Genomic DNA, 55,284 nt, shown 5'->3' on the forward strand with positions numbered 1-55,284 from the left:
TTCTAGAGTTTCGGCGGCCATAGCGCGAGGGAAACGCCCGGACACATTCCGAACCCGGAAGCTAAGACTCGCAGCGCCGATGGTACTGCAGGGGGGACCCTGTGGGAGAGTAGGACACCGCCGGACATAAATTCGAAGAGAGCCGCCCAGAAATGGGCGGCTCTCTTTGGTTTAACACCCGCCACAACGCGGCACAACCCACCAACAGCACAAGGCCGCCCCAACCGGGCGGCCTTTCCACGTTTACGAGACCGGCTCCGCGCGTCGCCGCGCCGGGGGTCAGAGCACGACGCGCGTCAGCTTGAACACGGGGATCAGGCGCTCGGTCTTCACCTGGTAGTCAGCGTAGGGCGGGTAGGCCTCGACGGCGCGCGCCCACCAGGTCTCGCGCTCATCGCCCTCGAGCTCGCGGGCTTCGTAGTCGTGCTTCTCGCCGCCGTCCTGCAGTTCGACGTGCGGGTGCTTCTTCACGTTCCAGTACCAGACCGGATGCTTCGGCGCGCCGCCGAGGGAGGCGACGATCGCGTACTCGCCGTCGTGCTCGACGCGCATGAGGGCCGTCTTGCGGAGCTTGCCCGACTTCGCCCCGACCGTGGTGAGCACGATGATCGGCATGCCTCGCAGGGTGTTCGACGTCTCGCCGTTCGACGCCTCGAACGCCTCGGCCTGCTTGCGCGCCCACGCGGACGTGCTCGGCTCGTACTCGCCTTCCAATGGCATGGATCCTCCTCGGTGGTCTCTCGACGATAACCCCGAGCCGGGCTGGAGCATTCCGGCGGACGGGCCGGCGTGCCTCCGCGCTCCCTCGGAGGGCTCAGCGGTCGAGCGCTCGGATCGCGAGCCACGCCGCCGTGCGATCGTCGGGGTTGCCCATCGAGAGTCCGGTGAGCTCCTCGACGCGATGGATGCGATTCGTGAGCGTCTGCCGGTGCACGCCGAGCTGCTCTGCGGCCACGCCCCACGAGCCGTGCTCGGCGAGGTAGACGCGCAGGGTGCGAGTGAGCTCGCCGTGCAGGCCGTCGTCGCCGCGCAAGGGGTCGAGCACCTCGGTGAGACGCGCGTTGTCGCCGGCGTCGAGCCGATCGAGCACGAGGGCCACCGTGGGCAGCGCCCGATAGCGCGACACGGTACGGCCGTCGGTGACCGCGACGTCGAGCGCCTGCCTGGCCTCGGCGGCGGTGCGGGCGAGGGCATCGGATGCCGCGGGGGAGCCGAGCCCGAGGCGGAGCGGCGTGCGGGCATCGGCGGTGACGCCTTCGACTCTGCGCACGAGGTCGTCGACGCGATCGTCACGGAGGAAGCCGAGCAGATGGCCCGGCTCCTCGGTGATGAGGTGCACGCTGCCGAGCTCGTCGAGCCATCGGGTGACGAGGCGTTCGAGATCGACCGACTTCGATCGGGCGGTGAGCGCGAATGCGGTGAGCGAACTCTCGTGCACGCCCCAGCGGCGCAGCAGCGCGGCTGCGGCGGAACCGCCCTCGAGCAGGGTGCCGATCATCACCTCGCGCCCGAGGCGCTCCGTCGTCGTGCGGTCGTGCGTACGGAGGATGAGGTCGAGCAGCGCCGCGGCCTGCGAGGCCAGGTCTCGGCCACGACTCATCGACGCCTCGCGCGAGGAGATGACGAGGTAGGCGCTCAGATCCTCGCCCGTGCCGACGGGATGCACCTGCAGGCCCGGGTGCCGCACGCGCACCGGCCGACTGAACGCGACGGCGACCGCGTCCTGCACGTGGAGCCCGCCCGCGCCCGCGGTCGAGATCACCTGTCCGTGCGGGTCGAGCAGCACTGCCCACCCGTCGATGCGGCGGGCGAGCTCGGCCACAACCGCGGCGACGCCGCCGCGACGCGCGACCTGGGTGAGCACCTTCGTGCCGGTGGTGACGAGCCGGTCCTCAGCGGCCTGGTCGGTCGCGAGCAGGGCGACGAGCAGCGGATGCAGCACGGCGTCGGATGCCTCGGCGCCGATGATGGCCGTGGCGCCCGCGGAGTCGACGGCACGCCGAAGCGCCCGGGTCGCCCCGTGGCTGACGAGCACGGCGCCGGCCAAGGCGTCGACGCGCGGTCCCCCTGTGGTGAGCGCCGAGGCGAGCGGCTCGGCACCCGCCACGACGAGGGTCGCGAAGCCGGGGTGCCCGACGACGCTGAAGTCCTCGAGGCGAAGTGCGGCGTCGACCGGCGTCGCGGGCGGGGTGCCGTCGCCGACGAGCTCGCCGCCGAGCACGCGGGCTATTGAGAGCACGTCACGGGCCATGCCTTCGAGTGTACGAAATGCCGCGACATCCGCTGGCCTTTCGACATTCTTCGCAGTGACTCGGGACCTCGAGCCTGCCTACCATCGGGCGTACCCCAGCACTGATCCAAGGGAGCATCATGAAAGCCATCGTCTTCCGCGCACCGGAGACGCCGATCGAGGTCGCCGATGTCGATCTCGCCGCCCCCAAGGCCGGCGAGGTCCGCGTCAAGATCGCGGCGGCGGGCGTCTGCCACTCCGACCTGCACGTGAAGCGCGGGGAATGGGACGCCCCGGCACCGCTCGTCATGGGTCATGAGGGGTCGGGCGTGGTCGTCGAACTCGGCGACGGCGTCACATCGCTCGCCGTCGGCGACCACGTGGTGCTCTCGTGGGTGCCGCCGTGCGGCGAGTGCCGCTATTGCCGGTCGGGCCATGAGGCGCGCTGCCAGAAGGTCGCCACGGTCGTCGCGCCGAAGGGCGTGCTCTTCGACGGCACCTCGCGCCTCTCGCAGGGCGAGGAGTCGCTCCACCACTACCTCGGCGTCTCGTCGTTCGCCGAGGAGGTCGTCGTGCCGGCATCCGGTGCCGTGAAGGTGCGCGACGACGCGCCGCTCGACGTCGTCGCCGTCGTCGGCTGCGCCGTCGCGACCGGCGTGGGCGCCGTGCTCAACACCGCCGCCGTCGAGCCCGGCTCGACGGTCGTCGTCATCGGATGCGGCGGGGTCGGCCTGAACGTCGTGCAGGGCGCCCGCCTCGCAGGCGCCGAGCGGATCGTGGCCATCGACGTGCGCGCCGACAAGACCGCGCTCGCCGTGCAGTTCGGCGCCACCGACCAGATCGACGCCTCGCAGGTCGACGCGGTCGAGGCGCTCTTCGCGCTCATCCCGGACGGCGTCGACTACGCGTTCGACGCGATCGGGCGCACCTCGACCACCGAGCAAGCGATCCGGATGCTCGGCCTCGGCGGCGCTGCCGTCATCGTGGGCCTGCCGCCGACCGGTGCCAAGGCCTCGTTCGAACCCCTCGTGCTCGCCGAAGCAGACCAGCGCATCCTCGGCTCGAACTACGGCTCGGTGCGCCCCTCCATCGACATCCCCGCGCTCGTCGACCGCTACATGGACGGCCAGCTGAAGCTCGACCCGCTGATCTCGGCGCGCCGCCCGCTGGCCGAGGCCGCCGAGGCGTTCGACGATCTCGAATCCGGCGAAGCGCTCCGCACGCTCCTCATCCCCTGACCGCTGCAGCACCCGACTCACTGGAGAGTTCCCCATGACCACCACCACCCAAGCGCCGGCCGCCCGAGCCGACGCCCCCAAGGACGCCGGGCTCCGCCGCGGCGTCATGAGCGGACCCGAGCTCGCGGCCCAGGCGATCGCCAACATCGCCCCGAGCGCGGTCATCGCGTTCACCGCGGCCGGTATCTTCATCGGCGCCGGCAACGGCACGATGCTCTCGTTCGTGCTCGCCACGATCGTGATCCTCGCCGTCGGCTACTGCGTCGCGGTGTTCGCCAAGAAGCACGCATCGGCGGGCTCGCTCTACACGTACGTCGCCAAGGGCCTCGGCCCGTTCGGCGCCTACCTCGCGGGTGTCGCCCTGCTCATCGGCTGCTGGGGCATCGCCGCCGGTTCGCTCGGCGGCTCGGTCTCGTACTTCAACCAGTTCCTGCTGCTCATCGGCGTGCCGTTCGAGGGCGTATTCGCCCAGATCACGCTCGCGATCGTGCTCGGTGGGCTCGCGACGCTCTTCACGATCCGCGGCATCCGCCTCTCGGCGCGCGTCTCGCTCGTGCTCGAGCTCGTCTCGGTCGCGATCATCCTCGTGCTGCTCGTGCTCGCCCTCGTGTGGGCCGGCCCGAACGCATGGGACCCGGCGCAGTTCTCGCTCGAGGGCGTGCCGTTCCAGGGTGTCGCCGCGGGCATGGTGCTCGGCATCCTGGGCTTCGTCGGCTTCTCGTCGGCCGATGCCCTCGGCCGTGAGGCGAAGAACCCGTACAAGGCGATCCCGCGGGCGATCATGTGGAGCGCCCTCGGCGTCGGCGTGCTCTACGTCTTCTCGGCGTACACGCAGATCGCGATCCTCGGCGACGACCTCGCCACGGTCGCGAGCCCGCTCGAGGCGATCTCGGCGCAGATCGGCATGCCCGCCTGGTTCGGCCCGGTGCTCACCTTCGGCGTCGGCGCCTCGTTCTTCGCCGTCGTCGTGGCCCCGCTCAACGTCGTCGGCCGCATCATCTACGTGATGGGCAAGGAGGGCGTCGTCGCCGAGCGCTTCGGCCGCACCCACGAGCGCCACCTCACGCCGCACCGCGTGCTGCTCGTCGCCGGCCCCGCCGCGATCGTGCTCGACGTCGTGCTCCTCGCGATCGGCGTGCACCCGATGGACATCGTCGTGTGGGTCGACACGTATGGCACCTACGGCTACATGGTCGCCTATGCGCTCGTCGCGATCGCGTGCGTCGTCTACACGCGCCGCGAGAAGATGCGCAACGGTCTCGTGTGGGTGTGCGCCACGGTCGCCGTCGTCGCCATGGTCTACGTGTTCTTCGCGAACGTGTGGCCGGTGCCTGCGTGGCCGCTGAACGTCATCCCGTACCTGTTCCTCATCACCATGATCGCCGCGCTCGCCTGGTACCTGCACCTCGCGAAGCGTCGCCCCGAGGTCATCGCGAACATCGGCAACACCGAGACCGACGCGCTCGAGGGCGTCGGCTAGGGCGCCGCAGAGACCCGCGTTCCGTCGTCGTTCGATCGGCGGCGGGGCGCGGCCCCGACCCCGCGCCTCCCTGCGCTCCCCAATCGGCCAGGGAGGCGCGGTCGTGTTCAGGGACTGCGCTGCTCTGCGGTGTTCGGGCGCGGCTTCCGAACACTGGCTAGAGTCTGCGCATGGCGATCTTCAAGCGAACCCCGGCGGTGCCGACCGTGCCGACCGTCTATCAGGGGCTCGCAGGACTCGAGTCGGCCGTCCCGGCCGAGCTCGCCGCGCGGGTCTTCCTCGGCGCGTTCGCGGGCGCCGAGTCGCGACACGTACGGCCGGAGACCGTGCTCGGCATCCTGCAGCGACTCTCCGGCGTCGACGAGGTGCCCGGCATGACCGTGCGCGGCACGCTCACCACCCCGCGGGCACGCTACGCGCTCGACCCGGTCTTCGTGCAGTGCGTGCTGCTCTGGGAGCGCGCACTCATCGCCGGGCGCCTCTCCCGCGGCTCCGAGGCGTACCACCACCTCGTGCTGCTTCCGATCGGGGCCCGAGCGTTAGCCGAGGCCGACCCCGAGGCAGCAGTGCGGAGTCTCCTCGACGCGTCGGCCGCCTGAGGTCGGAGCCGCTTCAGAGGCTCGCCGGGCGCCGTCGCCTAGGCTTCGGACATGTCGCTCGACGCATCCGTACGTCCCGAGTCCGCCATCATCGCTGCCGTGTCGCGGCTTCACGATCTCGGTTTCCAGGGGGTGCGGGTGGAGGCGAACCACTACGCCACCGGGCACTGGCGGTGTCGCGTCCTGGTGCCGGAGCCGGGCGACATGATCGGTTCGGCCGACGAGCGGAACATCCTCCTGTCGTACACGAACGGCTCGGGTCGGGATGTCTTCGGGGACGGCCGCACCGACTGGGATGTCGTCGCTCTCGCCGACCGGCTCGCCCGAGCGGCTCAGGAGCTCCCATCGGCCACACGGCCGGACCCGCAGTACGCCGCCTGGCTCGCCGAGTTGCGGCGCCGTACGGCGGGCGGGTGGTTCGTGATGTGGGAAGACGCCTACTCGCCGGAGCAGATGTGGCAGACCCGAGGACTGGTGCGCCTGGTCTATGCGGATCGCGCCGCCGCAGAGTCGGACGCTGCCGATCCGGCGCATGGCGGCGTCGACGAGAACGGCTGGTCGCTCTCCGGCACGATGCCGGCACCGCCCTCGGCGTGACGGGTCCGCGTCGGAGTGCCCGCCGATCGATATCGAGGCGATCGCGAACAACGGCAACACCGAGACCGACGCGCTCGCCCGGCTCCCGGCTGCATCAGAGCTGTCGCCGCAGCACGTCGTAGGCCCATGAGGCCAGCGTCGTCGGCGTTGTGCCCAGCACGGTTCGCGGCTGCTCGGCGACGAAGCCGTCGCGGAGCCCGGTGGACATGCCCATGAGCGCGTCGACGAGGGTGTCGGGCATCCCGGCGCCGAGCATCCCGTCGCGCATCGCGTCATCCGGGATCCGTTCGACGCGGAGTGGTCGGCCGGTCGCCTCGGACACGACCTCGGCGACCCGCCGCCAGGTGAGATCCTCCGGTCCGTGCACGGCCTGGACATGCCGGCCGCTCCACTTCGTCGAGAGCAGTCGGGTGACCGCGACCTCGGCGATGTCTCGCGGAGCGACCCAGGCCATCGGCTGATCAACGGGAAGGATGACCTGCAGGCTGCCGGATCGCACCTGATCGAGCTGGAGTTCGAGGTTGCTGAAGAAGTACCCGCAGCGCAGATGGGTGACGTCGGCTCCGGTGGCATCCAGCGCGACCTCGGTGCCTGCGAGTCCGTCGATCTCGCCGGCACCGTGGCGCTTCTCGGCACCGACGCTGCTCTGGAAGACCACCCGCGCGATGCCGTTGTCCTCGACCGCGCGCACCGCGCTCGCCGTGGCGCTTCGGTAGTCGTCGAGCGGATCAGCGCTCGCCGCAGGCGGGTCGACCCAATAGAGCGCGTCGACACCGGATGTCGCTGCGCTCACGGCCTCGACGTCGAGCTGGTCGACCTCGATCGCGTCCACCACCGGCCGGATCTCGGGGTCGAGCCGCTCGAGATCGCGCGCCAGCACGAGGGGGCGCACGCCCGCCCGCACGAGCATGGCGACGACGTGCCGACCGACATTGCCGGTCGGGGTGGTGACGGCGATTCGCATGATTCGGGTCCTTTCGTCGAGACGATCGACCCAAGGTAGCGACAGTGGCGGACGGATCATGGCCGCCATTGCCCGCACAATGGAGGAATGGAGAGCGATCCGACCGCGCGCGCCCTGACCCTGCTGTCGGTGCTCCAGACAGGCGCCGACTGGAGTGCGGCCACGCTCGCCGAGCGACTCGGGATCAGCGCGCGAACCGTGCGGCGAGACGTCGATCGGCTCCGCGGGCTGGGCTACGCGATCACGGCCAAGCCCGGGCCCGGGAGCGTGTACCGGCTCGGCGCGGGTGCGACGATTCCACCGCTGCTCTTCACCGCCGACGAGATCGCGGCGATCGTCGCGGGCCTGCGTCTGATCGCGCCGCGACTGCAGGGGGATGAGAGCGCCCAGGTCGCCCTCGCGAAGCTCGAGCAGGTGCTGCCGCCCGGGCTCCGCCGTCGCGCCGACGCGATCGACCTCGCCACCGAGGTGCTCGAAGAGGAGCACGCCGTCGCGGCGCAGGACGTCGGCATCGTCGCCGACGCCGTGGCGGAGGTCGGACGCATCCGGTTCGCCTACCTCGACGGGAACGCGGTCTCGTCTGCACGACTCGTCGACCCGTATCGGCACGTGCTCAGAGCGGGACGCTGGTATCTCGTCGGCTTCGATCTCGACCGCGACGAGTGGCGCACATTCCGCTTCGACCGCATATCCGGCGTCGAGCGCGTGCCGGGCACGTATCGGAGGCGGGAGTTCCCGGATGCCTCGATCGGCCGCTGGTTCGCCACGGACTTCGGCAGGCTCGGCTGAGCGCCGCCGTCACAGGGCGTTCAGCGGTTCGCGGGCTCCCAGCCGAGGCTCGGCGCGACGTGCTCGGCGAAGGCCGTGATGAGCCGCAGGTTGAACTCGACCCCGAGCTGGCTCGGAATGGTGAGCATGAGCGTGTCTGCCTCGCGGATCGCGGCATCGCGCAGCAGCTGCTCGACCAGCTTGTCGGGGGTGCCGGCGTAGGTCTTGCCGAACGTCGAGCGCATGCCGTCGATGTAACCGACGCCGTCTCCGTCTTGACGGCCGCCGAAGTAGAGCTCATCTTCGGCCGTCGTGATCGGGAAGATCGAACGGCTCACCGAGGTGCGCGGCTCGCCGGGGTGGCCGGCCTCGCGCCACGCCGTGCGGAAGGTCTGGATCTGCTGCGCCTGCAGCTCGTCGAAGGGCATGCCGCGGTCTTCGGTGAGGAGGGTCGACGACATGAGGTTCACGCCGCGGCGCCCGGCCCACTCGGCCGAGTCGCTGTTGCCGGCGCCCCACCAGATGCGCGAGCGCAGGCCGGGGGAGTACGGCTCGATCCGCTGCAGGCCGCTCGCGCCGCCGCCGAACGGCGACGAGGCATCCGCTTCGGCGATGCCCTTCCCCTCGACCGCCTCGAGGAACCGGTCGAAGTGCGCGCGTGCGATGTCGGCGCCGCGAGGGTCCTCGGAGCCGGTGTACCCGAACGCCTCGTAACCGCGCACGACGGTCTCGGGTGATCCCCGGCTGACGCCGAGTGCGAGCCGGCCGCCCGAGATGAGGTCGACGGCTGCCGCCTCCTCGGCGAGGTGGAGCGGGTTCTCGTACCGCATGTCGACGACGCCGGTGCCGACCTCGATGTGCCGGGTGCGCGCCGCGATCGCCGCGAGGAGCGGCATCGGCGACGCCTGCTGGCGGGCGAAGTGGTGCACGCGGAAGTACGCGCCGTTCACGCCGAGCTCATCCATGCCCTGGGCGAGGTCGATCGCCTGCAGCATGGAATCCGCGGCAGAGAGCTCGCGGCCGCCGCCGAGCGGGCCGTAGTGTCCGAATGAGAGCGTTCCGAAGCGTTGCACGACAGGTGGAACGACCGCGCGTCAGTGTCTATTCCGGTGCATGGATGTCGCGGCTGCCGCGCCCGGCGAGATCAGCGGCGACGCCGGAGCACCAGGAGGCTGCCGCCGGTCAGGGCGGTCATCCCGGCCACGAGCATCGGGAGCGCCGATGGGCCCGTCGGCGGCAATGCCGGAGGCACCGCGGCGCCCGCACCGACGACGATCGTCGCGGAGACCGGTGCCGAGGTCACGGGGGCCGTGCCCGCGAGCCCGCCGGCGGTGGCGACGTTCGTGACCGACCCGGCGGCGGCGTCAGCATCGGTCACGGTGTACGTGCCGTGACAGACGGTCGAGTCGCCCGCCTGGCCCGCCGGGGCCAGCTCCGACGCTTCGCAGGTCACGCCGGCGATGCGGTCGTCGACGACGGCGACGTCGGTGATCGCGACCGCCGAGGTGTTCAGCACCTCGTAGGTGTAGTCGACGACGTCGCCGGACGCGTAGGTCTTCGAGTCGTCGACGAGCTTGGTGAGCCCGAGCTGGGCCAGCGGGTCGATCGCCTGCACCACGACGTTCCTGATGAGGTGCACATCGGTGAACAGGCCCGTCGAGGCGCTGAACCCGAACTTGTAGGTCGGGGGCGTCGGCTGCGGTGCCGCGAAGTCGAGCACCTGCTGCATGCCCGCGCCGTCATTGAAGTCGATGGAGACGGTGACCTGGGGGTCGGGCGCCGGGGAGATCTGCACCGTGACCGTACGGCGCGTCGGCTCGAGCAGGGCCGCGGCCTGGGCAGGGTCGGCTCCGGTGAGGTCGGGGGCGGGGCCGTGCAGGTCCCCTGGGAGCGTCGACGTCCAGGGGCCTGTGGTCGACAACTGGTCGGCGGTCGCCGTGAGGAAGCAGTACCCCTCGGTGCCGTTGCCCGGCCCGCGCACCGTCACCATGTTCTCGCCGGGGGCCGGGGCATAGAAGGCCTCACCCGACGGGGAGCGGACCTCGCAGCTGTCGCCACGCCGCTCCCAGTCGCCGAAGTAGTTGCCGAGCACATCGAGGCCGATGCCGAGGTATCCGCCCTCGACGCCGGGGAGGAACGGTGGATCGACTTCGAATCCCGGCTCTTTCTGCGCGTACCCGAGACTGCCTCCGAACGCGCCCGGCGCATCGAGGCTGGTCGCGCCGTCGACGAGGAAGAAGGCGATGCCGTCGGCGGGCACGAGGGAGTCAGAGCCGTACTGCCATTGCTCGAACGTGATCTCCACACCCTGCGTCGCCGGGATCGGCACGTCGTAGAGTGCGGCGCCGGCCTGGTCGGTGAGCCGATCGGTCAGCCGGAGGAACCCGTCGGGGTCGGCTCCGTTGGGCGGGGCGGCCGGGCTCGGAGCGGGACACCCCAGCACCGGATGCGAACCGATCGGCGTCGCGAGCACCGTGGGTGCGCCGGTGATGCACGCTGAGCCGTAAGCCTGGAACCCGTCGATCACCGTGGCGCCGCGGAAGTCCTCGTCGACGAGCACAGGTCCCGCAGCGGCGGCGAACGCCGGCTGCAGTGTCGACGAACTCACCCCAACCCCGATTCCGATGGCTCCTATCGTCACGGCGACCGCGATGAATACAGCCCGCTTCCGAAGCTCCCCCATGGGCACATGCTAGGGACGGAGGGCCCGAACCTCCAGCATGAGGTTCGGATCACCGCGAACGCATGCGCCGCAACCCTCGCGGCAACGCCTCGCCTCAGCCGCGCGTGAGCACGAGCGAGAACTCGACGAACCCGTCGGGCTCGACCGAGACGAACCCGAGGTTCGGCGCCTCGACGCCGAAGTCGGCGAAGGTGATCGGGACGCTGCCGGCCACCTGGCCGTCGCCGCCGTTCCAGACCGCGTCGAGGTCGACGGTCACCGGGCGGGTGACGCCGGCGATGGTGAGTTCGCCCGCTGCCTGCACGGTCTGCACGTCGCCGACGACGGGCGCCGCGTCGATCGTGATGGGCTCGGTGAGCACGAAGGTCGCCGTCGGGAACTCGTCCGTGCGCAGGGCACTCGAGCGGAAGTACTCGTCGCGGTTGCCCGAGTCCGTCGCGATCGATGCGACGTCGACCTCGATCGATGCGGCGGTCAGGCTCAGCCCGTCGACCGTGAAGCCGCCGGTCACGTCGGAGGTGCGACCGGTGACGGTGACGTCGGTGCCGTTCAGCACCTCGTCGACGCGATAGCCGGCGAACGAGCCGTCGGCCACGGCCCACTGGCCGGTGAGGTCGGATGCCTCGGTGCCGGCGTCGACCGTCGCCGAGGGTGGCGTGGTCACCGACGGCGCCGCTTCGGCCTCGCCGACGATGAGGTCGCGGTAGACGATCGGGGCCGCGATGGCGGCGGTCGCACCGAGCACGAGCGCTCCGGCGACGATCGAGGCGGTGATGATCTTGGTGCGCTTCTGCATGCGGCCTCCACAGGGTCGGACTTCGAGCATGCCGGATCAACGTATGAGAATGCATTGAATTCGCCGCGATCCGGTCGAGATGACGACGGATGACGCAGACTGTCGTGCATGAGCCACTCCCAGGACTCCGGCGACCCGCACGTGCTCGGCCCCGGTCTGCTGCCGACGCCGTTCACCGCCGACGAGATCCGGGACGCGAGCGGCTCCGGCAAGACGATCCGCATCCTCGTGGAGGAGCCCGAGGGCGAGGCGTTCGAGCGGGTCAACCGCTTCACCGAGTGCGATGACGAGGGCGCCACCCTCGAGCGCTGGCGCGTCGCGCCCGACGGCGGTGTCGACGGTGAGATCGCGAGCGCGCGGGTGACCTGGCTCGAGCTGCAGGGTCACGCCGCGTTCCCCGCCGAGCGCACGACCGTCGACGAGGAGACCATCGACCTGCCGATCGGGCGGGTCGAGTGCCTGCGCTACGACACGCGTGATGAAGCTCCGGATGCCGCGGCCGAGACGTTCTGGTTCGCCCGGGCATTCCCGGGCATGCCGGTGCGGTTCGAATCGCCGACGCCCGCCGGTCGCGTGCGAACCACGGTGCTCGCCGTCGAGGTGGTGCGTTGACCGGCTGACCGCCTCGCCGGTCGGCTGTTCGGCGAAGCAGAGCACAGCCTGCCGATCGCTGGCGCGCCACGCGGCATCCGTCTAGCGTGATCTGTGGGGGAGATTCGGCGCGGAAGTCGGAATACCAGCCCTCTCGGCAAAGTTGAGTTAACTAGACTCAAGTTTTGAACGAAGGGAGTGCCTGTGGCCAACATGCAGGGTGCGCCGAGCACGCAGGAAGAGCAGAAGTCGGCGCTCGAACAGTACGGCGTCAACCTCACCGAGATCGCCAAGGCCGGAAAGCTCGATCCCGTGATCGGGCGCGATTCCGAGATCCGTCGCGTCAGCCAGGTGCTCACGCGACGCACGAAGAACAACCCCGTGCTCATCGGCGAGCCGGGCGTCGGCAAGACCGCCGTCGTCGAGGGACTCGCCCAGCGCATCGTCGCCGGCGACGTCGCCGAGTCGCTGAAGGGCAAGCAGCTCATCTCGCTCGACATCTCCGCGCTCGTCGCCGGTGCGATGTACCGCGGCCAGTTCGAGGAGCGGCTGAAGGCCGTGCTCAAGGAGATCAACGACGCCGAGGGCGAGATCATCACCTTCGTCGACGAACTGCACCTGCTCATGGGCGCGGGCGGCGGCGAGGGATCCGTCGCGGCGTCCAACATGCTGAAGCCCATGCTCGCCCGTGGCGAGCTGCGGCTCATCGGTGCGACCACGCTCAACGAGTACCGCGAATACATCGAGAAGGATGCCGCGCTCGAACGCCGCTTCCAGCAGGTGTACGTCGGCGAGCCGAGCGTCGAGGACACGATCGCGATCCTCCGCGGGCTCAAGGGGCGCTACGAGGCCCACCACGGCGTCACGATCTCCGATGCCGCGCTCGTCGCCGCGGCATCGCTGTCGAACCGGTACATCTCAGCGCGTCAGCTGCCCGACAAGGCGATCGACCTCGTCGACGAGGCCATGTCGCGCCTCAAGATGGAGATCGACTCGAGCCCTGTCGAGATCGACCAGCTGAAGCGCCAGGTCGACCGCATGAAGCTCGAGGAGCTCGCCCTCAAGAAGGAGAAGGACGACGCGTCGAAGGAGCGGCTGGCGAAGCTGCGCGAGACGCTCGTCGAGCAGGAGCGCGAGCTCGCGGGCCTCGAGGCCCGCTGGGCCCGAGAGCGGATGTCGCTGAACCGCGTCGGCGACCTGAAGAAGCAGCTCGACGACGCGGTCACGCAGCGCGACCGAGCCATGCGCGAGGCCGACTACGCGAAGGCGTCGAAGCTCGAGTACGAGACGATCGCGCGCCTGCAGCGCGACCTCGAGGCGGCCGAGCAGGCCGAGCAGGCTCCCGACGAGCCCCGCATGGTCAACGAGCAGGTCACCGAGGAGGACATCGCCCAGGTGATCGCCGCGTGGACGGGCATCCCCGTCGGCCGACTGCTGCAGGGCGAGACCGAGAAGCTGCTGCACCTCGAGCAGGAGCTCGGCAAGCGCCTCATCGGCCAGAAGCGCGCCGTCGCGGCGGTCGCCGACTCGGTGCGCCGCTCGCGCGCCGGCATCAGCGACCCCAACCGGCCGACGGGGTCGTTCCTGTTCCTCGGCCCGACCGGCGTCGGCAAGACCGAGCTCGCGAAGTCGCTCGCCGACTTCCTCTTCGACGACGAGCATGCCATGGTGCGCATCGACATGTCGGAGTACGGCGAGAAGTTCTCGGTCTCGCGACTCGTCGGCGCGCCCCCCGGGTACGTCGGCTACGACCAGGGCGGCCAGCTCACCGAGGCCGTGCGTCGTCGCCCCTACTCGGTGATCCTCTTCGACGAGGTCGAGAAGGCGCACCCCGAGGTCTTCGACGTGCTGCTGCAGGTGCTCGACGACGGGCGCCTCACCGACGGCCAGGGCCGCACGGTGGACTTCAGGAACACCATCCTGATCCTCACGTCGAACCTCGGCTCGCAGTACCTGATCGACCCGTCGCTCAGCTGGGACGAGAAGGAGCAAGCCGTGCTGCAGACTGTGCGGCAGGCCTTCAAGCCCGAGTTCGTGAACCGGCTCGACGACATCGTAGTGTTCTCGGCGCTCAGCGAAGACGAGCTCGCCGAGATCGTCAACCTCTACATCGACCGGCTGTCGGCGCGACTGCACGAGCGGCGACTGCAGCTCGGCGTCACTCCCGATGCGCGGGCGTGGCTCGCCGAGCGCGGGTACGACCCGCTGTACGGCGCCCGACCGCTGCGCCGGCTCATGCAGCACGAGATCGACGACCGGCTCGCCCGGGCGCTGCTCACGGGCGAGGTTCGCGACGGCGACACGGTCGTGGTCGGCCTCGCCGACGACGGCGACTCGCTCACCGTGGCACGGGCCGAGCTCCCGGTCGAATAGGGGCGCCCCGCGGCATCCGTTCGAATCACCGAGCGGATGCCGCGTCGCGCTGCGCGGCCGTCACTCGACGGCGACGTCGCTCTCGGCCTCGGGGGCGCGCACGCCGTTGGCGCTCGCCGGAATGCGTCGTTCGAGCGCGAGCGCCAGCACACCGATGCCGAGGCAGCCGATGACCATCACCGCGATGTACACGGCGTCGAGGTCGTGGTCGAGCAGCAGGCCCGCGGCGACCGGGCCGGCGATGGCACCGCCCTGGAACGCCGCCGAGTTGATCGCGTTGTAGCGGCCGCGATTGTGGTCGGAGGCGAGGTCGTTGTAGATCGCCGGCACCGTCGGCTGCAGCAGGGTCTCGCCGAAGGCGAAGACGCCCATGAACGCCAGCACGCCGATGGCGGCGGCCAGCGTGTCGGGCAGGAGCCCCGCGGCGCCGAGGATCAGCCACGAGGTCGCCCAGACGCCCGCCATGACCCACATGACCCGCGTGCGGCGCTTGCCGCTGATCTTCGCGAGCACCGTGAACTGCAGCAGCACGATGACCGCGGTGTTGACCGCGAACGACAGGCCGATCACCCGTGTCGAGACCTCGGCGACCTGGCGCGCGTACGCGGGGAACCCCGCCTCCATCTGGCCGTAGCCGATGAACATCGCGATGAACGTGAGGAGCGTCAGCCACAGCACGGCGGGCTGACGGAGGATCTCGCGATAGCCGCCGGCTGCGGCCGACTCCTCGGTCGGCTCGGCCTGCGTGCGCACATGGCGGAGGGGGCCGAGGAGCAGCGCCATGGGGATGAGCGCGCTCGCGGCGTCGATCAGGAAGATCACGGTGAAGGTCTCGGGGGAGTCGACATCGACGTAGAACCCGCCGATGATGCCGCCGACGCCGATGCCGAGGTTCACGAGCGCGAAGTTGACTCCGAAGTACTGCTGCCGCAGGTCGCCAGAGACCACGGCGGCGATGAGCGCGTTGAATCCGGGCCAGGAGACGCCGAAGTTCACGCCGATCAGCACGAGCGCGACGGCGGCGACGGCCGGATGCGTCGCGAACGCGAGCAGCGTGCAGCCGGCGATCATCGAGACGAGCCCGGCGAGCAGCACCGTCTTCGCGCCGAAGCGGTCGATGAGCGTGCCGCCGGGGCCGGTCACGATGAGTCCCACCACGGCGATGAGGCTCATGAGCGCCCCCGACAGGCCGAGGTCGAAGCCTCGCACCTCATGCAGGTAGATGATCGTGAACGGCAGGGTCAACCCACGGCCGAGCGTCTGGATGGCGACGGTCGACAGCAGCCATCGGCCCTCGGTGGGCAGGGCACTCCAGAACGTCCTCGCGCTGATCACTTCAGCATTCTGTTCGAGACGGCCGACATCACGCCACTCGTGGGGGCTAGAGTGGCGGCATCAGTTCGATCTCGGGGGAGGCGACATGTCTGCAGTGAACGGAGACGAGATCGGCGAGGTCGTGCTGACGCACGGCCAGCGACGAGGCATCCGATTGATCGGATTGGCCGGCGTGGTCGGCGGCATCCTGTTGATCGTCGTGGCGATCATCGCCTGGATCGGGGTCTCGAACCAGCTCCGGGCCGAGAACATCACGATCCCCGACGACTCGCCGTACTTCGCGGGCAAGACCGTCGACGGACCGATCGACGCCTTCATCCAGGCCGGCGTCATCAACGCGCACGCGCTCGAGGCGAGCGGCGGCAAGACGTACGCCGAGCTCGACCAGGACGACCCCGTGCGCGACACCGTGATGCAGGCGTCGTTCCTGCGGGCCTCGCTCTTCACCTCGGTGGTCTCGTTCGGCGTCGCGTTGTTCGCGGCGGGGGTCGGCGTGGTCTTCGTGCTCTTCGGCTGGGCGCTGCGGATGCTCGCGTCGTCTCCGGCGCGTGCACCGGGGAGAGCCTCCGTTCCGCCCGCGACGGCCTGAGCCGGCCCCGTCCGTTCACCCGGCAGGCGTAGGCTCCTGGCATGCTGCTGGGGGCAGGGGTGCAGGTCGATCGTGCGCTCGTCGTCGAGACCGAGACGGGCGCGGTGCGAGGGGTGCGCCGGCACGGCGTGCGCTGCTGGCGCGGCATCCCGTACGCCGCATCGACCGGCGGCGAGTTCCGCTTCCGGGCGCCTCGACCGGCACCGGGATGGGACGGCGTCCGCGACGCCGTCGAGTTCGGCCCCGTCGCGCCGCAGCAGCGGAAGGGGCAGTTCATCGGAGCCGCGCCGGGCCTCCCGCGCAGTGAGGACTGCCTGAGCGTCAACGTGATCGCGCCCGACGAGTCGGCGGGGGCGACCGAGCGACTCGGTTCGACCGGCCGACCGGTGATGGTGTTCATCCACGGCGGCGCCTACAGCGTCGGCTCCTCGGGCGAGTACCCGCGACAGGGCGAGCGGCTCGTGCGCGAGCACGGGGTCGTCTACGTGAGCATGAACTACCGTCTCGGGGCGCTCGGCTGGCTCGACCTCCGCACCTATTCGACGCCCGAACGACCGATCGAGGCCAACCTCGGGCTCCGCGACCAGGTCGCCGCCCTCGAATGGGTGCGCCGCAACATCCGCTCATTCGGCGGCGACCCCGACCGCGTGACCCTCTTCGGCGAGTCCGCCGGCGCGAACTCGGTCACGACGCTCCTCACCGTTCCCGCCGCGGAGGGGCTGTTCTCCCGCGCGATCGCGCAGAGCTCGCCCGCGAACGCCGTCTACCTGCCCGAGACGACGGCGCGCTGGGCGCGCGAGTACGTGCGGCTGCTCAGCCGAGTGGTCGACGACGACGACCTCGAGAGCGAATCGGTCGAGGATGCCGCGGCGATGCTGTGCACCGCGAGCGCCATGCAGCTCGCGGAGGCGACGACCACCCTCACGATGCGCACTCCCGACGAGGATCCCGGCACGATCAGCCTGGCGCCCGTCATCGACGGCGAGTTCCTGCCGCACCGACCCCTCGACGCGTTCCGCGACGGACTCGCGCATCGGGTGCCGCTCATCATCGGCACCAACGACCGCGAGGGCTCGCTCTTCGCCGGGCGCATCGGCATCCTGCCGACGACGAAGCCGCGCATCCGCGCGATCTTCGCGAACACGCGGAAGAAGTCGCGCAAGGCGATCAAGGGCCGGTATCCGGGCCTTCCCGAGCGGCGGCCGGCGGCCGACTTCGCCGGCGACTTCACGTTCTGGTTCCCGACGGTGAAGGTGGCGGAGCGGCATTCGCGATTCGCCCCGACCTGGATGTACCGATTCGACGCGGCTCCGCGGATGTCTCGGCTCCTCGGCCTCGACGCGACACACGGGCTCGAGCTCTTCGCGCTGTTCGAGAAGTTCGACACCCTCACCGGGGCCGGACTCACGCTGCTCGGCGGGCGGCGCATGTTCCGTGCGGTCGGGCGGCGCATGCAGCGGCACTGGGTCGGCTTCGCGGCATCCGGATGTCCCGGCGCCGATTGGCCGGCCTACGACGAGGCCGGTCGGCGCACCATCGTCTTCGGGGAGGGCGAGGATCGCGTCGAGCTCGACCCGCGCCGCGAGAAGCGGCTCGCCTGGCAGGAGTTCGTGCCGCACGTCTGAGCCCGCCCCGGCCTGCGGCGACGCACGATTCTTGCTCGAACGCCGAGGGACGTGCGCGGTGATCGCGCGTCCACGCGGATACGCCGGAGCTTCGAGTCCACCCCTTGCCTCTCGTGAGCGGCAGTGCGAGGATCGCGCTCATTGACCGCCCACGGATTGGACGAAGATGTTGAAACTCAAATCCATTGCAACGACCTCGGCACTGGCGCTGGCTCTGACGGCGCTGGTCGCCGGCCCGGCCGGCGCGGCGACCTCGTCCGGCGACGAGGTGAGCGGCGAGCAGCAGTACGTCGTGCTCTTCGCCGAAGGCGCTTCGACCGAGGCGACCCGAGCGGCGGTCGAAGCCGCCGGCGGAACGATCATCGCCGAGAACGCCGAGGTCGGCGTCGCGACCGTCGTGACGACCGAGGCGGACTTCGCCGCTGAAGCCGCTGCCCAGTCGGTCATCGAGGGCACGGCGCAGAACCGGGTCATCGCCGACGTTCCGAACGCGCAGAAGGGCGCGGGCGCTGCCGAGAAGTTCGACGCCGCGAAGGCCGACCTGCGCGGCGCGGGCGAGAACGCCGCTGCCGCCGGGGCGCCCGCGACGCGTCCGTCGAAGGGCAGGCCGCTCGCCGAACCGCTCGCCGACCTCCAGTGGGACATGCAGGCGATCGACGCCACGGTCGACGGCTCCTACCGCCACGACAAGAGCCGCGGCGTGCTCGTGGGCATCCTCGACACCGGTGTCGACGGATCCCACCCCGACATCGCTCCCAACTTCGACGCGGAGCTGAGCCGCAACTTCACGGTCGACATCGAGGCCGACGCCAACGGCGACCCGATCGACGGCGCCTGCGCCGACGAGCCCGACCAGTCGTGCGAAGACGCCGCCGACGTCGACGAGAACGGTCACGGCACGCACGTCGCCTCGACGATCGCCTCGCCCATCAACGGCATCGGCATCGCGGGCGTCGCGCCCGACGCGACCATCGTGAACCTGCGCGCCGGTCAGGACTCGGGCTACTTCTTCCTGCAGGCCTCGCTCGACGCGCTCACCTATGCCGGTGACAACGGCATCGACGTCGTGAACATGAGCTACTACGTCGACCCGTGGCTCTTCAACTGCACCTCCCACCCCGCCGACTCGCCCGCAGACCAGGCGGAGCAGCGGACCGTCATCACCGCCATGCAGCGCGCACTCGACTACGCGCGCGGCAACGGCGTGACGCTCGTCTCCGCGGCCGGCAACGGTGCCACCGACTACACGAAGGTGATCAGCGACTCCTCGAGCCCCGACTTCGCGAGCGTGCCCGGTGAGATCGCCTACACGCGCGACCTGCTCGACCCGGCCTCGTGCATCTCGATGCCGAGCGAGGGCGACGGCGTCATCACGGTGAGCAGCACGGGCCCGAGCGAGCGCAAGGCGTACTACTCCGACTACGGCAACGGCTACGTCGATGTCGCCGCTCCCGGTGGCGACGTCTACGACACCGCAGCGGGGACTCGCGACTACGCTGCCGGAATCCTGGCGGCGTACCCGACCGCGCTCGCCGAAGCCGAGGGCGCGATCGACGAGAACGGCGACGTCATCGTGCCGTGGGCGGTCGAGAGCTGCGACGCATCCGGTGAGACCTGCGGGTACTACCAGTACCTGCAGGGCACCTCGATGGCCTCGCCGCACGCCGCGGGCGTCGCAGCGCTCATCGTCGGCCAGTTCGGCAAGCGCGACAAGGAGCACGGCGGCAAGACGCTGTCGCCCGACGCGGTCGAAGCGAAGCTGCTGTCGTCGGCGGTCGACACGGCGTGCCCGGTGCCCGCCGCGTTCACCTACGTGCGGCACCTGCCGAACGGCACCACGGCGACCTCGACGCACACGTGCGAAGGCTCGCCCACGAAGAACGGGTTCTACGGCGACGGCATCGTGAACGCGCTGGCCGCCATCGGACGCTGACGCTCGTCAGTCTCTGACGCTCGTCAGCGTCCGACGCACTCGACGGGGTCGACCGCTGCCGCGGTCGGCCCCGTTCGTGCATTCGAATCGGTCTCGATCAACGCCGCAGTGCGACGTAGGCTCGGTGCATGCTCGCCACCGTCATCCACGCGCCCCGCGACATCCGTGTCGAAACCGTGCCCGACCCGGTGCTCGCCACCGGGGTCGACGCCATCGTGAAGGTCGTCGCCGCGTGCGTGTGCGGCTCCGACCTCTGGCCGTACCGCGGCGTGACGCCCACGCACGAGCCGCATCGCATCGGGCACGAGTTCATCGGCGTCGTCGAGGCGATCGGCGAGCAGGTCACGGTGGTCGCCGTCGGCGACTTCGTGATCGCTCCCTTCTACGTGTGCGACAACAATTGCGCGAACTGCCGCAACGGCGTCTCGACGTCGTGCTTGAACGGCGGGTGGTGGGGCTCCGACGACCGAGCCGGCTCCTTCGCCGACGGCGGGCAGGGTGAGCGCGTGCGCGTGCCCCTCGCCGACGGCACGCTCGTCGTCGTGCCCGGGCCGGTCGGCGACGAGGAGGTGCCGGGTCTGCTGAGCCTCGCCGACGTCATGGGCACCGGCCATCACGCCGCGGTCTCGGCCGGCGTCTCGACGGGCGACACGGTCGCCGTCGTGGGCGACGGCGCGGTCGGCCTCTGCGCGATCATCGCGTCGAAGCGACTCGGCGCCACCACGATCATCGCGATGTCGCGGCATCCCGAACGCCAGGCGCTCGCCCGCCGGTTCGGGGCGACCCACATCGTCGAGGAGCGCGGGGCCGAGGGCGTCGCCCGGGTGCAGGAGCTCACCGGCGGCATCGGCGCCGATCGCGTGCTCGAGTGCGTCGGCACGAAGGAGTCGATGGACCAGGCGATCCGTTCCACCCGCCCCGGCGGCATGGTCGGCTACGTCGGGGCGCCGAACGGCGGGCCAGAGTTGCCGGTGCGTCCGCTCTTCAACCGCAACGTCGGCGTCAACGGCGGCATCGCGCCCGTGCGCGGCTACATCGAGGAACTGCTGCCCGATGTGCGGTCGGGTGCGATCGAGCCCGGGCTCGTCTTCGACCTCGAGCTTCCGCTCGCCGACGCCGCCGAGGCGTACGCCGCGATGGACGAGCGCCGCGCCACGAAGGTGCTGCTGCGCCCATGAGCGAGCTCCTCGAACGGCTCGTCGCCGAGGCATCCGAACTGCAGTTCGACCGGTTCACCCTCGACGACGCGTGGGTGGTCGGCGGGCGACTCCGCGCGGTCGCCGCCGGAGCGGGGCATCCGGTCGCGATCGCGATCTGGTTCGGGCCGCAGCGCGTGTTCCATGCAGCCCTGCCGGGTGCGACCGCCGACAACGACGGCTGGCTCGACCGCAAGCACCGCGTCGTCGAGCGATTCGGTCGGTCATCGATGCTCGTCGGCGAGGAGTTCCGCGCCAAGGGCGAGGACTTCGACGTGCACGCCCGCCTCGACCCCCGGGAGTTCGCGGCGCACGGCGGGGTCGTGCCCATCCGGATCCGCGAGGCAGGGGTCATCGGCGCCGTCGGGGTGTCGGGGCTTCCCGAACTCGCCGATCACGACCTCGTCGTCGAGCAGTTGCGCGCACACCTGCGAGACCGGGCCACCGACTGACGCCTCAGCGTTGGGCGGTCACGCGTCGATGTCGTCGAGGCGCGCGATGACGACCTCGAGCAGGCGGGCGAGCTCGGCCCGCTCGTCGTCGCCGAGGTCTTGCAGCACGTCGGACTCGACGACGTCGGAGTCGCGGATCGCCTGACTGAACAGTCCCCATCCCGCTTCGGTGAGGCTCACGAGGATGCGGGTGCGGTTGTCGGGGTCGGCCGCTCGTTCGACGAGGCCGCGCTCTGCGAGCTTGTCGAGACGGTGCGTCATCGACGACGGGGCGACGTTGGTGAGTTCGGCGAGCTGGCTCGGCGTGAGGGCCTCCCCGGCCTTCGCGAGCGAGGTGACGACGGCCCACTCGCCCGAGCTCACATCGAGGTCCGTGAGCTGCCGGGCGTACCACTGGTCGAGCTTCTTCGTGAGCCCCTGCACGGCCGTGATGACCCGCTGCACCGACTCCTCGCCACCGGCAGCGACGTAGGTCGCGACGGCGCGGCGATGCAGTTCCTGGGCTGACGGGGTGCGTTTGGCCATACGGGAATTGTCGCATGCGAAGTTCGGTTGCTAATATTTCGATATCGAATAGTTCGTGTTCGAATCATCGCTTCCCTCCGACGACCTGCAGGCGAGGCATCCGTCTCAGAGGCATCCGTCTCACTCGAGACCCCGACTCCCGAAAGGTGGCGTGCCCATGCGCGCGAAGCTGCTCATCCTCGCCTCGAGCATCGGCATGCTCGGTTGGGGCGCGGTGCTCCCGTACCAGTACGCGTACGCGGCCGACACGCGAGGGTGGGGCGCTCTCGTCGCGGCCGCGGCATCGTCGCTGTTCTCGGTCGGCGCGCTCGTCGCCGCCCCGATCGCCGGCCGACTCGCCGACCGCTACAACCCCGTGCACGTCGCCGTCGTCGCGCAACTGCTCGGCGCCGCCGGTGCGGCCTCGCTCGTCTTCGCTGACGGTCCGGTCGTCTTCCTCGCGGGCATGCTCGTCTTCGGCCTGGGACTCGCCGCCGCGGTGCCCGCCAAGCAGGTGCTCGCGCTCGAGTGGTCGTCGACGGGCGACCGGCGCAAGGTCTTCGCCTACAAGTTCACCGGTGAGGCGCTCGGCATGGCAGCGGGCGCGTTCCTCGCCGGGCAGATCATCGACCTCGACCGGCACGACGGGCTCGACGTCGGCTTCCTCATGGCCGCCGCGGGCTTCGTCGTCTCGTCGGCGATCATCGCGCTCGCCGGCCGCGGGGCCATGCGGAGTGCCGAGTTCGCGGCCGAGGCCGTCGCCGGCCTCGGCGACGAGCGCCGGCCGGGCGCCTTCCGCCTGGTCTTCGCGAACCCCGCGCTCCGCTGGAGCGCCGTCGTCATGATCGCGCTCGCGCTCGGCTTCTATGCGCAGTTCGAGGCGGGCCTGCCCGCCTACGGCATCACGGTGCTCGAAGTCGACCCGGTCGCGGTCGGCACCGCGGCGGCGGTGAACTGCATCGTCATCGTGGCGCTGCAGGTCGTCGTCGTGCGGCTCACAGCGAAGGTCAGCGCGCCCGCCCTGCTGATGGTCGTCGGCGGCATCTGGGTCGCAGCATGGCTCGTGCTCGCGAGTGCGCAGTTCGCACCGGGCGTCGCGTCGGCGATGTTCGTCATGACCTACGGCATCTTCGCGGTGGGCGAGACGATCTACAGTCCGGTGCTGAACCCGCTCGTCGCGTCGCTCGCACGCAAGGGCATGGTCGGCAGCACGCTCGGCGCGATGTCGGCGCTGCAGACCGCGTTCACGGCGGCGGGCCCGCTCGTCGCGGGGGTGCTGCTCGGCGCCGGTCTCGGCGACGTGTTCCTCGGCATGCACCTGGCGCTCAGCGTGCTCGCGGTCTTTGCCGCGTGGCGCCTGAAGCGCGTGATCGCGGCGATGCCGCCCGTGCGGCATGAGCCGCCGACGCGGCCGATCTCGGTCGTCGATCCCGTCGACGCATGAGGAAGCGCCGCGAGTCGGACTTCGGCTCGTGGCGCTCGTGTCGCTGCTGGTCTCGGCGCTCGGCGCTCGGCGCTCGGCGCTCGAGGCGGCTGCGCCCGCCGTCACTCCCCGAGGAGCACGAGCTCCGCGAGGGGCTTGCGCAGTCGCGGAGCGCTCTCGCGCTCGCGAAGCACGTCGGGCAGTGCATCGACGTCGCCGAGCACGCCGATCGTCGTGATCGAGACGACCTCGAGGTTGTCGGCGAGCTCGAAAGCGGCGTGCAGTGCCGCGGCGTCGAAGCCGCCCATCTGGTGCGTGTGCAGACCCTCGTGCTGGGCCTGCACGGTCAGGTGCGCGACCGCCTGGCCGAGGTCGTACCGCGCCCACGGGCGGGGCTTGCCCTCGTCGTCCGCGATCTCGGCGATGTTGATCACGAGCGCGGCGGCCGAATCGGCCCAGACCTGGTTGAAGCCCGCCATCGCGTCGTGCGCGGTGGTGAAGGCGGCGGTTCCCCGCCGGGCGACGATGAATCGCCACGGCTGCGAGTTGTTGGCAGAGGGAGCCCATCGGGCGGCTTCGAGAACCGTGCGGAGGGCTTCTTCGTCGACGACGGCGTTCGGGTCGAACGCGCGGGGGCTCCAGCGGTCGACCAGTGGGTCGATGAGCGGGGCGGTCGTATCGGCCTTGCGGGAGGTGAGTTCGGTGACGAGCGTCATGGTGCGCCAGCTTTCGAGACGGGGGAACAGGAGCTGGGGCTTCGTCGTCCCAGTCCATTGCAACGCATGGACCTGTGAGACATTCCCAGAAAGTCGCCCGATGACGACGACGGGGTGACCGGGTGGTTCCGGCCGGCCGGGCCGGGCGCCGGGCACAGCCGGACACGCATCGCACATCCGCCCTCGTACGATGGCCTGATGATCACCCTCGAGGGCCCGGCCGCCCGAGTGCTCTCGGCGTACACGCATCTCATGGTCGAGCGCGGCATCCGCGGCGCGACCCTCGAGGGCGTCGCGAGTCGGGCGGGCCTGTCGAAGTCGGGCGCACTGCACCACTTCTCCTCGGTGAGCGCACTGCAGGCGGCCCTGTTCGTCGAACTGCGCGCCCAGGCCCGTCGCGACGCCGACGAGATGCGGAACGCGCCCGAGGGTGCCGTGCGGTACTACCTGGTGTCGTCACTCGACCGTGACAGCGAGCTCGAGCTCCTCATCGAGGCCGGGTACCGGATCGCGCAGACCGGAGACGAGGCGGCTCTCGAGGTGCTCCGCGAGTGCCGGCGCGGATGGCTCGACGTGCTCGGCGCCGCGACGGGCGACGATCGCCTCGCCCGCATGGTGCTCTTCGCGGGTGACGGCATGAACCACAACGCGCTCATGGACCTGCCCGTCGGCGAGGACGTGCTCACCGACGAGCACGTCGAGGAGCTCATCTCCGCGTTCGCGGCGATGCAGTCGGGCGGCAGCGCGGCCTAGAGTCGCCGACCGTGCGCGCGCACGGTCGAGCGCGCCCTCGCGCGCGCACATTCACCACGGCCACGATCAGAACGCCCTACACAGACCGACCGTCTGGTCGGTCTGTGTACACTTGGACCTCGCGCCTGTCGGCCCCGCCCGCACGCGTTCCCATCCTCGAGGGCGAGAAGGTACCTGATGAGCACTCCAACGGTCGGCACAGCACCCGTCACCGATCCCGCGCCCACGAAGGGCCTCGCGATCGGCAAGCTCGGCCTGTGGGGTTCGACCGTCATCGGCATCGCCTCGACGGCGCCCCTGTTCTCGCTCGCCGCGACGCTCGGCTACGTGATCATCGCCGTCGGTGCGCAGGCGCCCATCGCGTTCATCCTCGCCTTCGTTCCGATGCTGTTCACGGCCTTCGCCTACCGCGAGCTCAACAACGACGTGCCCGACTGCGGCACCGTGTTCACCTGGGCGGCGAAGGCGTTCGGTCCGCGCACCGGGTGGATGGCGGGATGGAGCATCGCCGTCGCGGGCGTGCTCGTCATGGCGAACCTCGCCGAGATCGCCTCGGTGTACCTGCTCACGCTCATCGGCGACGGCTCGCTCGCCGAGAACCGCCTCATCGTCACCGGCTTCGGATGCGTCATCATCGCCGCCATGACCTGGGTGTCGCTGCGCGGCGTCGAGATCGGCGAGCGCATGCAGCAGGTGCTCCTCGTGATCCAGTACCTCGCGATGGCCGCCTTCGTGGTCGGCTGCCTCATCGGCTTCTTCAACGGCAGCGCCCCCGACCCCACCCCGGTGTCGATCGACTGGTTCAACCCCTTCCTCGCCGACGGCACCGGAATGGTGCAGGCGATCCTGCTCGCGCTGTTCATCTACTGGGGCTGGGACACCTGCCTCGCCCTCACCGAGGAGACGAAGGACCCGCGCCGCACGCCGGGTCGCGCCGCGACCCTCACGACGGTCATCCTGCTCGTCACCTACGTGGGCGTCACCGTCGTCGCCATGATGTACGCCGGCCTCGGCGACACCGGCACGGGCCTCGCGAACGAGGCCCACGCCGACGACGTGTTCTCGGTGCTCGCCGGCATGGCGATGGGTCCGCTGGGCTGGTTCCTCGTCATCGCCGTCGCGATCTCCGCGCTCTCGTCGTCGCAGACGACGATCCTCCCGACCGCCCGCGGCACCTTCGCCATGGGCGTCTACCAGGCGCTGCCCGCCCGCTTCGCGAAGGTGAGCGAGGCGTCGAAGACGCCGACCTTCTCGACGACCCTCGTCGGCGTCATCGCGATCGTCTACTACGCGGGGATGAACCTCGTCTCGACCGACGTGCTCGCCGACTCGCTGCTCTCGATGGGTCTCGCCATCGCGTTCTTCTACGCCATCGCGAGCTTCGCGTGCGTCTGGTACTTCCGCCGCACGCTCTTCGCCAGCCGCCGGAACGTCTTCTACCGACTCGTGTTCCCGCTGCTCGGCGGGCTCTTCATGGCGTGGGCCTTCGTGCAGTCGGCGGTCGACATGCTCGACCCCGACTACGGCTACTCGCAGCTCGCGGGGGTCGGCGGCGCCTTCATCGTCGGCATCGGCTCGTTGCTGCTCGGCGTCGTGCTCATGTTCGTCTGGGCGCTCTTCCCGGGGTCGCGCGACTACTTCCAGAAGCGTTCGCTCAACCGCGACACCGAGGTGCTCGCGCCCGAGTAGGGCACGAGCACGTCTCGGGCACGAGCACGGCGGCCCGGGCGCTAGGCCGCGGCGAGCTCCTCGCGGATGCCCGCGACGAACGCGTCGATGTCGGCCTCGCTCGTGTCGAAGGAGCACATCCAGCGCACCTCGCCGCGCGAGGCATCCCAGTCGTAGAAGCGGAACCGCTCGCGGAGCCGGTCGGCGACGCCCGCCGGCAGGGTCGCGAAGACGCCGTTCGACTGCGTCTCCTGCGAGAAGCCGAGACCCGGCATCTCGCCGGCGGCGATGCCGGCGTCGAGTGCGTCGCGGAGGCGGCGGGCCATCCCGTTCGCGTGGCGTGCGCTCTCGATCCAGAGGTCGCCCTCGTAGAGCGCGATGAGCTGCGCCGAGGTGAAGCGCATCTTCGACGCGAGCTGCATGTTGAGCTTGCGCAGGTACTTGAGACCGACGGATGCCTCGGGGTTCAGCACCACGATCGCCTCGGCGCCGAGCGCGCCGTTCTTGGTGCCGCCGACGCTCAGCACGTCGACGCCGGCGTCGCGCGTGAAGGCGCGGAGGGGGAGGTCGAGCGACGCCGCGGCGTTCGAGAGGCGCGCGCCGTCCATGTGGAGCGTCATGCCGCGCTCGTGCACGTGGTCGGCGATCGCGCGCACCTCGGCGGCGGTGTATGCCGTGCCGAGCTCGGTGGTCTGCGTGATCGACACGACGAGCGGCTGCGCGCGGTGCTCGTCGCCCCAGCCCCATGCCTCGCGGTCGATGAGCTCGATCGTGAGCTTGCCGTCGGGCGCGGGTACCGTGAGCAGCTTGATGCCGCCGACGCGCTCGGGTGCGCCGCCCTCGTCGGAGTTGATGTGCGCGGTGCTCGCGGAGATGACGGCGCCCCAGCGGGGGAGCATCGACTGGAGGCCGGTGACGTTCGCACCCGTGCCGTTGAAGACGGGGAACGCCTCGATGCCTTCGCCGAAGTGCCCCGCGAAGACCTGCTGCAGGCGCTCGGTGTACACGTCTTCGCCGTAGGCGACCTGGTGGCCGTTGTTGGCGGCGGCGATCGCCGCGAGCACCTCGGGGTGCACGCCCGAGTAGTTGTCGGAGGCGAAACCGCGGACGGAGATGTCGTGGAGCTGTTCAGTCACCGAACCATCCTCCCATTTCCCGGCTGTGCAGGGCATCGGTGCCCCGTCGGGCGACGGGGCACCGATGGCGCATCAGTGAGCGGATGCCGCGGCGTACCCGGCATCGATCGACACCGTGACGGGGCTGCCGTCGACGACCCCGGTCGCCTGCACGGTGACCGTGCCCGCCGGCACGCTGGCCTTGCGCGTCGTGAACGTGTGCACGGCGTTCGCGCCGGGCTGCACCTCCGCGAAGGTCTTCGTGCCGTACGCCGATGTCAGGCTCAGCGCGACGGGCACCGGCGAGTGGTTCGTCGCCTTGACCGCCACGACCACCTTGCCCTTGACGAGTCGGGTCTCCGCCTCGGCCGAGACCTCGAGCGACGGCGCCGCCGCCTGCTCGAGGCGCACGCCGTCGACGGTCCAGAAGTAGCTGTTCGTGCCCGTGTACCGGAACCGGAACTGCGCCGTCGTCGCGCCCGCGGGCACGCTGACCGAGAGACGCTCGTTGGCGTTGGTGGCCGCGGTGTACGACTTCACGAGCACGGGGGCGCCGCCGTCGAAGCTCACGAACACCTCACCGGTCTGCGGGCCGTCGATCTGGTAGTTCGTGGCGAAGGCGAGCGTCGCCGTCGCGGCACCGTTCAGCGAGTAGGCGGGGCTCACGAGGGTGGAATCGAACTGCCCCGCTGCGTGCGTCTTGTCGTCCCACTCGTCGGAGTCGGCGACCGCGAACACGTCACGGTTGCGGACGCTCGTCTCCCGCAGCTGGCCGAGCTCGACGTTCGTCCAGAACTCGTCGGTCGCGAACGTCCAGCCGCGCAGTTCGGTGATGCCGCCGGTGGGCATCGCCGAGTTGTCGATGCTCCAGCCTGCAGGCGTGGTGTGCGTCCAGCCGAGGGTGGTGGCACCCGGGCGGGTCTCGTCGACCTGGGTCTGCAGCGCACCGCGCACCGAGTCGAACTCGTCGGGCTGCAGTTGGCCGAGCGCCGTGCCGTCGAGGTTCCACGCCGGGTCGGTCGCGACGCCCGCCGCTGCGATGACCGTCGGTGCGATGTCGACGAGCTTCACGTCGTACCGCACGGAGCCGGCCGGGATGCCGGCGCCGGCGGCGATCACGAAGGTCTTCCGTTCGGCCGGCGTGCTGCCGCCGTGGCCGCCGGTCGGGGTGTGGCCGTGATCGGCGGTGACGACGATGAGCCAGTCCTCGTCGGCGCGGGTGGCACGGGCCTCGATGGCGTCGAGGATTTGCCCGATCTGCTGGTCGACGCGAGCGAGGGCCTGCCCGTAGGCGGCGCCGCTCGTGCCGACCGAGTGGCCCGCCCCGTCGACCTCGTCGAGGTGCACGAAGACGTCGTCGGGGTCGCCGGTCGAGAGGGTCGCCACGGCTCGAGCCGTGGTGCCCTCGTCGTTGCCGCCGGCCTCGCGCACGTCGACTGCGGGACCGAAGATCGTCTGCGAGATCGGGCCCCACGTGCCGACGACGTAGGTGTCGCGCGCCGGGTCGGCCGCCTCGATGCGGGTGAGGTAGTCGGGGTAGGTGGCGTAGTCGGGGTTGCTGAAGCTGTTGTCGGTGACGCGGTGCTTGTCGGGCCACACGCCGGTGGCGATCGTCGACCAGCCGGGGCCCGAGACGGTGCCCGACATCGGCGCGGCATAGAGGTTGCTCGCTGCGGTCATTCCCTCGGCGCGGAGCGCATCGAGGTTCGGCATGTCGGCCGGGGCGAGGAAATCGAAGGCGGCACCGTCGAGGCCGATGACCAGGGTCTTCGAGGCGCGGGCTTCGACGAGTGATGCCGCGGAGGCGACGGAGGCGGATGGTGCCGCATTCGCGGCGAGCGGGGCGGAGATGAGCGCTGCGCTCGCCGCCGCGGCGGCGACGGTGAAGATGGTGCGTTTCGTCATGGGCATGGATGATCTCCAGAGCTCGGCGTGCGCACCGGGCGATCGCCCGACACGCCCGCCAGTCTGGCGCAGCGACGAGAGCCGGCGACAGTGCATTCCGGCTATCGAGAGTATTCGCCGCCTGTTCACCCGGATGGTCGCCCACCGCCGTGGAATCGATCGGCCAGCCTGGGGTCGACGAGCGCACGAGTGAACTCCGAACGGCGAAACGCGCGAGTTGTCCGCACAGAAGACGGCGTCGGGGTCGTCACGCCACAGGCGCACGACCCGACGCAGTGCGACCGATCAGCCCTTCAGCGCCTCGCCCCACGGCACGCGTGCGCCCGTCTTCAGCAGCGAGCTGCGGTAGATGCGCTCGCCGATCACGACCGCGAGCGCCGCCGTGGCGAGCAGGAGCGCGAGCGACACGAACGGTTCCCACCACTCGGCGGTGCCGAGGAAGACGCGCATCGGCATGCCCACCGGTGCCGAGAACGGCACGTAGCTCATGATCGCGAGCACCGTCGGGTTGTCGTTGAAGAAGATGACGAGGAAGTACGGGATCATCACGAGCATCGTGACGGGCGTCGTGACCGTGCCGATGTCCTCGGCCCGGGAGACGAGCGCGGCGGTGGCGGCGAAGAGCGCCGCGAGCATCACGAAGCCGATCGCGAAGAACACGATGAACCAGACGACCGACGGGCCGAGCCCGCCGAGCAGCACGCGTTGGCCCGTGAGCATGAGCCCGAGGAGCGCGAGCACCGCGATGGCGAGGATCTGCCCGAACGCGAGCACGCTGTTGCCGATCACCTTGCCCGTGAGGAGCGCCCGCGCCGACACCGTCGAGAGCAGGATCTCGACGACGCGGGTCTGCTTCTCCTCGACGACCGACTGGGCGATCGTCGTGCCGAAGGTCAGCGCCGACATGAAGAACACGATGCCGAAGCCGAACGCCACGAAGTAGGCGAGCATCGGGTCGACCGCGGCGGGTTCGAGCAGCTCGACCGTGGGGCTCACCGAGAGGGCCGAGACCACGTCGTTCGGCGTCGACTCGAGTCCCAGCACCACGATGCCGAGCGGTTCGGATGCCGCGGGCGCAACGATCGCCTCGACGTCGCCGTCGCCGTCGCGCAGCATCTGCTCGGCGACATCCTGATCGGCGGCCGGCACCGCCTCGAGGGCGGGGTTGCCCTCGACGACGTCGGTCGCGCCGGCGACCACGGCCACCTTCGGCAGCTCCGACTGCGAACCGAAGATGCTGCCGAGCACCACCGAGGCGAGCACGGCGAGCATGAGCACGCCCGTCGAGATCAGGAACGCCTTACTGCGCATGCGCATCGTGATCTCGCGCCCCGAGATGAGCCTGACGGTCTCGACGAAGCCGGGGGTGCTTCGATCGTCGGCTCGGCCGTTGGTGCGCGATGCGTTGGTGTCGAGAGTCACTGCACGACCTCCGTGAAGATCTGGGCGAGCGTCGTGTGCTCGCGGGAGAAGCTGATGACGTCGCCGCGGGCGACGGCTGCGGCGAGTGCGGCCTGCCGTGCGGCATCCGACTCGGCCTCGAAGACGGCCCAGCCGCCGTCGAAGTCGGCGACGCGGATGCCGGGCTGCTGGCGCAGCCAGCCGAGATCCCCCGAGGTGAGCAGCTCCCAGCGATCGGAGCCGTGGTCGGCGCGGAGCGAGTCGCGGCTGCCGGCCGCGGCGATGCGGCCGCCCGCGATGATGACGAGGTCGTCGCAGAGCCGTTCGACGATGTCGAGTTGGTGCGAGGAGAAGAGCACGGGTGCACCGGATGCCGCGGCATCCGACAGCACGCCCTGCACCGTCTCGACGGCCATCGGGTCGAGGCCCGAGAACGGCTCGTCGAGAACGAGCACCTCGGGGCGGTGCACGAGCGCCGCCGCGATCTGCGCCCGCTGCTGGTTGCCGAGCGACAGCGATTCGATCGTGTCGTTCGTGCGCTCGCCGAGTCCGAGCCGCTCGAGCAGTTCGAGGGCGTTGCGGTGCGCGGCGGCGGCGCTCCAGCCGTGCAGGCGGGCGAGATAGACGGTCTGCTCGAGCACGCGCATCTTGGGATAGAGACCGCGCTCCTCGGGCATGTAGCCGAAGCGGCGCCGGTCGGCGGTCGTGAGCACTTCGCCGCCGAGCGTCACGGTGCCTTCGTCGGAGGCGAGCACGCCGAGGATGATGCGCATCGTCGTGGTCTTGCCGGCGCCGTTGCCGCCGACGAAGCCGGTGAGCCGGCCGTCGCCGACCGTGAAGCTCACGTGGTCGAGGGCGAGGCGCTCGCCGTAGCGCTTGGTGACGTCGTGGAGTTCGAGCATGGCTCCACCGTACGGATGCCGCGGGTTCGCGGCATCCGTCGTGCGGGGGGTCTTGCACCGGGCCGTGTTGGAGAAGAGGGGCCGCGGCGGCGCCGCGGGGCGAGCCCGAAGCGAGCCTGCCTCCGTCGTGAGGGGGAGGGGTTCCGGATGTCGCGGGTGCTGGTTATCCTCGCAGGGTGACCGACGAGCCCGGCGGATCCGAAGCGGGCGAGGCGCCGGCAACGGCCCACGCCGCGGGGATCGCCTGCGCAGGGTTCGCCGCCTGTCGTCGTGCCGCCGCCAGGCGGCATGCGCACCTTCGTGCAGGTGCTCGTGAACACGATGATCGCGAACGTCACGACGAGCTTCCTGTGGTTCGCGCTCACCTTCTGGGTGTACCTCGAGACGCGGTCGGTGCTCGCGACGGGCGTCATCGGCGGCGCCTACATGCTCCTCGTCGCGGTGTTCTCGATCTTCTTCGGCACGATCGTCGACCGGCACCGCAAGCACCGGGTCATGCTGTTCTCGAGTCTCGTGACCCTCGGCTCGTTCACGGTGGCCGGCGTGCTCTACCTCACGCAGCCCGAGGCCGCGCTCCTCGATCTCGGCGGTCCCTGGTTCTGGCTCTTCTCCGGCATCATCCTCTTCGGCGCGGTCGTCGAGAACATGCGCAATATCGCGTTGTCGACGACCGTGACCCTGCTCGTGCCCGAAGAGCGGCATGCGAACGCGAACGGCATGGTCGGCACGGTGCAGGGGCTCGCCTTCCTCGTTACGAGCGTCTTCAGCGGACTCGCCATCGGCATGCTCGGCATGGGGTGGACCCTTGCGATCTCCATCGCGGCGACGCTGGTGGCACTCGTGCACCTGTTCTTCGTGCGCATCCCCGAGGCGCACCCGGTCGTCGACGGCGAGCACCCGTCGGCGATCGACCTGCGCGGCAGCATCGCGGCGATCCGCGGGGCGCCGGGCCTCTTCGCCCTCATCGTGTTCTCGACCTTCAACAACCTCATCGGCGGCGTGTACATGGCGCTCATGGATCCGTACGGCCTGACGCTCTTCCCCGTCGAGATGTGGGGCCTCGTGCTCGGCGTCTCGTCGTCGGGATTCATCATCGGCGGCATCGCCATCGCGAAGTGGGGGCTCGGACGCAACCCGATCCGCACGATGCTGCTCGTCGTCATCGGCATGGGCCTGCTCGGGGCGCTCTTCACGGTCCGCGAGTGGTGGGTGCTCTACGGGCTCGGCATCTGGGTCTACATGACCCTCATTCCCGCGGTGGAGGCCGCGGAGCAGACGGTCATCCAGAAGGTCGTGCCCTTCCGGCGGCAGGGCCGGGTGTTCGGGTTCGCGCAGGCGTTCGAGGCGGCGGCCGCGCCCATCACCGCGTTCCTCATCGCGCCGATCGCCGAGTTCTGGATCATCCCGTACATGGAGTCCGACGACGGACAGGCCACCTGGGGATGGCTGCTCGGCGAGGGCGACGCACGGGGCATCGCCCTCGTGTTCCTGTTCAGCGGGCTCGCGATGGTCGTGCTGGCGCTCTTCGCGTTCGGCACGCGCTCCTACCGGCTGCTGTCGGCGGAGTACTTGGGGGAGGCTGCGTCGGAGGAGGCGGATGTCGCCGGCGCCGCGGCGGATGCCCCGTCGCACACCGCCGACGAGGCATCCGTGGACCGCAGGTAGTCCGGCGCGGTCAGCTCAGGCGGTAGGTCAGGCCGAGGTGCCCGCTCGGGTGCCTGGCCACGTCGTCGAGCTCGAGCGGGCGGTCGCCGAGGTCGGCGGGGGTGAACGGACGCCCGGCGCCGATCAGCACCGGCACGACGCGCAGGCGCAGCACATCGACGAGGCCCGCCCGGAAGAGCGCGTCGGCCAGGGTGAGGCTGCCCCAGACGACGATGTGCTCGTGCCGCGTCTTGAGTTCGGCGACGGCCTCGGTGGCCGGGCCGCGGAGGATCTCGATCGATCCGTCGCCCCACGGGGCCGTCTCGAGCGTGTTCGACATCACGAACTTCGGCAGTCGGTTGATCGGCTCGGCGACGACCTGGACCTCGGGGTCGGCCACCGGCCAGTAGTCGGCGAACATCCGATAGGTGTTGGCGCCGAGCAGGATCGCGTCGACGTCGGCGAGGAACGCGAGCTGGTCGTGGTCGTTCGGGTTGCCGCCGCGCGCCGTGCCGATGAAGTCGAGTCCGCCGTCGAGGTCGGCCGCGTACCCGTCGACGCTGACGATCTGCTCGACCGTGAGCCGGCCCATCAGCGCTGCCCTCCGTCGTTCGGCCGCGCCTCGAGTCGTTCGTCGAGCACGTCGAAGGCGCTCGCCCAGCCGTCGTAGACGTTGTCGTCTCCCGGAACGCCGGCGATGCCGACGAGGTGGAACGTCATCTCGGTGCGCTCGCCGAGGTCCGCCAGCGTCACGGTGATGACCGGGCCGTCGTCGTCGCCCGGCATCCCCCACGTGAAGACCAGCCGCTCGGGTTCGACGACCTCGCGGTAGACACCCGCCGTCGGATACTCCGAGCCGTCGGGGGCGATCATCGTGTAGCGGTATCGCCCACCCGGGCGCACATCGAGCTCCACCGAGTCGCGGGGGGTCACGACGCCCGCGGGGTGCCACCAGGCGGATGCCTCGTCGGGGTCGGTCCAGGCGCGCCAGATGGTGTCGCGGGGTGCGTCGAAGACGCGGGTGATGGTGAACTGCTTCGTTGCGGAGGCGGTCTGCTCAGGCATCCGTCGATCCCTTCATCTCGCGGAGTCGCTCGTCGAGCTGGTCGAAGCGTGCGTTCCACTCGCCGCGGTGGCGCTCGACCCAGGCGGATGCCTCGTCGAGCGGTTCGGTGCGAAGCGAGCAGGTGCGCCACTGGGCCGACGCGGTTCGCTCGATGAGCCCGGCGCGCTCGAGCACCTTGAGGTGCTGCGAGATCGCGGGCCGGCTCATCGCGAAGGGCTCGGCCAGTTCGCCGACGGTCGTCGGACCGCCGCGGAGGCGAGAGAGGATCTCGCGTCGCGTCGGATCGGCGAGCGCCTGGAACACGAGGCTGAGCTCGTCGGGCCCCTGTTGCATGTAAGCAACTCCTTAATTAATGATTTGCTTACATTACGTCGACGGCGTGCTCGCGTCAAGGGTTGGGCGCAAATGGCGGATCAGCGGAGCGAGCGAGGAGAATGACGCGATGACCGACGACGTGCGCGAAGTGCGCAACCTGCAGACCGCCCTCGACTCCTTCTCCGAGCACTGGCAGCCCCATCGGCTCGCAAGCGTGAACGATTACGACGTGAAGGTCTTCAAGGCGCAGGGCGAGTTCACCTGGCACACGCATCCCGACACCGACGAGTTCTTCATGGTCGTCTCGGGACGGCTCGTGATCCAGCTACGAGACGGCGACGTGGAGCTCGGTGCCGGTGACGTCTACGTCGTGCCGCGCGGCGTCGAGCACTGCCCGCGCGCTGACGGCGAGGTCTCGGCGATGCTCATCGAACCGCGAGGGACCGTGAACACGGGCGACACCCCGAGCGAGCGCACCGCGCAGTTGCGCGAACTCGGCTGACGGGCCCGTCACGAGGCGCCTTCGTCGCCGCGGCATCCGTAGGCTGGATGCCGTGTTCCGGACCATGCTGAAGTCGAAGATCCACCGCGTCACCGTCACGCACGCCGACCTGCACTACGTCGGCTCCGTCACGGTCGACCGCGACCTCATGGACGCCGCCGACCTGCTGCCCGGCGAGCAGGTCTCGATCGTCGACGTGACGAACGGCGCCCGACTCGAGACCTACGTCATCGAGGGCGAGCGCGGCTCCGGCGTGTTCGGCATCAACGGCGCGGCCGCGCACCTCGTGCACGAGGGCGACCTCGTCATCCTGATCTCCTACGCGCAGATGGACGACGAGCAGGCGCGCGCCTTCGAGCCGAGCATCGTGCACGTCGATGTCGCGAACGCCATCGTCCAACTCGGGAACGACGCCGGGGATCCGGGCGCGAGCGGAGCGCAGCGCTCGCCGTACGCCGTCGCCTGACGGGCATCGGGCCGGGCCGGGTCGCCTGACGGAACTCAGCGCCGGGCGCGTACCACTCCGTGCTCGTATGCGTAGACGACGGCGTGCACGCGGTCGCGCAACGCGAGCTTCATGAGCACCTTCGAAACGTGCGTCTTCACGGTCGCCTCGCCGACCCAGAGCCGTTCGGCGATCTCGGCGTTCGACAGGCCGGCCGCGAGGTGTTCGAGCACCTCGCGCTCCCGGTCGGTCAGCGTGTCGAGCTCTGGCGAAGGCTGCGGCTCTCGAGTGGCAGCCTGCTCGGCGGCACCGAGCGCGTGTCCCGCCCGGTCGGCCACGGCCTCGATCACGCGCCGCGTGACATCCGGCGACAGCAGCGCGTCGCCCCTCGCGACGACCTGCACCGCCTCGATGAGCTGCTCGGGGCTCGAGTTCTTGAGGAGGAACCCGCTCGCCCCCGCTTCGAGTGCGGCGAAGAGGTAGTCCTCGCGGTTGAAGGTCGTGAGCACGAGCACGGCGGCAGCGGATGCCTCGTCGGCGGTGATGCGCCGAGTGGCCTCGAGTCCGTCCATGCCCGGCATCTGCACGTCCATGCAGACGACGTCGGGCGAGAGCGCGGCGACCGCGGCGATCGCCTCCTCGCCGTTCGCCGCTTCGCCGACCACCTCGATGCCCTCTTCGGAGTCGAGGATCGTGCGGAACCCGCCGCGCACGAGCGACTGGTCGTCGACGACGAGCACGCGAATGCTCACGCGGGCACCTCCTCGGCCCGGCGCAGCGGGAAGTCGGCGCGCACGAGGTAGCCGCCGCGCGAGCGCGGTCCGAGTTCGAGGCGGCCGCCGGCCGCAGCGACCCGCTCGCGCATGCCGACCTGGCCGAGACGTCGGCTCGAGGCATCCGTCGCCGTCTCGCTCGTCGCTCGAAGCACGGCGCCGGAGTTGGTCACCTCGACCTCGACCGACTCACCCGCCCAGCGCACGCGCACCTCCGCTGTCGCGGCGGCGCCGGCATGCTTCCGCACGTTCGTGAGGGCCTCCTGCACGATGCGGTAGGCGCTGAGGTCGACGACGGCGGAGACGGGAACCGGTTCGCCGACGATCGCGAGCGTCGTCGGCAGGCCGCTCGCGTCGCACTCCGCCACGAGTTCGTCGAGACGCGCGATGCCCCGCGTCGAGGTGCTCGTGGTCGCCCGCTCGCCGTCTTCGCCCGCCAAGCCCAGGGCGTGGTCGAGCACCGCGACCGGCCCGGTCTCGGCATCACCCCGGAGGGTGCCGAGCAACCCGTGGAGCTCGTCGACGGCGTCGCGGGCGCTCGACTCGATCGCGGAGAGCGCGGTCGCCGCCGCGGCAGGATCCTTCGCGAGGACGCGTCGGGCGGCGCCTGCCTGCACCCCGATCACCGAGACGTGGTGCGCGACGACGTCGTGCAGTTCGCGGGCGATCCGCAGCCGCTCGATCGCGACCGCCTGGGTGCGCGTTCGCTCGCGCTCGGATGCGAGTTCGGCGGTGCGCTGCTCGAGCTCGGCGCGAGAGCGTGCCGAGCGGTACCCGGTGTCGCCGAAGTACCACGCGCCGCCGAAGTAGAGCAGGTTCGTGAGCACGTTGATGAGGCCGTACGCGAGGTAGGGCGACACCGTTCCCTCGCGGGAGAAGTCGGGCAGGTAGTCCTGCATGGCGGAGTAGTAGACGAGGCCCCAGAAGAGCCATCCGAACATGCCGGCGACGATCACGCCGCGCACGATCGTGGCACGGCGGCGGCTCCGACTCCACGCGCCGACCGTGTAGATCGCGACGAACAGGCAGATGTTGCTGAAGAGCGCGTCGCCGACCGGCACGACGCCGCCGACGATGAAGGTCGCGGATGCCACGAGCGCGACGATCTCGGGCTGCAGCCGGCGAGCCGCGAGCGGGAGGGTCATGGCGGCGACCCAGATGACCGAGCCCCACCAGGGGGCGGCGTCGCCCCCCGCATCGCCCTCGCCCCACCCGGCGATGCGGTAGAGCACCACCGTCGCTGCCGTGCCGACGGCGAGCACGAGTGCGAGGATCACGTCGTTGCGGATGCCGCGGCGACCCGGTCGCGGGCGGACCCACTCGATGCCGTCGACGACGGGCGGAGCGGTGTTCTCGGTCATCCGTCCACGTTATCGAGGCGACGGAACCACGGGATCCGCCACGAGACGGAGAAGTCAGTGCCGCTCGTCGATGGCGTCGAGCCGTCGTTGCAAGAAGGCCTGCTCCGCCGCGTTGTCCGTGAGGATCTGCGCCTCCTCGTAGGCGAGTCGCGCCTCGGTGACGCGACCAAGGCGTTGCAGCGCGTCGGCACGCGCCGCGGCGAGGTAGGGGTACCGAGCGAGTCTGGGATCGGCGGCGAGCTCGTCGAGCTCGGCCAGTGCTTCGGCGGGACCCTCGGCGAAGCCCAGGGCGATCGCCCGGTTGAGGCGCACGACCGGCGACACCCACACGTCCACCAGCAGGTCGTAGAGGCCGAGGATCTCGACCCAGTCCGTCTCGGACCATGACGGGCTCTCGTCGTGCACCGCCGCGATCGCGGCCATCAGGGCGTACCGACCCGGCGGGCGGGCCCGCAACGCCTCGCGCACCAGGGCCGCGCCCTCGGCGATCGCCCCCCGGTTCCAGCGCGAACGATCCTGGTCCTCCATGAGCAGGAGCTCACCGTCGTCGCCGAGCCGGGCCTCGAGTCGAGCGTCGGTGAGCACCACGAGGGCGAGCAGACCCGCGACATCCGGATCGCCCGGGAGCAGCACCCGCAGGAGGCGTGCGAGTTCCCGCCCCCGTTCGGCGAGGTCGCGGCGCATGAGGTCGACGCCGAACGGCGCGGTATGGCCGGTCGCGTAGACCAGGTGCACCACGGAGAGCACGCTGTCGAGGCGCGGGCCCAGTTCATCGGGGGCCGGCACCCGGTAGGGGATGCCCGCGGTCGTGATCTTCTGCTTCGCGCGGGTGATGCGGGCGGCCATCGTCGGCTCCGGCACCAGGAACGCGCGCGCGACATCCGCCGTCGACAGTCCGCACAGGAGGCGGAGTGTGAGCGCGACGCGCGCCTCGACCGAGAGGGCAGGATGGCAGCAGGTGAAGACCAGCGCGAGCCGGTCGTCGGGAATCGACTCGCCCGTGTCGGCGAGCTCGTCGACCGGCGGCGGCTCGGGATCGACGAGTTTCGGCAGCGATCTGAGAGCGGTGGCAGTGCGCCGGCGCACGTCGAGCGCCCGCCGTCGCGCCGTCGTCGTGAGCCAGGCACCCGTATTCGTGGGGATGGCGCGGCTGCCCCAGGTGGCGAGCGCGCTTGCGTATGCATCCTGCACGGCCTCTTCGGCCGTGTCGATGTCGCCCGCCACCCGGATGGTGGCCGCCAGCACGAACGCCCACTCCCGACGATGCGCCTCCGCGACCGCGGCGGCGACATCGGCGGGAGCCGGGGCCGGACCGGCGGCCGGCGTCATCAGCTCACCAGCCGCACCGGTCGCACCTCGACGCCCGCGCCGGCCGGCACCTCCGCCGCGATCGCGAGCGCTTCATCGAGATCGGCGGCCTCGATGAGGAAGTACCCGCCGATGACCTCCTTCGACTCCGTGAACAGGCCGTCGGTCACGACCACGTTGCCATCGTGGTCGTGTCGGACCGAGGTTCCGGTGGCGGGCGATTCGAGCGCCGCCCCGCCGAGCAGCGAGCTCGAGCGGCGCTCCATGAACTCCCGGTAGGCCGGGTTGACCGCCTCGCCTGCGGCCTGGGCGGCGTCATCGGCCTGGTAGATCAGGATCAGGTACTTGGACATGTCGTCATCCTCTCTCCTCCGGCACCGTTTCGTGCCGTCACCATACCGACGCGCTCGTCGACCGGAAATCGACAACGCAGCCGATCACGCGTGCGAGGTCTCCGCGCGCCGCACGTGACTCCGTGCATGCTCGACGGCTGGGCCGAGTTCGTCGAAGAGGTGGTTCCGGTGACGGAGCGAGGCGATCACGCCGACCCGCTCGGCGAGACGCAGGTGCCGCGTCTGGATGCCCTTCACAAGCACGGTGACGCCCCGTCGTTCGAGTGCCGTGATGAGCTCGGTGATGACCTGGGCGCCGGTGGCATCGAGCAGCTGCAGCTGCGACATCCGGATGATGACGACCTCGATGCCCTGGATGTCGCCGACGCGCTCGAGCATGCGCTCGGCGGCGCCGAAGAAGAGTGCCCCCTCGAGGCGGAACAGGGCGATGCGCTCGTCGCCCGGCTCGGCCGGACCGGGCAGCTCCTCGCGGTGGACGCCGCTCGAGCGTGCGAGCGCCCGGAGGGCGAAGAACGCGGCAGCGGCGATGCCGATGAGCACGGCGTAGACGAGGTCGAAGCTGACCGTGATGATCGCCGTGACGCCGAAGACGATGGCGTCGGCTCGCGTCGACCCGACGACGGTGCGCACCGTCGCGATCGAGATCATGCGGAACGCCGTGACCATCAGCACACCCGCGAGTGCCGCCAATGGGATCTCGGCGACGACCGCCGCACCGAACGAGACGACGAGCAGCAGCAGCGCCGCGTGGGTGATCGCCGCGAGCCGGGTGCGTCCGCCCGAGCGCACGTTCACCGCGGTGCGCGCGATCGCGCCGGTCGCGGGCATGCCGCCGAAGAAGCCCGCGGCGACCGACGCGAGGCCCTGGCCGACGAGTTCGCGGTCGGCGTCGTACGGGCCGGTGTCGGAGATCGAGGCGGCGACCCGTGCCGACAGCAGCGACTCGATCGCGGCGAGGGCTGCGACCGCGAAGGCCGGGCCGGCGAGGGTGGCGAGCATCGTCCAGTCGGCGTCCGGCAGTGCGGGCATGGGAAGGCCCGCCGGAAGCTCGCCGATGGTGTCGACGGGAAGGCCGAAGCCCGCGGCGATCAGACTGACCACGACGATCGCGACGATCGAGCCGGGGAAGCGATGATGGATGCGCGGTGCCACGAGCATGATCGCGGCCACCACGGCGACGATGCCGAGGCTCCATCCGAGCTCCGGCCACGCGGCAGTGGGGATCGCTTCGGCGGCGGCGACCGCGGCGTTGGGACTGGGACCGGGGGAGACCCCGAGTGCCGCGGGCACCTGCTGCAGGAAGATGATCACCGCGATGCCGAGCGTGAACCCCTCGATCACCGGCCATGGGATGTAGGTCACGGCCCGGCCGAGCCGCAGGGCGCCGGCGGCCAGCACGATGAGTCCCGCGAACAGGCAGACCACCGCGAGCACGCCCGCGCCGTGCGCGGCGATGATGGGGCCGAGCACGACGACCATCGCGCCGGTCGGTCCGGACACCTGCACGTTCGAGCCGCCGAAGACCGCGGCGACGAACCCGGCGACGATCGCCGTCACGAGCCCGCTCTCGGCGCCCGCGCCGGAACTCACGCCGAACGCGAGCGCGAGCGGCAGCGCGACGATGCCCACGGTCACGCCGGCGGCCAGGTCGCCGCGCCAGGTGCGGCGGAGGTCGCGGTAGTCGGATGCCGCGGGCGCGAGGCTGCGCAGGTGACGCGCGGCTCGTCGCCATCGGCCCGCAGCTGCGGTGCCGGCCGCGGCTGCGCGCGGGCCGGACGGCGGCGAGCTCATGGCGACACGCTCACCGGCGGGATCTCGGGCAGGCCTCCGTGCTCGAGGAGCTGGCTCTGGGTGGTCTCGAGGATCTCACCGAGCAGCGCACGGGCGACGCGCAGCAGGTCGGCGACCTGCGGGTACGCCAGCCGGTAATAGACGAGGCTGCCGCGCCGCTCGGCCACGACGAGCCGATTGCGACGGAGCACTGCGAGGTGCTGCGACAGGTGCGAGGCCTCGAGCGAGGTCGCCGCGATGAGTTCGGAGACGGATGCCTCGGGCGCGGCCGAGAGCACCTCGAGGATGCGGATGCGGATCGGATGAGCGAGGCCCTTGAAGAGACCGGCCTTCACCTCGTACAGCGGACGGTTCGGTTCCGAGAGCATGTGCATCTCCATGGGTTTACGAATTGATGAAATCATCATGTCATGAGAAGTGCACTGGGCTGACGCCGCGCTCGGCGCTACGCTCTCGATCCATGACCGCCGAACCGCTGCCCGTACCTGTGCCGGTGCCGGAGCCTGAGTCCACGCCCGTACCGAACCTGCCGCTGCGCGAGCGCCGGTTCGACTGGTTCTTCATCGTGGTCTTCTCGCTCTTCACGATCACGAGCCTGATCAGCGACATGCTGCCGACGCTCGGCGTCGACATCTCGTCGCCGTCGTCGAACTTCTTCGTGAACTCGAACTACTGGTACGCGAGCGACACCGACCCGCTCTTCATGGAGCCGCCGGTGTGGATGCGCATCGTCACCGGACTCTCGGCGTTCGTCTACATGCCGTTCTACATCGTGCTCGTGCTCTCGCTCATCCGCGGATGGAACTGGATCCAGCTGCCGAGCGTCATCTACGCGACGATGATCTCGACGATCACCGGCATCATCGTGTTCGGTGTCGAGTTCTTCGGCGAGCCCGAATGGCAGACGACGAACCCCGTGAAGTTCCTCGCGTTCAACCTGCCGTACGTGCTCATTCCGATCGTGCTGCTCGTGCGCATGCGGAAGCCCGAGCCGTTCACACGGAGGTTCTGAGCGCACCCTGATCGTTCGCGGGGCGGTTCTGAGTGCGCCCTGATCGTCGCGCGGTCAGGCGGTCAGGCGGTCAGGCGGTCTTGCGCTCAGGAGACGCGTGGTCGAGTTCGAGTCGATCGGCGAGTCGGGTGGGTGAGGTGGTCGAAGGGCGCCAGTGGCCGCCCGGGTCGAGCCAGGCGGGTGGTCGGATCTCGGGGACGCCGTGTTTCATGCGGATGCCCCACCCGGAGATGTCGATCGAGCGGTGGTGGAACCAACAGAGGAGCACGCCGTTGTCGGTGTGCGTCGCGCCGCCGTGAGCGTCAGGCACGACGTGATGGATCTCGCACCACGCGGCGGGCACGGTGCAGCCGGGGATGAGGCACCCGCCGTCGCGGAGAGTGATGGCGCGGCGTTGGTGCGGCGTGAAGCAGCGTTCGGGTGACCCGAGGCTGAGGATACGGCCGCCGTCGTCGAGGACGACGGCCTGGATGCCGCCGGTGCAGATCATGTGCCGGGCGGCGCGCAGCGAGATCGGCAGATCCACCCCGTCGGCGCGTGCGGCACCGTGCCCTGTGACGAGATCGGACGCTCGCACGCTTACGAGCACGGTCGGCGCTTGCCCGCCGATGGTCGGGTGTTCGCCGGAGCGTGCCGCGGTGTCGACGATCGCCGCGAGCACGTCGTGCCGTTGCTGCTCGGTGGTGCGAGTCTCGGCCTGCACTGCGAGGTCGGCCCGTTCGGCGTCGGTGAGGAAGCTGCCGCCGCTGCGGGGCGAGAGATGTGCGTCGAGGAGTCGCCGCAGTTTCGCTGCGACCTCGGGCAGGAGTTCGCCCGAGACCGGGATGAGCCCGTCGCGGGCCCGGCCGAGGCGGAAGCCCCGGCGTCGCATGGCGCGTTCGTCGTCGGGTTCTGGGCCGTCTTGGTCGAGGAAGATCGCCCATGCCCGCGCCTGCACCGCGAGTTCATCAGCACTGGCACGCACGGGTGCGGCGTCGCCCGTGCCGGTGGCCTGGTCGACGAGTTCACGCTCGGCGACGTCGAGCTGGGCGGGGTCGGCGACGGTGCGGGTGCGGCCGAGCTCCCGCACGATCGTGGCCGCCGCGTCGAGCCCGACCGAACCGGTGACGAGGGCGGCCGCCAGGTGCGGGTGCGGCGCGGGTACGGGTTGCCCGGCCAGCCCGGTGCCGGCCCGCGTCGCAGAGCCGACCAGTACCCGGCGGCGTGCTTCGCTGCCCGAGATCTGCGTCACCCGCTCCAGCAGTTCAGCCGCGGATCGGCACCCCTTGCGGGCCGACAGGCGCCCGGCGCCGAGTTCGACCCGTGACCGTTCCGCGACCTCGCCGGCGAAGGCGGCACGGTGTGCGTCGAGCAGCCGCCCGACGCTCTCGAGCGCGCCGACCGCGAGGAGCAGTTCGTCATCGCCCAGACCACGGGGCGCCTCGGAATCGAGCACGGCATGGAGCGCCGAGCGAACCTGCTCGAGCGCCTCGGCGATGCCTGCCATACCGACAACACTGCCATCACCCACCGACATTCCATCGCGCCCGAAACATCCGCTCACCAGTGTTTTCTACGCGACTTCTCCTCCACAGGCGGCGCCAAGTGGAAGTTCTCCACAGGAGCGGGAAAAGAGAAGGCGAGGAGGTGGGGGCAGGGCTGCGGCGGGTCGCTGGGCCTCGCTCACTGCAGCCTCCGCCACTGCAGCCTCCGCCACTGCAGCCTCCGCCACTGCAGCCTCCGTCACTGCAACCCCCATCCCGAGCACCTCCTCGATTGCACGGTCGAGCCCGGCGAGTCCGTCCGACGCGGCGATCTCCGCCCCGAGTCGCTCGCTCGCCTCACGGTAGCCGGGTTCACGCAGCACGCGAGCCACTGCCTCGCGCACCTGCGCCGCCGTGGGCCGATTGGTGCGCAGGTTCACGCCCGCGCCCGACCACTGCACGCGCGCCGAGACCTCGATCTTGTCTTCGGTCATGCCGGCGATGACGAGCGGCACCCCGTGCTCGAGCGCGTAGTGCACGCCGCCGTAGCCGCCGTTCGTCACGAGTACGTCGGTCAGCGGCAGCAGCCGGTCGTACGGCAGCAGTTCGGCCGCTCGCACATTGGCAGGCAGCGGATGCGGCAGGCTCGCGACATCCCGCCCGCCGGTGCTGACCACGACGAGAGCATCGGAGTCCGCGAGCCCGGCGATCGTCGGGCCGACGAGCTCGTCGAAGTCGGTGTTGGCGATCGTGCCCTGGGTGACGTGCACGACGGGCCGCGACCCGTCGAGCTCGTGCCACCAGCCGGGCAGCGGGTGATCGGAGGCGACCGTGCGCGAGACGGGTCCGACGAAGTGAACGGATGCCGCGAGCTCGCGCCGCGGGTACTCGAATCCGGGCACGGTGAACTGCACGACCGCGTCGGCGAGGGCGGCGGAGTTCAGGAAGAACTCCTCGAGTCGCTCGCCGGTGGATTCGAGCACGAAGTGCTCTGCCGTGCGCTGCACGCCGCCGAAGATGACGCGCTTCGCGACGAATCCGAGGGCGGCGTTTCGGATGCGACCGGCGACGCCGGGCTTCGGCATCACTCCGAGTCCGAACGGCGCGGTGTCGAGGCTGTCGAGGCCGAGCGGAAAGATGCCGAGGTTCACGGTCTTGGGCCTCGCGTACTCGGGGCGCGAGAGCAGGCCGAGCATGCCGAGGAAGAGGCCCTCGAAGAGCACGACGTCGGTGGATGCCGCGATCAGGGCGTCGTCGACTGCACGAAGCTGGCTCGCGGCCGGCGCCAGGAAGATCGTCGACATGTCGTAGCGGATGCCGTCGGGGCCGGTGCGGCCGACGCGGCCGGGGAAGGCCGCCGCGAGGTCGCGATCGTCGTAGTCGGCGTCTGCGGGCAGCGCCAGGAACTCGGCGCCGGTCTCGCGCACCGAGGAGCGGAAGCGCGCGCCGGTGAGGAACCGCACGCGGTGGCCCCCGATCACGAGGTGGCGGGCGACGGCGAGCAGCGGGGTCACATGGCCGATGACGGGCGTGCTGGCGATGAGGATGGACGACATGGGACTCCAATAGACTTGATGTGCCTTCCAGAGTATTCACTACCCCGATAGGATAGTCAATATGTCCACCCCGAGTTCTCCCTCGCGGAGCTATCGCTCGACCCTCCGTGCCGAGCAGGCTGCCGCGACGCGACGGCGCATCCTCGCTGCCGCGGGCGCGAGCTTCGCCTCGGCCGGGTACGCTGGCACTTCCCTTGCCGACATCGCCCGCGAAGCATCCGTCTCGGTCGAGACCGTGAAGCTCAACGGCCCGAAGCGCGAGCTGCTGCTCGCATCGTTCGAGCAGGCGTTCGCGGGCGACGAGGGTCACGAGGGAATCGCCGAGCGCGAGGTCGGCCGGCGCATCATGGAGGTCGGCGACCCCGACGAACTGCTCGCCGCCTGGGTGCGGTTCGTCGCCGAGGCGAACGCGCGCGCCGGGCGTCTCTGGCGCAGCCTCGTGAGCGCAGGGACATCCGACCCGCTCGTACGCGAGGCGCTCGATGCGCAGCAGGTGCGCCGCCACGCCGACTTCCGGGCTGCGATCGATCTGTTCGTCGAGCGGGGGATGCACCGAGGCGACGCCCCGAGCGACGCCGAGCGCGACCGGCTCGCCGACGTGCTCTCGTTCCTCGCCTCGCCTGAGGGGTACGAACAACTCGTGGACGGCGCAGGCTGGAGTCAGCCCGAGTTCGAGGCCTGGCTCGCCGGGGCGGTGCGAACGCTCGTGCTCGGCTGAGGCTCGGTCGGCACGCGGAAGATCGTCGCCTCAGATCCGGACGGGGAAGGTCAACAGGATCACGACCCCGGCGGCGGCGACGACGATCGCGAGGCCGAGCAGCACGCGCACGACCCAGGGCTGCAGTTCTCTCTGAGACATGGCGGTGAGGAAGAGCACGAGAGCGAACAGCACCGTCAGGATCGAGTAGTTGTCGCCCCGCTGGTTGTTCTCGAGCGCGTCCTGGAACCGGCTGTCGGCTCGCTCGCTGAGTTCGGCCGCCTTCGCCGTTCCCGGAGGGACATAGTCTTCGAGCGCGAATGGACCCCTTGCCTCGCGGTCGCCGGCGTTCCATGCGTCGAACGCCACCGCGAACTCCGGTGAGAAGCGCTGCTCGATGTAGCCGGCCAGCTGTGCGTCGCCCTGATCCGTCGCGAGCACCCACTGCACCCAGATCGCCTGATCATTGGCTCGCGCATCGCGCGCCTGGCTCGCGAAATCGGTCGACTGCACCCGCGCGCTCGACGCCTCGCTGAATGCGATCGACATCTCGCCGCCCCATTTCGACGACTGGAACCCGCACCATGCGGTGAGCACGGCGACGGTCGACAGCACGAAGACGGCGATCGCGTCGACCACGCGTTTGCGGATCACCCCCCCCGCCGGAGCCTCGACTCGTCGGATGCCGTGGGCGAGTCGTCGACGGAAGGGGATTGCGCGGTCTCGGTCACGGCACGATTCTGCCCCAACGCTCATCGGATCCCCGGCCGCAGCGCCGAGGTTCGCGGCGCTGGAACCGGCGGGTCGACGGACGCCCTCGGCGCGATGTGCGCGTCGGCATCCACCCGGTCCGCTCAGCAGAGCGGCTCCGCTTCGAGGTCGCGCACGTGATAGAACTCCTGATCCCACAGGGCGTAGATGAGCCACGTCGGCAGGATGTACGACTCCTGCATGTAGTTCGCCTGCGACGAGTGAATGGTCCAGCCCTCGTGCTTCTTCGCCACCTCGGCGCTCATCAGGTGCGCCCTTGCCCCAGGGAAGATATCTTCCTATTGTTTCCACATGGCGCGCAGACGTGAAGGACGGCTCTTCGACCTCGAGGTGGACATCCTCGCGGCCGGCATGGAGCTGCAGGGTGACGACGGCGAGTTCTACGGCTTCGCGCTCGCGAAGCGCATCGCCGAGCGAGCGGATGCCGCGGCGCTCACCGCGCACGGAACGCTCTACAAGGCGCTCGCCCGCCTCAGCGAGCGGGGGTTGCTCGAATCCGTCTGGGAGGACGCGGAGATCGGTGCCGCCGAAGGGCGCCCGCGTCGCCGCCTCTACCGGGTCACGGGGGCGGGCGAAGTCGCCTATCGCACCGAACTCGATGCGCGACGGGCCGTCGCCGCGCCGGCGAAAGCGGCGTTCGCGTGAGCGCCGAGCGCGTCGGCGTGGCGTTCGAGGAGGACGACCCCGCGGCATCCGCTCATCGCATCGACGGCGCCGCAGCTCGCATCCAGAGCACCGCTCACCGCACCGGTCACCGCGCAGACCGCGCCGTGCTCGCATGGGGCCGCTGGTACACGCGCGACCTGCCGGCGGAGGTCGCAGCCGACCGCATCGCAGAACTCGAGTCCGACGTCTTCGAGGAGCGCGCGGCAGCGGGCGATGCGGCAGGGGCCGGCCGCTCGATCGTCGGCCGTGCGATCCGCGGCGTCCCCGCCGACCTCGCGTGGCGGGTCGCCCGGCTGCGCGGCCTCTCGCTCACGGCCCCCAGGGGCACCTTCCCGCTCGCGCTGCCCGCACTCGCGCACGTCGCCACGGCGATGCTGCTCGCGTGGGGCGTGCTCATCGTCGTGCGGGTCGGCGCGGGGATGCTCGACGGCTCGTGGGCGGGCGCCAGGGACCTCGTCGCCGCGGGCGTCGTCGGCCTCGGCCTCGCGCTCATCGGCTCGGCGTTGTCGCTCGTGCCCGAGGCGCGATGGCTCGGCTCCCTCTGGCTCGCCGTCGCGAGCTACGTGCTGATCCGGTTCGGCATGTACGCCCTCATCGCCACGAGCACCACGCTCAGCGCGTTCTACACCTCGGCGCTCGCCGAGGCGATCCTCATCAATCGCGTCATGTCCGCCGCCGGCGTGCTCTTCTTCGTCTCGATGGCGGCCTGGTGGCTGCCCTCGGCGAAGCGCCTGTGGGTGGCGCGACCCGCTCGGGTGCATGGCTCGGCCCCGCTCGACCCGGAAGGAACCACCGCATGAACGTGCAACGCATCGCCGCGATCGCAGCCATCGCCGGCGCGGTGCTCGGCGGCGCCTCCGTCGTCGCCCTCGGCGCCGCCGCCTACAGCGCCGCCCAACCGCAGGCCCGTGCCGAGGCCGTCTCCTCGTCGACGGACGACAGCTCGGAATCGCGTCGCGAGCAGAGCCCACCGGCGGCCCCGGCTGCGGCCGGGCAGGGCACGCAGCTCGCGGCGGCATCCGGCACCGACACGAACGCCGCCGACTACAACCCCTATCTCGACCCGCTGAGCGACCAGTACGTGACGCCCGAGGCGCGCTCGGAGTGGCTCGGCAAGCAGGTCGTCATCCGCGAGTGCATGGCCGATGCGGGCTTCGACTTCCTCGAATGGCAATGGTGGATCGGCGGCAGCCCGCAGCCGACCGGACTCGACTTCGAGACCTCGGTGCTCTGGACGCAGGCCCTCTACGGACCAGACACCAACCACCCCGGCGGCGGCTGCGCCGAGGAGGGCGACCAGGCCGAGGCCGAGGCCCGCGCCGCCGGCACGCCGCTCGGTGCGGCGGAGACGCCGGTCGACCCGGCAGCACCGACCGAGCGCGAGGTCTGGCTCGAGTTCCAGCAGCTCGTGCGCGACTGCATGGCCGATGCCGGGCACGAGTACCTCTACTGGGAGTGGTGGAACGGGAGCCAGGCCCAACCGCTCGACCTCACCGAGTCCGAGCGGGCCGAGTGGTCGCTCGCGCTCAACGGCAACGCCGGTGGCGGCGCGGCCTACCGCTGGGAGGACGCGGGTTGCTGGGGCCGAGCCGTGCACGAGTCGGGTAACGACAACATGCACTGAGCTTCAGCGACGACGGCCGGGTTCGAGCTCAGCGGATGCCGCGGCTCACGCCTTGGCGCCCTTCACCTTCTCCTTCAGGAAGATGAGGGGGAGCAGCCACGTGCCGAGTGCGGTGATGATCCAGATCGTGAGGGTCGCGAGCACCCAGGTCACCCAGCCGTCGATCGTGATGCCGCCCGGGAAGAGCGACGCGATGAGCAGGGCCACGAACGTCGAGACGAGCCCGATGCCGCCGAGGATCGCCGAGGCGTGCTGCCGCGCGACGTTGAAGATGAACGGGCCGAGCACCGCCTGCGCGATCGTGAAGACGACGACCGCGATGAGGAACCCGCCCCACTCGACGTGGAAGTCCGGAAGGATCCACGACGCGACGAGCAGGCCCAGGGCGACGGTCACGAGCGAGATCAGCGTGCGGATGAGGAAGCGGATCATGCCGCGAGCGTAGCGGGGCGACGGATGCCGCGCCGAGCAGCGCGCCGCGGCGCGGCAGACGCCGTTGCGAGGCATCCGCTCGGGTGGGCGCGCTCGGCAGCGGGGCATCCGCTGGTCGCCACCGCCCGCTCCCGGTGCCGCGCCTCGACCGTGGCGGTACGCGCCCGAAGCGTGCAAGATGTGTCGCATGGCCGAACGCGCGACGCGCGAGGAGACGGCACCGAACCCGGCGGCGCGCCGGGTGCAGGCGGCGTACTTCACGCTGCTCATCGGGAACACGCTCGCCGCCTCGTTCATCTGGGGCGTCAACACGCTCTTCCTGCTCGATGCGGGCCTCACGAACTTCGAGGCGTTCGCCGCGAACGCCTTCTTCTCGGTCGGCATGGTGATCTTCGAGGTGCCGACGGGCGTCGTCGCCGACACCCTGGGCCGGCGGGTCTCGTACCTGCTCGGCACCGTCACGCTCGCGGTGACGACCGTGCTGTACTACCTGCTCTGGGTGGCCCACTCGCCGTTCTGGATGTGGGCGATCGTCTCGGTGCTGCTCGGTCTCGGCTTCACCTTCTTCTCGGGCGCCGTCGAGGCGTGGCTCGTCGACGCGCTCACGGCGACCGGGTACACGGGCGGACTCGAGAAAGTCTTCGGGCGGGGTCTCGCGTTCGCCGGCGCGGCGATGTTCATCGGCTCGATCGCGGGCGGCGTGGTCGCGCAGGCCACGAACCTCGGCGTGCCGTTCCTCATACGTGCAGGCATCCTCGTCGTCATGTTCGTCGTCGCGGCGATCGTGATGCACGACCTCGGGTTCACGCCCGCGGGCCGGGCCCACCCGATCCGGGCGACGAAGGAGGTCTTCAACGCCTCCGTGAAGTACGGGCTCGGGCGGCGACCGGTGCGCTATGTCATGTTCGCGTCGTTCTTCACGACGGGCGTCGGCTTCTACGTCTTCTACGCGCTGCAGCCGTACCTCGTCGAGCTCTGGGGCGACACCGGCGCCTACTCGATCGCGGGCCTCGCCGCCGCGATCCTCTCGGGCTCGCAGGTGATCGGCGGCCTCGTGGCGCCGTGGGTGCGCCGCCGGTTCCGCAAGCGCACGACGACCATCATCCTGAGCCTCGTGGTCTCGAGCCTCGTGCTGCTCGCCCTCGGCGTGAACCGGAACTTCTGGATCGCGCTCGTGCTGCTCACGGTGTGGGGACTCGTCGACGCGGCCGCCGGACCCGTGCAGCAGGCGTACCTCAACGACATGATCCCGTCGCAGCAGCGCGCCACCGTGCTCTCGTTCGACTCGCTGCTCGGCAGCACCGGCGGCGCCGTGATCCAGCCAGTGCTCGGCCGCTCGGCCGACCTGTGGGGCTACCCCGGCTCGCTGCTCGTCAGCGGCGGCATCCAGGCGCTCGCGATCCCGTTCCTCTGGCTGAGCCGCAGGCAAGGTGCGCCGGCCGATGTCGCGACCGGGGAGTCGCACGACGGCGCCGACGAGATCCCGGAAGCGGGGCCGCCGGTCGCGTGAGCCGCGCCGACGCGAGCTACGCGGGGTTCGCGGGTTCGTCGCCGGGTTCGTCCCCCGTTCGGGGGGCGTGTACCATGGCTCGGACACCCGAGCGGCCGAGTGGTCGTTCCCGATCGCCGCGGGAGGTGCCCGATGCGCAGAACCGTGATCTTCAGTGCCCTCGCCGCGGCACTCTTCGTCGGATCGATCTTCGTCGGCGTCGCCGCCGCCACGACCGGTGCACCGGTGCTCTACGACGCGCGCTCGCCGCAGCCCGTCGCGACGGGCTCCGAAGACTTCGACATCGACGCGGGTGGCGTGCGCGGCGGCGATCAGCACGTTCCCGTCGATGGTGCCGACGCCGACGACGATCCGTTGCCGAGCCCGACCTCGCCGCCGACCGCGACCCCGGGCCCGTCGCCGACGCCGTCGCCGAAGCCGGCTCCGACGAATCCGCCGGTGGCGGACCCGATGTCCACGCCTGAAGAGCAGCAGGCCTGGCTCGGCTTCCAGCAGCTCGTGCGCGAGTGCATGGTCGACGCCGGCCACGAGTACCGCGAGTGGGAGTGGTGGACCACCGAGCCGCGCGACCCCACGTCGACGGCGCCGGCGATGCCCGACGGGCTCGGCGACGAGGGTGAGGCCGCCTGGAGACTGGCGCTCGAAGGCGACGGCGGCGAGAACGACGGATGCCTCGGGGAGGCCGTCCGAGAGGATCAGGCGAACCCGGTCGTGCCGCCCGCGGCAGCACCGTCCCCTCCGCCGGCACCCGAGTCGGCGGCACCTGAGGGGCCGGCGCTCGAGTCGGCTGCGCCCGAGGCGCCGGCACCCGAGTCGGCTGCGCCCGACGTCACGCCTGCGCCCGCGCCGACCGACTGATCGGCACCCGCCGTCGGCCGATCGAGTGAAGCCGGCTGGGACGATGGTCTCGTGGATCCGTCTCCGCTTCAGGGTTCTCCCTGTTCCATGCAGGTGTCGTCGGTCGGTAGCGTGTGCCGAGCCGCGCACCCGCGCGGGAGGGCGGAGGCATCATGCGGCAGACGGGGATCCTCGCGACGGCGATGGTCGGCGTGTTCCTCTGCGGAGCGCTCGCGGCGTGCACCGTATCCGACCCCCGACCGATGACCGAGACTGCCGCGACAGCGGTGGCGACCGCTGCGGCGCAGACGCCGCGGGCGACGACGACGCCCGGCGCCTCGGACGTCTCCGCTGCGACGCGTGTTCGGGACGCCGTCGCGTCACGCGCCGATGACACCGACATCACGCTCGAAGTCGGTCAGATCATCGAGGCCCCGGTCCCGGCCCCGTCGCACCAGCTTGTGCCGGCACCCGTGCCGGCACAAGAGGCAGTTGCCATGCCGACGCACTGCATCGACGAGCAGCTCACCCTCGCCTACCGGGCGCGTCCGCAGGACTCGGGCGCCGGCAGTTTCATGGGCGACCTCGTCTTCACGAACATCTCGGCGGCCGACTGCTCCTTCGACGGGTGGCCGGGGCTCATCGCGCTGAGCGCCGACGGCGTGCGGCTCGGCGCACCCGCGCGAGCGTCCGGAGGTACGTCGTCCCTGGTCGTGCTCACGGCGAATGGCGGGGTGGCCGTCTCCGAACTGCACGGCGGGCAGCCAGGCCCGTACGGCTGCCCTGCGACGACCTCGACGATGCTGCGCGCCTACATCACGTCCGACGGCGCCGGGCCGGGCGTCGCGGTGGTGCAGTCGATCCCGGTCTGCGCCGACGGGACGTCCACACTCCGCATCGGTCCGCTCGGCGGCTGACGCTCAGGCTTCGGCCGACAGCGTCTCGACGCGCCCGTTCAGCTCCGCGGCATCCGCACCCCAGAGCTCGACGACCGATTCCGCGAGCCGGTCTTCGAGGCCCGCGAGCGACTGCACGCGGAAAGTGACGGCCGCACCCGTGTCGCCCGCCTTGCCGAAGCCCTGCGCGAGGGAACGCATCCACGACTCGCTCGCCGCCTTGATCGCGGTGTAGTTCGCACCGCCCGCGGTGGGCCGCTCGACCGTGGTCGACGAGACCATCGCGATGCGCCCCGCGGGGGAGGCGACGAGGTCGTCCCAGAACGCGCGGCTGATGTACCGGAGCGCCGTGAAGGAACGCTCGAGCGCCCGGTAGTCCTCTTCCGTCTGGCCGGCGATGCCACCGCCGCCGCGCCAGCCGCCGACGAGGTGCACCACCCCATCGACGTCGCCGACACGGGCGTGCACGCGCATGGCGAGTTCGAGCACGTCGTCACCGTCGGTGAGGTCGGCGCGTTCGCCGATGACGCCGGGCAGCTCGGCCTCGAGGGCGGCGAGACGGCCGGCGTCGCTGCCGACGGCGACCACGCGGGCGCCGGCGTCGAGCAGGGCACGGGCGACCGCCGTGCCGGAAGCGCTCGTGGCTCCCGCGATCAGCACGGTGCGATTCGTGAGATCGGTCATGTGGTGCTCCTCTGCGAGTTCCGCCGGTCGAGTAGCGAAGCGTATCGAGACCACGTTACGAGGTCTCGATACGCTCCTTCGTCGCTCCTCGACCGGCGGGCGATCAGGCGATCAGGCGTCGGCTGCCGTGATGCCGACGGTCGACTCGATGACGGGCTTCATCTTCTTGTCGAGCGCCTCGTAGAACATCGAGAGCGGGAACTCGTCGTCCATCACGAGGTCGGTGTAGCCCTTGGGCGGGCCGGCGAGCACCTCGCGGGGCAGGCCCTCGGCCCACACCGACGCCGGGTTCGGCGTCACGACGTTCGTGACGAGCTCGTAGGCGGCGAGCCAGTGCACCGTCTTCGGGCGGTCGATCGACTTCCAGTAGAGCTCGTCGATCGCGTCGCCGAGTTCGACGACGGCGTCGGGCACCGCGTCCCAGTCGAAGCTCAGCGACACATCCGTCCAGTCGAGCACGTGCTTCTGGCGTAGCCACGCGAACAGCAGCTGGCCGCCGAGCCCGTCGTAGTTGCGCACGCGCGAACCCGTGATCGCGAAGCGGAAGATGCGGTCGAAGATCACCGCGTACTGCACGAGCTTGCCGGTCGAGCGCATCTGCTCCTCGACCTCGGTGAGCTCCTCGCCGGCGGCGAGCCGGGCGTTGAGCGCGCGCTCGATCTTCACCGACTCGCGGAACGCGGTGAGGTCGCACCGCAGTTCCTCGAGCGAGTAGAGGAAGAACGGCATGCGCTGCTTGATCATGAACGGGTCGAACGGCAGGTCGCCGCGCATGTGCGTGCGGTCGTGGATGATGTCCCACATCACGAACGTGCGCTCGGTGAGCTCCTGGTCGTCGAGCAGCGCCGCGGCATCGGCCGGCAGCTCGAGCTTCGTGATGTCGGATGCCGCGCGCACGACCCTGCGGTAGCGCGCCGCTTCGCGGTCCTGGAAGATCGCGCCCCACGTGAACGTCGGGATCTCGCGCATCGCGACCGTCTCGGGGAAGAGCACGGCCGAGTTCGTGTCGTACCCGGGCGTGAAGTCGACGAGGCGCAGGCTCACGAAGAGCTTGTTGCCGTAGTCGCCGGCTTCGAGCTCCGCGATGAACTCGGGCCAGATCGTCTCGACGACGAGCGCCTCGACGTGCCGGTCGGACGAACCGTTCTGCGTGTACATGGGGAAGACCACGAGGTGGCGGATGCCGTCGATGCGGTGCCGCTGCGGCTGGAACGCCACGAGGGAGTCGAGGAAGTCGGGCACGCCGAAGCCCTCGGCCTGCCAGCGGCGGAAGTCGACGACGGATGCCGCGAGGTACTCGGCCTCGTGCGGGAACCGCGGCGCGAGCGCCTCGATCGACTCGACGATCGCGTCGACGAGGGTCGATGCCTGTTCCCTGCTCCCTGAGCCCGTCGAAGGGTCGGATGCCTGGGGCACCGAGCCGTCCTTCACCTGCAGCGAGTGGAGGGCGGTCGCCGACTCCTTGAGCCGCAGCCACGCGGCATCCGTCTCGACGCCCTCGGCGAGCGCGAGGTCGGCGGCGGTCACGGCGTCCTCGAGAACCTCGGGTTCGCCGATGATGGCGTCGATCATGGTGTTGCTCGACATGTGAACCTCCGATCCTCGATGAGGGTGCGTGTGCGTCTGGGATGCGCGCGGCGCGAATCGCCGTGCTCTTCAAGGCTACGAGCCGAGGCTCTGCGATTGGTTGTGCCCCGACGCGGGATTCTTGCGTGGGCGCAAATTATCGCGACGGAGATCGC

General features: G+C 70.5%; 55 protein-coding genes and 1 rRNA gene. 27 read left to right on the plus strand and 29 right to left on the minus strand.

Annotation, left to right across the window (positions count from 1 at the left end; all coding sequences use genetic code 11):
• Positions 1-9 precede the first annotated feature (9 nt).
• Positions 10-126: ribosomal RNA gene (rrf, locus tag ESP57_RS11540) — 5S ribosomal RNA — on the plus strand.
• A 153-nt stretch (positions 127-279) separates the two neighbouring features.
• Here the strand turns inward: rrf and ESP57_RS11545 are convergent.
• Positions 280-720: a nitroreductase family deazaflavin-dependent oxidoreductase gene (locus ESP57_RS11545; RefSeq protein ID WP_129231693.1), complete on the minus strand. Its 441-nt coding sequence runs from the start codon at positions 718-720 to the stop codon at positions 280-282.
• A gap of 94 nt (positions 721-814) precedes the next feature.
• On the minus strand, positions 815-2,251 hold the full coding sequence (locus ESP57_RS11550) for a PucR family transcriptional regulator (protein ID WP_129231694.1): 1,437 nt from the start codon (positions 2,249-2,251) through the stop codon (positions 815-817).
• A 119-nt stretch (positions 2,252-2,370) separates the two neighbouring features.
• Here ESP57_RS11550 and ESP57_RS11555 point away from each other — a divergent pair, with 119 nt between their 5' ends.
• The 4 genes from ESP57_RS11555 (at position 2,371) to ESP57_RS11570 (ending at position 6,144) form a co-directional block, all read left to right on the plus strand.
• Entirely contained in the window at positions 2,371-3,468 is a 1,098-nt protein-coding gene (locus tag ESP57_RS11555) for an alcohol dehydrogenase catalytic domain-containing protein (protein WP_129231695.1), read from the plus strand.
• Between the two features lie 34 nt (positions 3,469-3,502).
• Positions 3,503-4,948 (plus strand): APC family permease, encoded by a 1,446-nt coding sequence (locus ESP57_RS11560; RefSeq protein WP_115959927.1) that lies wholly within the window; start codon positions 3,503-3,505, stop codon positions 4,946-4,948.
• 170 nt (positions 4,949-5,118) lie between these two features.
• Positions 5,119-5,547, plus strand: a complete 429-nt coding sequence (locus ESP57_RS11565; protein WP_129231696.1) for a hypothetical protein — start codon at positions 5,119-5,121, stop codon at positions 5,545-5,547.
• Positions 5,548-5,598: 51 nt separating this feature from the next.
• Positions 5,599-6,144: a hypothetical protein gene (locus ESP57_RS11570; RefSeq protein WP_129231697.1), complete on the plus strand. Its 546-nt coding sequence runs from the start codon at positions 5,599-5,601 to the stop codon at positions 6,142-6,144.
• 94 nt (positions 6,145-6,238) lie between these two features.
• Here the strand turns inward: ESP57_RS11570 and ESP57_RS11575 are convergent, their stop codons facing one another.
• Positions 6,239-7,108, minus strand: a complete 870-nt coding sequence (locus tag ESP57_RS11575; protein WP_129231698.1) for an NmrA family NAD(P)-binding protein — start codon at positions 7,106-7,108, stop codon at positions 6,239-6,241.
• A gap of 87 nt (positions 7,109-7,195) precedes the next feature.
• Between ESP57_RS11575 and ESP57_RS11580 the strand changes: the two genes are divergently transcribed.
• Positions 7,196-7,897, plus strand: a complete 702-nt coding sequence (locus tag ESP57_RS11580) for a helix-turn-helix transcriptional regulator (RefSeq protein ID WP_129231699.1) — start codon at positions 7,196-7,198, stop codon at positions 7,895-7,897.
• 20 nt (positions 7,898-7,917) lie between these two features.
• Here the strand turns inward: ESP57_RS11580 and ESP57_RS11585 are convergent, their stop codons facing one another.
• From ESP57_RS11585 to ESP57_RS11595, 3 genes are all read right to left on the minus strand, one after another.
• Positions 7,918-8,949, minus strand: coding sequence for an LLM class flavin-dependent oxidoreductase (locus ESP57_RS11585; RefSeq protein ID WP_129231700.1), 1,032 nt, complete (start codon positions 8,947-8,949; stop codon positions 7,918-7,920).
• A gap of 71 nt (positions 8,950-9,020) precedes the next feature.
• Positions 9,021-10,484, minus strand: coding sequence for a DUF7507 domain-containing protein (locus ESP57_RS11590; protein WP_129231701.1), 1,464 nt, complete (start codon positions 10,482-10,484; stop codon positions 9,021-9,023).
• 169 nt (positions 10,485-10,653) lie between these two features.
• Positions 10,654-11,355: a YceI family protein gene (locus tag ESP57_RS11595; RefSeq protein ID WP_129231702.1), complete on the minus strand. Its 702-nt coding sequence runs from the start codon at positions 11,353-11,355 to the stop codon at positions 10,654-10,656.
• Positions 11,356-11,463: 108 nt separating this feature from the next.
• Here ESP57_RS11595 and ESP57_RS11600 point away from each other — a divergent pair, with 108 nt between their 5' ends.
• Positions 11,464-11,967: a hypothetical protein gene (locus ESP57_RS11600; protein ID WP_129231703.1), complete on the plus strand. Its 504-nt coding sequence runs from the start codon at positions 11,464-11,466 to the stop codon at positions 11,965-11,967.
• 183 nt (positions 11,968-12,150) lie between these two features.
• Positions 12,151-14,319, plus strand: a complete 2,169-nt coding sequence (locus ESP57_RS11605) for an ATP-dependent Clp protease ATP-binding subunit (RefSeq protein ID WP_165877456.1) — start codon at positions 12,151-12,153, stop codon at positions 14,317-14,319.
• Between the two features lie 60 nt (positions 14,320-14,379).
• On the opposite strand, the gene ESP57_RS11610 is transcribed toward ESP57_RS11605, so the two are convergent.
• Positions 14,380-15,654 (minus strand): MFS transporter, encoded by a 1,275-nt coding sequence (locus ESP57_RS11610; RefSeq protein ID WP_129231704.1) that lies wholly within the window; start codon positions 15,652-15,654, stop codon positions 14,380-14,382.
• Between the two features lie 85 nt (positions 15,655-15,739).
• Between ESP57_RS11610 and ESP57_RS11615 the strand changes: the two genes are divergently transcribed.
• The 5 genes from ESP57_RS11615 (at position 15,740) to ESP57_RS11635 (ending at position 21,449) form a co-directional block, all read left to right on the plus strand.
• Entirely contained in the window at positions 15,740-16,243 is a 504-nt protein-coding gene (locus ESP57_RS11615; protein ID WP_056012539.1) for a hypothetical protein, read from the plus strand.
• Positions 16,244-16,284: 41 nt separating this feature from the next.
• Positions 16,285-17,868 (plus strand): carboxylesterase/lipase family protein, encoded by a 1,584-nt coding sequence (locus tag ESP57_RS11620; protein ID WP_129231705.1) that lies wholly within the window; start codon positions 16,285-16,287, stop codon positions 17,866-17,868.
• Between the two features lie 166 nt (positions 17,869-18,034).
• Complete coding sequence (locus tag ESP57_RS11625; RefSeq protein WP_129231706.1) at positions 18,035-19,801, plus strand: S8 family serine peptidase; 1,767 nt, start codon at positions 18,035-18,037, stop codon at positions 19,799-19,801.
• Between the two features lie 128 nt (positions 19,802-19,929).
• Complete coding sequence (locus ESP57_RS11630; RefSeq protein WP_129231707.1) at positions 19,930-20,979, plus strand: zinc-dependent alcohol dehydrogenase family protein; 1,050 nt, start codon at positions 19,930-19,932, stop codon at positions 20,977-20,979.
• On the plus strand, positions 20,976-21,449 hold the full coding sequence (locus tag ESP57_RS11635) for a heme-degrading domain-containing protein (RefSeq protein WP_129231708.1): 474 nt from the start codon (positions 20,976-20,978) through the stop codon (positions 21,447-21,449). The genes ESP57_RS11630 and ESP57_RS11635 overlap by 4 nt, the downstream gene beginning before the upstream one ends.
• Positions 21,450-21,467: 18 nt before the next feature.
• Here ESP57_RS11635 and ESP57_RS11640 read toward each other — a convergent pair whose 3' ends face one another.
• Entirely contained in the window at positions 21,468-21,974 is a 507-nt protein-coding gene (locus ESP57_RS11640) for a MarR family winged helix-turn-helix transcriptional regulator (RefSeq protein WP_056012524.1), read from the minus strand.
• A gap of 157 nt (positions 21,975-22,131) precedes the next feature.
• On the opposite strand from ESP57_RS11640, the gene ESP57_RS11645 reads away from it, so the two are divergent.
• On the plus strand, positions 22,132-23,397 hold the full coding sequence (locus ESP57_RS11645; RefSeq protein ID WP_129231709.1) for an MFS transporter: 1,266 nt from the start codon (positions 22,132-22,134) through the stop codon (positions 23,395-23,397).
• A 101-nt stretch (positions 23,398-23,498) separates the two neighbouring features.
• On the opposite strand, the gene ESP57_RS11650 is transcribed toward ESP57_RS11645, so the two are convergent.
• Positions 23,499-24,092: a nitroreductase family protein gene (locus ESP57_RS11650; protein WP_056012521.1), complete on the minus strand. Its 594-nt coding sequence runs from the start codon at positions 24,090-24,092 to the stop codon at positions 23,499-23,501.
• A 198-nt stretch (positions 24,093-24,290) separates the two neighbouring features.
• Here ESP57_RS11650 and ESP57_RS11655 point away from each other — a divergent pair, with 198 nt between their 5' ends.
• Complete coding sequence (locus tag ESP57_RS11655; protein WP_129231710.1) at positions 24,291-24,845, plus strand: TetR/AcrR family transcriptional regulator; 555 nt, start codon at positions 24,291-24,293, stop codon at positions 24,843-24,845.
• 177 nt (positions 24,846-25,022) lie between these two features.
• Positions 25,023-26,534, plus strand: coding sequence for an APC family permease (locus tag ESP57_RS11660; RefSeq protein ID WP_129231711.1), 1,512 nt, complete (start codon positions 25,023-25,025; stop codon positions 26,532-26,534).
• Between the two features lie 41 nt (positions 26,535-26,575).
• Here the strand turns inward: ESP57_RS11660 and ESP57_RS11665 are convergent, their stop codons facing one another.
• The 4 genes from ESP57_RS11665 to ESP57_RS11680 all read right to left on the minus strand — a co-directional run bounded on the left by ESP57_RS11665 (position 26,576) and on the right by ESP57_RS11680 (position 31,836).
• A complete protein-coding gene (locus tag ESP57_RS11665) occupies positions 26,576-27,649 on the minus strand; it encodes a threonine aldolase family protein (RefSeq protein WP_056012513.1) in 1,074 nt (357 codons plus the stop codon).
• 72 nt (positions 27,650-27,721) lie between these two features.
• On the minus strand, positions 27,722-29,533 hold the full coding sequence (locus ESP57_RS11670; protein WP_243648508.1) for an alkaline phosphatase family protein: 1,812 nt from the start codon (positions 29,531-29,533) through the stop codon (positions 27,722-27,724).
• A 285-nt stretch (positions 29,534-29,818) separates the two neighbouring features.
• Positions 29,819-30,955, minus strand: a complete 1,137-nt coding sequence (locus tag ESP57_RS11675) for an ABC transporter permease (RefSeq protein WP_243648509.1) — start codon at positions 30,953-30,955, stop codon at positions 29,819-29,821.
• Positions 30,952-31,836, minus strand: coding sequence for an ABC transporter ATP-binding protein (locus ESP57_RS11680; RefSeq protein WP_129231714.1), 885 nt, complete (start codon positions 31,834-31,836; stop codon positions 30,952-30,954). Before ESP57_RS11680 ends, ESP57_RS11675 begins: the two co-directional genes overlap by 4 nt.
• A gap of 288 nt (positions 31,837-32,124) precedes the next feature.
• Between ESP57_RS11680 and ESP57_RS11685 the strand changes: the two genes are divergently transcribed.
• Positions 32,125-33,501 (plus strand): MFS transporter, encoded by a 1,377-nt coding sequence (locus ESP57_RS11685; protein ID WP_129231715.1) that lies wholly within the window; start codon positions 32,125-32,127, stop codon positions 33,499-33,501.
• A 10-nt stretch (positions 33,502-33,511) separates the two neighbouring features.
• Here ESP57_RS11685 and ESP57_RS11690 read toward each other — a convergent pair whose 3' ends face one another.
• From ESP57_RS11690 to ESP57_RS11700, 3 genes are read right to left on the minus strand one after another with little or no spacing between them, the layout of a single operon-like run.
• Positions 33,512-34,072: a dihydrofolate reductase family protein gene (locus ESP57_RS11690; protein ID WP_129231716.1), complete on the minus strand. Its 561-nt coding sequence runs from the start codon at positions 34,070-34,072 to the stop codon at positions 33,512-33,514.
• A complete protein-coding gene (locus ESP57_RS11695) occupies positions 34,072-34,545 on the minus strand; it encodes an SRPBCC family protein (protein WP_129231717.1) in 474 nt (157 codons plus the stop codon). The genes ESP57_RS11690 and ESP57_RS11695 overlap by 1 nt, the downstream gene beginning before the upstream one ends.
• Complete coding sequence (locus tag ESP57_RS11700; RefSeq protein WP_056012492.1) at positions 34,538-34,879, minus strand: ArsR/SmtB family transcription factor; 342 nt, start codon at positions 34,877-34,879, stop codon at positions 34,538-34,540. Before ESP57_RS11700 ends, ESP57_RS11695 begins: the two co-directional genes overlap by 8 nt.
• Positions 34,880-34,988: 109 nt before the next feature.
• Here ESP57_RS11700 and ESP57_RS11705 point away from each other — a divergent pair, with 109 nt between their 5' ends.
• Complete coding sequence (locus ESP57_RS11705; protein WP_129231718.1) at positions 34,989-35,363, plus strand: cupin domain-containing protein; 375 nt, start codon at positions 34,989-34,991, stop codon at positions 35,361-35,363.
• Between the two features lie 52 nt (positions 35,364-35,415).
• Positions 35,416-35,829: an aspartate 1-decarboxylase gene (panD, locus tag ESP57_RS11710; protein ID WP_129231719.1), complete on the plus strand. Its 414-nt coding sequence runs from the start codon at positions 35,416-35,418 to the stop codon at positions 35,827-35,829.
• Between the two features lie 35 nt (positions 35,830-35,864).
• On the opposite strand, the gene ESP57_RS11715 is transcribed toward panD, so the two are convergent.
• The 6 genes from ESP57_RS11715 to ESP57_RS11740 form a co-directional block, all read right to left on the minus strand.
• Positions 35,865-36,560, minus strand: coding sequence for a response regulator (locus tag ESP57_RS11715; protein WP_129231720.1), 696 nt, complete (start codon positions 36,558-36,560; stop codon positions 35,865-35,867).
• Positions 36,557-37,942: a sensor histidine kinase gene (locus ESP57_RS11720; RefSeq protein WP_129231721.1), complete on the minus strand. Its 1,386-nt coding sequence runs from the start codon at positions 37,940-37,942 to the stop codon at positions 36,557-36,559. The genes ESP57_RS11715 and ESP57_RS11720 overlap by 4 nt, the downstream gene beginning before the upstream one ends.
• Positions 37,943-37,996: 54 nt before the next feature.
• Positions 37,997-39,271 (minus strand): RNA polymerase sigma factor, encoded by a 1,275-nt coding sequence (locus ESP57_RS11725; RefSeq protein ID WP_129231722.1) that lies wholly within the window; start codon positions 39,269-39,271, stop codon positions 37,997-37,999.
• Positions 39,271-39,603 carry a YciI family protein gene (locus tag ESP57_RS11730; RefSeq protein WP_056012472.1) on the minus strand — a complete coding sequence of 111 codons (333 nt, stop codon included), beginning with the start codon at positions 39,601-39,603 and terminating at the stop codon, positions 39,271-39,273. Before ESP57_RS11730 ends, ESP57_RS11725 begins: the two co-directional genes overlap by 1 nt.
• Before the next feature lie 84 nt (positions 39,604-39,687).
• Positions 39,688-41,394: a SulP family inorganic anion transporter gene (locus tag ESP57_RS11735; protein ID WP_129231723.1), complete on the minus strand. Its 1,707-nt coding sequence runs from the start codon at positions 41,392-41,394 to the stop codon at positions 39,688-39,690.
• Positions 41,391-41,762, minus strand: a complete 372-nt coding sequence (locus tag ESP57_RS11740; protein ID WP_115961459.1) for an ArsR/SmtB family transcription factor — start codon at positions 41,760-41,762, stop codon at positions 41,391-41,393. Before ESP57_RS11740 ends, ESP57_RS11735 begins: the two co-directional genes overlap by 4 nt.
• Before the next feature lie 92 nt (positions 41,763-41,854).
• On the opposite strand from ESP57_RS11740, the gene ESP57_RS11745 reads away from it, so the two are divergent.
• Positions 41,855-42,406, plus strand: coding sequence for an EXPERA domain-containing protein (locus tag ESP57_RS11745; RefSeq protein ID WP_129231724.1), 552 nt, complete (start codon positions 41,855-41,857; stop codon positions 42,404-42,406).
• Between the two features lie 70 nt (positions 42,407-42,476).
• Here the strand turns inward: ESP57_RS11745 and ESP57_RS11750 are convergent, their stop codons facing one another.
• Together ESP57_RS11750 and ESP57_RS11755 are read right to left on the minus strand one after the other, a co-directional pair.
• Positions 42,477-43,892 carry an HNH endonuclease signature motif containing protein gene (locus ESP57_RS11750; RefSeq protein ID WP_165877457.1) on the minus strand — a complete coding sequence of 472 codons (1,416 nt, stop codon included), beginning with the start codon at positions 43,890-43,892 and terminating at the stop codon, positions 42,477-42,479.
• A gap of 66 nt (positions 43,893-43,958) precedes the next feature.
• Entirely contained in the window at positions 43,959-45,425 is a 1,467-nt protein-coding gene (locus tag ESP57_RS11755; RefSeq protein WP_129231726.1) for a glycosyltransferase, read from the minus strand.
• Between the two features lie 61 nt (positions 45,426-45,486).
• Here ESP57_RS11755 and ESP57_RS11760 point away from each other — a divergent pair, with 61 nt between their 5' ends.
• Positions 45,487-46,143 (plus strand): TetR/AcrR family transcriptional regulator, encoded by a 657-nt coding sequence (locus ESP57_RS11760; RefSeq protein ID WP_129231727.1) that lies wholly within the window; start codon positions 45,487-45,489, stop codon positions 46,141-46,143.
• Between the two features lie 30 nt (positions 46,144-46,173).
• On the opposite strand, the gene ESP57_RS11765 is transcribed toward ESP57_RS11760, so the two are convergent.
• Both ESP57_RS11765 and ESP57_RS18445 read right to left on the minus strand, forming a co-directional pair.
• Complete coding sequence (locus ESP57_RS11765) at positions 46,174-46,776, minus strand: hypothetical protein (RefSeq protein ID WP_129231728.1); 603 nt, start codon at positions 46,774-46,776, stop codon at positions 46,174-46,176.
• A 200-nt stretch (positions 46,777-46,976) separates the two neighbouring features.
• Positions 46,977-47,138 carry a hypothetical protein gene (locus tag ESP57_RS18445; protein ID WP_165877458.1) on the minus strand — a complete coding sequence of 54 codons (162 nt, stop codon included), beginning with the start codon at positions 47,136-47,138 and terminating at the stop codon, positions 46,977-46,979.
• A 46-nt stretch (positions 47,139-47,184) separates the two neighbouring features.
• Between ESP57_RS18445 and ESP57_RS11770 the strand changes: the two genes are divergently transcribed.
• The 3 genes from ESP57_RS11770 to ESP57_RS11780 are packed head-to-tail and all read left to right on the plus strand — an operon-like array spanning position 47,185 to position 49,183.
• Positions 47,185-47,538, plus strand: a complete 354-nt coding sequence (locus tag ESP57_RS11770; protein WP_158556736.1) for a PadR family transcriptional regulator — start codon at positions 47,185-47,187, stop codon at positions 47,536-47,538.
• A complete protein-coding gene (locus ESP57_RS11775; protein WP_129231730.1) occupies positions 47,535-48,359 on the plus strand; it encodes a hypothetical protein in 825 nt (274 codons plus the stop codon). The genes ESP57_RS11770 and ESP57_RS11775 overlap by 4 nt, the downstream gene beginning before the upstream one ends.
• A complete protein-coding gene (locus tag ESP57_RS11780) occupies positions 48,356-49,183 on the plus strand; it encodes a hypothetical protein (protein WP_129231731.1) in 828 nt (275 codons plus the stop codon). The genes ESP57_RS11775 and ESP57_RS11780 overlap by 4 nt, the downstream gene beginning before the upstream one ends.
• A gap of 45 nt (positions 49,184-49,228) precedes the next feature.
• Here the strand turns inward: ESP57_RS11780 and ESP57_RS11785 are convergent, their stop codons facing one another.
• A complete protein-coding gene (locus ESP57_RS11785; protein ID WP_115961465.1) occupies positions 49,229-49,615 on the minus strand; it encodes a phage holin family protein in 387 nt (128 codons plus the stop codon).
• A gap of 187 nt (positions 49,616-49,802) precedes the next feature.
• Between ESP57_RS11785 and ESP57_RS11790 the strand changes: the two genes are divergently transcribed.
• The 3 genes from ESP57_RS11790 (at position 49,803) to ESP57_RS11800 (ending at position 52,879) form a co-directional block, all read left to right on the plus strand.
• A complete protein-coding gene (locus ESP57_RS11790; RefSeq protein ID WP_129231732.1) occupies positions 49,803-51,125 on the plus strand; it encodes an MFS transporter in 1,323 nt (440 codons plus the stop codon).
• Positions 51,126-51,257: 132 nt separating this feature from the next.
• Entirely contained in the window at positions 51,258-51,983 is a 726-nt protein-coding gene (locus tag ESP57_RS11795) for a hypothetical protein (protein ID WP_129231733.1), read from the plus strand.
• Between the two features lie 152 nt (positions 51,984-52,135).
• Positions 52,136-52,879 carry a DUF4232 domain-containing protein gene (locus ESP57_RS11800; protein WP_129231734.1) on the plus strand — a complete coding sequence of 248 codons (744 nt, stop codon included), beginning with the start codon at positions 52,136-52,138 and terminating at the stop codon, positions 52,877-52,879.
• 3 nt (positions 52,880-52,882) lie between these two features.
• Here ESP57_RS11800 and ESP57_RS11805 read toward each other — a convergent pair whose 3' ends face one another.
• The gene (locus ESP57_RS11805; protein ID WP_129231735.1) at positions 52,883-53,542 is read right to left on the minus strand and encodes an SDR family NAD(P)-dependent oxidoreductase; all 660 of its coding nucleotides are present in this window, start codon (positions 53,540-53,542) and stop codon (positions 52,883-52,885) included.
• 111 nt (positions 53,543-53,653) lie between these two features.
• The gene (locus tag ESP57_RS11810) at positions 53,654-55,129 is read right to left on the minus strand and encodes a DUF6421 family protein (protein ID WP_129231736.1); all 1,476 of its coding nucleotides are present in this window, start codon (positions 55,127-55,129) and stop codon (positions 53,654-53,656) included.
• Positions 55,130-55,284: the final 155 nt, after the last annotated feature.

Source organism: Agromyces fucosus (assembly GCF_004134865.1).
In the GTDB taxonomy this organism is placed as follows: Bacteria; Actinomycetota; Actinomycetes; order Actinomycetales; family Microbacteriaceae; genus Agromyces; species Agromyces fucosus.

Coding starts and splice junctions, on each gene's coding strand:
- ESP57_RS11545 (WP_129231693.1), bottom strand. CDS start 720: ATGCCATTGGAAGGCGAGTACGAGCCGAGCACGTCCGCGTGGGCGCGC.
- ESP57_RS11580 (WP_129231699.1), top strand. CDS start 7,196: ATGGAGAGCGATCCGACCGCGCGCGCCCTGACCCTGCTGTCGGTGCTC.
- ESP57_RS11810 (WP_129231736.1), bottom strand. CDS start 55,129: ATGTCGAGCAACACCATGATCGACGCCATCATCGGCGAACCCGAGGTT.
- ESP57_RS11620 (WP_129231705.1), top strand. CDS start 16,285: ATGCTGCTGGGGGCAGGGGTGCAGGTCGATCGTGCGCTCGTCGTCGAG.
- ESP57_RS11625 (WP_129231706.1), top strand. CDS start 18,035: ATGTTGAAACTCAAATCCATTGCAACGACCTCGGCACTGGCGCTGGCT.
- ESP57_RS11705 (WP_129231718.1), top strand. CDS start 34,989: ATGACCGACGACGTGCGCGAAGTGCGCAACCTGCAGACCGCCCTCGAC.
- ESP57_RS11680 (WP_129231714.1), bottom strand. CDS start 31,836: ATGCTCGAACTCCACGACGTCACCAAGCGCTACGGCGAGCGCCTCGCC.
- ESP57_RS11800 (WP_129231734.1), top strand. CDS start 52,136: ATGCGGCAGACGGGGATCCTCGCGACGGCGATGGTCGGCGTGTTCCTC.
- ESP57_RS11550 (WP_129231694.1), bottom strand. CDS start 2,251: ATGGCCCGTGACGTGCTCTCAATAGCCCGCGTGCTCGGCGGCGAGCTC.
- ESP57_RS11670 (WP_243648508.1), bottom strand. CDS start 29,533: ATGACGAAACGCACCATCTTCACCGTCGCCGCCGCGGCGGCGAGCGCA.
- ESP57_RS11795 (WP_129231733.1), top strand. CDS start 51,258: ATGCGCAGAACCGTGATCTTCAGTGCCCTCGCCGCGGCACTCTTCGTC.
- ESP57_RS11745 (WP_129231724.1), top strand. CDS start 41,855: ATGACCGCCGAACCGCTGCCCGTACCTGTGCCGGTGCCGGAGCCTGAG.
- ESP57_RS11700 (WP_056012492.1), bottom strand. CDS start 34,879: ATGCAACAGGGGCCCGACGAGCTCAGCCTCGTGTTCCAGGCGCTCGCC.
- ESP57_RS11720 (WP_129231721.1), bottom strand. CDS start 37,942: ATGACCGAGAACACCGCTCCGCCCGTCGTCGACGGCATCGAGTGGGTC.
- ESP57_RS11650 (WP_056012521.1), bottom strand. CDS start 24,092: ATGACGCTCGTCACCGAACTCACCTCCCGCAAGGCCGATACGACCGCC.
- ESP57_RS11565 (WP_129231696.1), top strand. CDS start 5,119: ATGGCGATCTTCAAGCGAACCCCGGCGGTGCCGACCGTGCCGACCGTC.
- ESP57_RS11575 (WP_129231698.1), bottom strand. CDS start 7,108: ATGCGAATCGCCGTCACCACCCCGACCGGCAATGTCGGTCGGCACGTC.
- ESP57_RS11640 (WP_056012524.1), bottom strand. CDS start 21,974: ATGGCCAAACGCACCCCGTCAGCCCAGGAACTGCATCGCCGCGCCGTC.
- ESP57_RS11555 (WP_129231695.1), top strand. CDS start 2,371: ATGAAAGCCATCGTCTTCCGCGCACCGGAGACGCCGATCGAGGTCGCC.
- ESP57_RS11730 (WP_056012472.1), bottom strand. CDS start 39,603: ATGTCCAAGTACCTGATCCTGATCTACCAGGCCGATGACGCCGCCCAG.
- ESP57_RS11735 (WP_129231723.1), bottom strand. CDS start 41,394: ATGAGCTCGCCGCCGTCCGGCCCGCGCGCAGCCGCGGCCGGCACCGCA.
- ESP57_RS11785 (WP_115961465.1), bottom strand. CDS start 49,615: ATGATCCGCTTCCTCATCCGCACGCTGATCTCGCTCGTGACCGTCGCC.
- ESP57_RS11690 (WP_129231716.1), bottom strand. CDS start 34,072: ATGGGCCGGCTCACGGTCGAGCAGATCGTCAGCGTCGACGGGTACGCG.
- ESP57_RS11600 (WP_129231703.1), top strand. CDS start 11,464: ATGAGCCACTCCCAGGACTCCGGCGACCCGCACGTGCTCGGCCCCGGT.
- ESP57_RS11560 (WP_115959927.1), top strand. CDS start 3,503: ATGACCACCACCACCCAAGCGCCGGCCGCCCGAGCCGACGCCCCCAAG.
- ESP57_RS11685 (WP_129231715.1), top strand. CDS start 32,125: ATGCGCACCTTCGTGCAGGTGCTCGTGAACACGATGATCGCGAACGTC.
- ESP57_RS11780 (WP_129231731.1), top strand. CDS start 48,356: ATGAACGTGCAACGCATCGCCGCGATCGCAGCCATCGCCGGCGCGGTG.
- ESP57_RS11615 (WP_056012539.1), top strand. CDS start 15,740: ATGTCTGCAGTGAACGGAGACGAGATCGGCGAGGTCGTGCTGACGCAC.
- ESP57_RS11635 (WP_129231708.1), top strand. CDS start 20,976: ATGAGCGAGCTCCTCGAACGGCTCGTCGCCGAGGCATCCGAACTGCAG.
- ESP57_RS11790 (WP_129231732.1), top strand. CDS start 49,803: ATGGCCGAACGCGCGACGCGCGAGGAGACGGCACCGAACCCGGCGGCG.
- ESP57_RS11645 (WP_129231709.1), top strand. CDS start 22,132: ATGCGCGCGAAGCTGCTCATCCTCGCCTCGAGCATCGGCATGCTCGGT.
- ESP57_RS18445 (WP_165877458.1), bottom strand. CDS start 47,138: ATGAGCGCCGAGGTGGCGAAGAAGCACGAGGGCTGGACCATTCACTCG.
- ESP57_RS11660 (WP_129231711.1), top strand. CDS start 25,023: ATGAGCACTCCAACGGTCGGCACAGCACCCGTCACCGATCCCGCGCCC.
- ESP57_RS11655 (WP_129231710.1), top strand. CDS start 24,291: ATGATCACCCTCGAGGGCCCGGCCGCCCGAGTGCTCTCGGCGTACACG.
- ESP57_RS11760 (WP_129231727.1), top strand. CDS start 45,487: ATGTCCACCCCGAGTTCTCCCTCGCGGAGCTATCGCTCGACCCTCCGT.
- ESP57_RS11695 (WP_129231717.1), bottom strand. CDS start 34,545: ATGCCTGAGCAGACCGCCTCCGCAACGAAGCAGTTCACCATCACCCGC.
- ESP57_RS11595 (WP_129231702.1), bottom strand. CDS start 11,355: ATGCAGAAGCGCACCAAGATCATCACCGCCTCGATCGTCGCCGGAGCG.
- ESP57_RS11770 (WP_158556736.1), top strand. CDS start 47,185: ATGGCGCGCAGACGTGAAGGACGGCTCTTCGACCTCGAGGTGGACATC.
- ESP57_RS11570 (WP_129231697.1), top strand. CDS start 5,599: ATGTCGCTCGACGCATCCGTACGTCCCGAGTCCGCCATCATCGCTGCC.
- ESP57_RS11805 (WP_129231735.1), bottom strand. CDS start 53,542: ATGACCGATCTCACGAATCGCACCGTGCTGATCGCGGGAGCCACGAGC.
- ESP57_RS11750 (WP_165877457.1), bottom strand. CDS start 43,892: ATGGCAGGCATCGCCGAGGCGCTCGAGCAGGTTCGCTCGGCGCTCCAT.
- ESP57_RS11755 (WP_129231726.1), bottom strand. CDS start 45,425: ATGTCGTCCATCCTCATCGCCAGCACGCCCGTCATCGGCCATGTGACC.
- ESP57_RS11630 (WP_129231707.1), top strand. CDS start 19,930: ATGCTCGCCACCGTCATCCACGCGCCCCGCGACATCCGTGTCGAAACC.
- ESP57_RS11725 (WP_129231722.1), bottom strand. CDS start 39,271: ATGACGCCGGCCGCCGGTCCGGCCCCGGCTCCCGCCGATGTCGCCGCC.
- ESP57_RS11740 (WP_115961459.1), bottom strand. CDS start 41,762: ATGCTCTCGGAACCGAACCGTCCGCTGTACGAGGTGAAGGCCGGTCTC.